Here is a 54,414-nt window from a genome sequence, read left to right as displayed (position 1 = left end):
CCGCAAGTGCCTTCTCGACCTGCAGACCCAGCTCGCGGGCCCGGGCGCCGTACTCGCTGGCATGTGCGACCACTGCTGTCACGCTCACCCGGAGATCTCGCCGCTGCACGCCGCTGAGGGTGGACGGGGTCACGCTTTCGCCGGATGGCGACTCCTCGATCAGCAGCGCCGGCAGTTGCGTCAAGTCCAGCGGGTCGAGGTGATCGAGAAAGACGCTGTCGCCGGCATCGGTCGCCGCGGCGACGAGCACCGCCTTCACGGCCTCGAGGATCTGTTGTTGCACGTGGGCCATCACGCGGTTCTCAGACGCAGCGCCGTGAAGCCGGCGCCGTCGGGCTGCGCCTCCACCACTTCGAACGTTTCCTCCGGAGCCACCACGACGCCGTTCGCATCGATCAGTGCGAGGAGGATCAGGCTGGCGCCCGGCGTCGCGTCAAGCACGAGATCGGTCCGCACGGTCAAAGCCGGCGAACTGTCGCCGGCCATCTGCTCGAGCTGGGTCCCGTAGGCGGCGTCATACATGCCCGTCACAGGACGCGCTGCGCCGCCGCCTCGCGGCGTGAACGAGGCCTGCCGGTCGGACAGGCGATCGATCACGGCCGCATTGACGCGAGCTTCGAGGGCAGCGAATCGCAGCATGGACATGACGGCTTCAGGCGTTCAGGTGCAGCCAGACCGTGGTCGCGCCGTTGCCAGCTGCCTGCGCCGCATAGCCGGCCAGCACGCTGCCCGCTGCAGTCGTGGTCAGCCGGCTGTTGCCTGCGTCCCAGTACAGGAGCGCGCCCTGTGCCGGCGTGTCGGTAGTCAGCTTGGCGAGCTCGACGACACCCTTGACACGCAGGGGACCGGTTTCGCCGACAGCGATGTCTTTCACTGCGATGCCGACGCGAGCGCCGATGACGACGACCGCACCCGACGCCACGGCCGCACCGGCCGTGTAGTCGAGCACGTTGCCCTCTTGAACAAAGTTTTTCATGACGGATCCTTGAGAAATTGCGGGGGTGTTCCGGAGGCACCCGGCCGAGACCGGATGCCCAGCGCGATCAGGCGCCCGGGTTCTTCGCGAGCGTGCGGAAGTCCAGCGGCGAGACGCCGGCATCCATGCGAACCTTGAACTCGGTGCCGTCGACGTTCCAGCCGGCCTTTTGCTCGAGGTAGGGCTGGTCGTTGCCGTCCAGGTACGACACCTCGATCGTGTCGTTGGCGTTCTGGTCGGCGGCGCCGTACCAGGCTGCGGCAGAGGTCGCGTCGAGCCGCGCATCGGCGACGACCTCGAAGGTCTCGCGCGCGATGTTCGGCGTGGTCGTGTTGTTGCCAGCGCCGACGGCATATTCGCTGGTGCGAACCGTGTTCGCGAGACCCTTCAGGGCGCGCGGCACGATCAGGTACTTCAGGTTGATGTTGAGCGGTACCTTGCCCTGCTTCTGCACGGCCATCGCCGCGCCCATCTTGTCCACCGAGTCGGTCGAGATCGCGGCGCCGGCGAGCAGGTTACCGTGCTGGGCGTGAAAGAGCGCAATGCCGTCGCTCATTGGAGCGTTCGCGGTCAGGACCGCATAGACCAGATCGCCCACCGTGCGAATTGCGGCGCGGCCCATGAGGCGCGGCACGCGGGTGAACGCATCGAGATCGTCGTTGATGATCGCTTGACGGGTGATGCTGAACAGCTCGCCGTAGGTCGCGAGCACCACGGTTTCGCCGCGCTCGCCCATCGTGGCGTACTTGTACTCGGCGCCCTCGGCCACCTTGCGCAGGCTGGGGAAGGCGTTCAGGTCGACACGCTTGCCCGGCTTGAAGTCGCCCAGGCTGCCGGCGCGCGTCCAGAGCTGGAAGGTCTCGTCGGCTTCCGAGTAGCCCTTCAGCAGCGCCTTGCTGGCCACGTTCGCGAGCAGGCCCGGGAAGTCGCTGGTGCTGTGCGTGAACGCAGCGCCGACGAACTGCATCTTGTCCATGCCGTCGCTGCGGAAGCCGGCGCGGGTGAGGCTCGCGCGGGCCATCTCGCCCAGCGTGAAGCCGCGGTACGGGTTCGCACCTTCGATTTTTTCGAGGCCGGCCCGGGCCAGCAGGGCCTGCGTTGCAGCCTTGCGTTGCTTGTCGGATTCGTCTTCCACCGTGGTGACGTGCGAACCCGCCGCGGACGTGGCGCCAGAGGCCAGATGCGCGAGGAGCTTGGTGCCGGCCGCCTCGACGGTCATGGCGTGGTCGTCTTCGCAAGCCTGCTGGATTGCTTCGACGCCCGGCTGCGCCTTGAAGCGCGCGAAGCTGGCGCGGATGCCTTCGCGGCGAGCCTTGTCGGCGGCGAGAACTGCAGCGGCGTCCGGTGCAGACGTCTGCACGGCGGGTTGTGCAGGGACGGTGGCGTTTCCGCCGCCGGCCGCAGCGGCGCCGGACGCACCAATGGCGCTCAGCAGCAGGAGGGAACGGAGTTTCATAGGGTCCTCTTCAGCGGAATTTGCGGCAGCTGCCGCGGATGGGCACGACACCAGCAGAGCAGCTGGCACCGAGCGGTAACGGTTGGGGGGAAGATCGCGAGCGGCACTGGCCGCGACCGGCATGGCATCGGTGATGCCGTCGATGAACTTGGCGGCGAGCGCCTCTTCAGCGGTGTAGTAATGGTCCTGGCCGTCGGTCACGAGGGCCAGCATTCCGGGCTGATCGCCCGTGCGCAGGGCGTAGCTGGTCGACATGGCGGAAGCCCAGGTGTCCAGCTGGTCCGCCATCTCGCGCAGCTCGGCGCTGTTGCCGGCCGCGTAGGTCCACGGTGCGTGAATCATCATCACGGCGTTGTTCGCCATGTGGACGTGGTCGCCAGCCATGGCGATCAGGCTGGCGATGGAGAAGGCCATGCCGTCGACTTCCGTGGTGACCGTGGCCTTGTGTCGACGCAGCGCATTGAAGATGGCGAGGCCATCGGGCACGCTGCCGCCGAAGCTGTTGATGCGAACGGTGATCTGGTCCGCGTCGATGGCCTGCAGCTCGCGCACGAACGACGAAGCGCTGACGGTCTCTTCCCACCAGCTTTCGCCGATGTCGCCGTAGATGTAGATCTCGGCGGCCGCAGCGAAGCCCAGCGCGGCTGAAGCCAGTGCTGTGCGACGGCGAATTGCGTACCAGGAGCTTTTTGCTTTCATGAGCTGAGTGCCTCGTGCATGGAGGCACCCAGTGTCAAAAAAGCGGCGTCCGCTTTCTAGGGAAGAAACCGGATTATTTTCCACGTCGGGTTACAGTCGGCGACGCCTAAAAAGGAGCGGCCGTGCTCAGCTTTGATTTCATTACCCATCCGCAATTTCGCGAATCGCTCGAGTCTGATTACCGCGAAATGGAGAACTGCCTTAGCCAAGGCGCATGGAAGGCAGCGCAGGTGATGGCCGGAAGCATCGTTGAGGCAGTCCTTATCGACTACTTGCACTCGTCTTCCATGCCCTCTCGAATCTTGACGAAGGATGTTCTGAAGATCGATCTTGCAGAAGCCATAAAAGTTTGCGCAGCCGAGGGCGTTTTAAGCCCACGAGTCGCGGAACTATGTGGAGTCGTACGCTCCTTCCGGAATCTCATTCACCCGGGAAGAGTCGTCCGCACCAACGAGCCGAACCCGAACAAGAGCGACGCAGTTATCGCGTTCGAGTTGGTCGGCCTCATCACACGCGATGTAGCGCGCACTCTTCAAAAAATGGTAGGCCTCACCGCAGAACAGGTTGTTGCGAAAATCAACAAGGATCAAGGCAGCGTAAAGATGCTGCAGCACCTCCTCGTCGGGTTCAACGAAAATCAACGGCGACGCCTGCTCATTGATCTGCTTCCCAAAGCCTATTTGGCCGAACTGATTAACTTGGACAGCGAGCAGATGACCGCTTCCACAGAGACACTGTCGAGAGCGTATCGGATCGTCTTTCATGACGCGGCTGAAGCAACAAAGCAGGCATGTGTCGCCGAGTTCGCGCGCATTGTGCGTGAGGAAGATGGAGAAACTGTCCGAATGACGACGGCCGGCTTGTTTCAAGCAGGCGATATCCGATATGCGGCACCGGACCAAGTGCCCTTGCTGTATGAGCACGTACTGCAGCTTTCGCCGTTTGCACACACGGAGATCGCCACACTCGCCCCGATGGAAGGAATTCAACTCGTCCTAAAGCCGAAGGATGTGCTTCGGGTAGTAGATCCTCTGGTGAGAACCCTGACAGCCAGCAGCACAAGGCCCTGGCTGCAGGCCGCCGCGGACAACTTGCTATGGTCACTGGTTTTCTTGAGCAGCGAGCCAGCGCTTTGCGATGCTGCGGCGGATCGACTACGGTATTGGATAGCTCTCTTCAAGGAAAAGAATATGGCCGCGAAAGCTGAGCCTTTCGAGGCTCTACTTGAATAGGACCTGCCAAACCGCGACAGGTCAGGACTGACCAGACTGGTCTTCTGGTGCGTCGCCCCGACTGGTGGATCCGGGCGTGTGTGCGGCATTGCTCGAGAAAACTAGCGCCTTTTCTGCAGCTTGCCGCCGGAACTCACTCACCTGCTCAAGCACGTCGCGTGGATTCCCGCCGCGGCGGCGAATGACTTCCACCTCACTGGCGAACCCTGCCTGCACAAGCTTCTCCCAGGACAGCGCCTCTTTCAAGGGGTCGATCCACGGCATGCTTTGCCCAATGAACAGCGCGTCGTCTTCGGTGTCGGACGCAACATCGCGCGGCCGCGGCACCACGCCGCTGAGGTTCGCGACCTGCACGAAGGATTCGTAAGTCGGCTGGACCAGCATCCCGACGAACTCATCGGCCAGCACGGCGTAGTGCACCCATTGCTCGACCAGTTCCTGGCGCTGCGCACTGTACGTGCCGTTGTAATCGCGGCTGACACTGGAGTAGCTCGCACCGATGCCGGCCGCGAACGCGCGCAGTTGACCCGAGCGCCAACTCACGAGATTGGGGTTCGGGCGGTTGCTATCGATCATGCCAATCTCCTCGCCCACTGTCAGCGAGTCGATGATCATGCCGGGCTGCATGCGAAGGTCACGCGGAATCGGTGTGCCATCTTCCGTCTTCGGGAGGTTGTCAGCGCTGTAGCCGACTTCGGGATCGGTCCGCTTCACATAGGCCGTCATCGACGCGGCAACCTTCGCTGCGATCCGCTCGCTTTCCTCGTAGTCCTTCAGGTCCTCGATCCGCGTGATGACGCTTGCGAACTCCGAGACACCTCGCTGCTGGTGCAGGCGGTCCAAGGTTGCGATTTGCAGCATGCGAGAAGCCGGGATCGACTTGAGGCCGCTATTGGAAAGAAACGTCATCCCCTCCCGCGGATCACCCTTGTACGTCCAGTAGTTTGTGGCCTCGCCCCAGGCATTCGACTGGATGCCCTGCCGAATGTTCTTGCCCGGATCGTCGTAGTCCAACGGCACGAAGTCTGGCTCGAGCAGCTCGAGGGAGAACGGCACCTTGGTGTCATGGTTCAGGTAAGCCACCGGCCCCATCAACTGCTGCGCGAACATCTCACCGTCCCGCAACCAGGTGTACGCCGACAGCCGCTGAGCCAATGGCCATCGATACCGCTTGGTCACATCCGGCCTACGCTGCCAGTTCCGCCAAGCCTCGCGCAAGGCGCCGGCATATTCGGTGTGGATCGTTCCGTCCGCACGCCGCGGCTGCGGCTCGATCGCGATGCCCGTCGCACCTACGATGTTGTTCACCATCACTCGGAGTGCTCCGCGCGAGATGTCGTGATTCCGCTCCAGGAACCGCGCGTGGGCGCGGAGTGCCGCGGCGCCTGCGCCCACCAGCGTATTCGGGCTGCTGTTGTCGGTCCGGGATTTCCGCTGCCGACTCGGTTTCGCCCCTTCGTAAAAGGCCAGGGCCCGACGTGCCTGCGCACGACGAAGACCCGCGATAGGGTTCTGCCAGGCGACGATGCGATCGATGATGTTCATGGTGTCGGCGCCTTCAGTCGCAATCGCGGCCGTCGAACCTGGCCACGGAATAAGAGAGGCCGCCGATCGACGGGCGCTTTCCGCCGGCTTCGGCGTTGACGCGACGCTCCCACTCCAGGCGGCCCTTGCGGATCTCCGCGAGGTTCTCGGTCGTGACGGTGCGTCCATTGAACTGGATGGTCTTACCCGAGAGCACGTCGGCCTCGGCGGCCAGGTAACTGGCGAGCATGTCGGTTGCTGTGGTCATAGACCGCCACCGTAGCCGTCTGGCCGTCCGCTTTCTAGGGACGATTCCGGATTTTTCACTTCCCCCTGATCGGCTCGCCGCGGCCGCTGTCCGATGATCTCGTAAAAGCGCGTCCTGCCAATGCCATGAAGCCGCATCAGTTCGTCCATGTTCTGCCCGTTGTAGTCGCGGCGGATCGAAGCGTCGCGCTCGGACTTGTCCGGTGTCGGGATGTACAGGTCTTGGCCTCCGAGCACGCGACGCAAGCCTCGCACCAGTGCGCGCGAGAACACCGTCGCCAGCGGCTCGTGCATGCCGATCTCGTCACGGATGATGCCGACGAAGTCGTGCTCGAGCTGCACAGCTGCATCCTCTGCCTGCCCGAGTGTTTGCGGTGGTCGTTGGTTCATAGGCGACTGCTCCAGTCTTCAGATGCAAAGGGATTCGGCGGAGGTGGCGAGGCCCGCCGAGGGGCCGGGGCCGGTGGTGCCGGTGGCGGCGCTGGCGACGGGTCAGGAGCGGACGCTGGTGGTGCTGGCGACGGGTCGGGCGCGGGCGCTGGCGCCGGTGCAGATGTCTGCACTTCGGTCGGCGGTTCGTCCTCAACAATCAACGGCGCTTGCCGCACCTTGAGCTCCGCGTAGTCCCACTGCTGCGCCTTTCGCAGATGGAGACGAAGCGCCCGGGACAGCCACAACGCGTACACGGTGCAGTCAAGCGCTTCGTTGCGCCGATCTGTGCGCACCTTCCACTCGCGACGTGCCTTGTTCAGGCGGCCAGGAATCTTGATCTCGCTGAGCAGCTGCTCGTAGAAGTCGTCTCGAACGCCTTCGTACCAGTGCATTCGCGCCGGGCCATCGCCTTCCAGGCGAACACGTCCCGCCTGCTCCGACCAGCCCAGGATCAGATCCTTTGCCTTGGCGGTGCCCACCATGTGCGTTCGCACGCCTGCACGCGACGCCTTGGTCGCCTTGGCGTTCGGATCGATGACCCTGGGCGGAGTCCAGATCTCGACCTTGCCTACGGAATCGGAAGCGCCCTTGACCGCATAGACCTGGCGATCGGCGCGATGGTGTTTGCGGACGAAGGCGTACACCGCCTCGCTGGTCTGGCCGTCCGACGAGTCAATGGCCACGGCCGCGATCGGCAAGGCGACTCCCGTCGCGTGCTTCACGCGCTTGGCCATCGTTGCTTCGAGCTCGATCCAGGCGCCCGCGTGGCTGACCACGGTCTGCCCGTAGAACTCACCCCAGAACGAGAGCCACATTTCCTCGCCGCGGCCGACGACCCACACCGTCACAGCGAGCCGGTCGTGCTGCACGTCGACGGTCATGAGGACCACCAGGCCGCCAGCGGGGCAGCTCCATTCAACGTATTTCTCCGCGCGCTCGCGCAGCGTGTCCTCCTCCGGCAATTCGCCGCGGTACTCCCATGTCAGACCGCGCGTGCTGTTCCAGAACGCGATCATGTCGGTCGGGTCGCCCTTGTCCAGCTCGCACTTGGCCTCGAGGTACTTGCGGGCCAGCACCGGCACGCGTGATCCATCGAACGTGCTGAGGAGCTCGTTCAGGTAGTAGCCCAGCGTCGCACCAACCGTCGACGGAACCCATCCGAATCCGTCGCGCTCCGCGCGTCGCAAGTTCGCGATGCGCTGGTCGTCGCTCCAGACCTCCCCGCAGTGGGGGCAGGTGTAGAAGGCGCCGTCCGGCTGATACCGGCCATACACCTCGTGGTTCTCGGCTTGCTCGTCCTCGGGAATGGTGACGTGCTCCCAGTCCGGCACGTGGGCCTCGCCGCAGCCATGGCACGGGACGTAGAAATAGCGCTTGTCTGTCGTGCGCATTTCGGCTTCGACGGCGCTGGCGTTCTTCGCCGTCGGCGTTCCGCCGATCAGGATCAGGTGCCGCGGATCGGTCTTGACCCGCTCGCCGAGCAGCTTCAGCGAATTGCCCTGGCCACGCACGTCGGTGGCGGCGTCGTCAGGCTCCTCGACGATGACCACGCGGGCGCTGGTCGACTTCACGTCGCTGGGGCTATTGGTGCCCACCAGCTTGATCAGTCCGCCCGGGAAGCGCTTGCGCAAGGCGCTGTTCCCTTGGGCCCGGCTGTTGAGCGTGATCCGCTTCGCGAGCACGGGGCTGCGCCGGATCATGGGGTCGAGCTTCTCCGATGCGAAGTCCTTCGCCGCCATCGTGCGCGGAAACGCGGCCACTATCACGCTCGGGCGGTAGTGCACGTGGTAGCCGATGACGTTGCACACGATGCCGGCGGTGTAGCCGACCTGCGCGCTCTTCTGCACGACAAGCTTGCGAGTGCCCGGTGCATTGGCCATCTCCGCGATCTCGCGCAGCGCCGGCGAAACCGCCCACGAGAATTTGCCGGGGATGGCCGACTCTTCGCTGCTGAGGATCCGGTACTTCTCGCTCCACTCCGCGATCGACAGCCGCGGCGGCGGCCGCAGCTTCGCCCACACTCGCGCATGCGCCACGCGCATCGCCTTTCGCGCGCGCTGCGCGTGTGACGGCTGTGGCTTTGATTCGAAGCTCACTCGAGGTCACCTTCCTCAGGGTCGCGCTCTTCGTCGTCGTCATCCCCCGCCGGCGCACGCCAGTTGGAAAGACGCTTCAAAAATTCCTCGAATGTCGCCTCGAGGAGCGCTTCCACGTCCGGCTTCGCCATGCCGATCATCAGCGACGCAATGCGGGTCGATTCACCGACCAGGTACTCGCGCGCATTAAGCACGGCGCTCGCCCACAGCGGTTCGACCTCGTCGGCCGGAATGAGGGCTCGGCTCTCGACCAGCATGTCGCGCTCGATCTTGTCGCCCTGCAGCCGGTTGAGCCGGTCCTTCGGTGATTCGGCCTGAACCTTGCGCACCTCGCGGTCGACCAGCCAGGCAACGCAGGCCGGCGCGTCGTATTCGCTCGCGACACCAGGCCCGCCCTGCACGGCGACCGGGAAGCCGACGACCTGCCACTCGGTGATCGTCTTCGGCGCGACGCCGAGGATGGCCGCGATCTGTTCTTGTCCCTTGATCCGCATGCTTACTTACCCCCTACGACCAGTGGCAACTAGAGCGATGACGGGGTTCGAATTACCCGTACCCGGCCCTCGGCGGGAGGACCCGCGACCGGGGGGGGTGGGGGGCAGCCCCCTCCCCTGACGAATGGCCGCCATCACGCGCCACCCCCAGGCCGTGCGGTCCGAAGGGCAGCCGCGAAGGATTCGTCGAAGTGGCGAGCGAACACGCGGGTGATGGTGGCATGAGCCACGTCCTCGAAGCGGTACCGCGGCGTGTACACCGCGCGCGAGACGAACAGCAGCACCGGCATGACGGTCGTGCCCATCGCACCGAAGGCGATGCGGGCCCAGATGCCCCGCTGCAGGTGCTGCAGCTTGCGGCCCTTGCTCCACGAGTGGCGACCGAACGTCGCCTTGCCCGGGCCCTGGCTCACGAAGAACGCCTCGCGCTGTCGCTTGGCCTTGCTGCGCTTGCTGTTCGTGGCATTGGCATCCGACCCTGCGAGGTTGAACGTCTGCAGCTGGCTGAGGATCCGCACGATCTGCCCGCGGCTCATGTTGCCGTACGAGTCGAGCTCGGCGCCCAGCGCGGGCACCGCACGTTCATCTGCCTTCATCACGCCGCGCTGCACCAGCAGCTGCTCGAACCGCTTTTGCAAGCGGGGCCCGCCGTGGATCTGCGGGAGGATGTAGTGGTTCGGCCGGTTGCTGTCGCGCACTTCGACCACTGCCACCAGCTCCTGCTTCGTCGCAGGCCTGAGCCGCAGCGAGTTCAACGTGAACGGCGTGGGCCGGTCGAACACGCTCGACATCTCCTCACGCTCGGCGCTGATCACGTCGCGGCCGGTCAGGTTCAAGGCCCGGGACAACGCGAACGGCACCTGCCGCTGGGCGATGTTGAGCGCCGACTCGACCTGGTCGAAATTGGTACGGATGTCGAGCCTCACGACCGTGCTCCCTCTGCAGTCGTCTGCACGTGGTACGCAGCGGTGTCCGGGTTGGCAGGGTCATCACCGCCCGGCCGGAGCATGAAGGCGGCGAAGTCGCACGCGTTGAGCACCGCGTACTGCTGCCACTCCGAGGCCGGGTGCGATGGCGGGAACGGCGTGCCCGCGAACCGCCCTGCCTCCATGGCATAGAAGAAGCCGGGCTCTTTCATGCCGCGGCGCAGGCACGCATCGACGTGCTCACGGCCCCAGTCGAGGCGCATGCGCGAGATCCACTGCGCTGTCATCGGCATGCTCTCGCGCATGCCGACCTTCTTGGCTGGCTGATTCATGGTGCTGGTCTCCCGATGGCGGTCTGGGCTGGACGAGGGGTGGACGGCGCAAACCCGCATGGCTGCTGGATCCGTCCAGCCGTCCAACTCGACCAAGGTGTGTGGGTGAGCTGCGCACGTGCACGCGCGCGCACACACGCCCGCCTGTGTGTGCGCCTGCGCCTGTGTGTGAAGCGAAAACCCCGGAAGGGGTGGACGGGTGGACGTACTGGGTATTTCCCCAGCAAAATCAACAACTTGCGCCGTCCACCCCCGGGTGGACGTAGGGTGGACGGGCTGGACGGCGGTGGCGTCAGGACCGGCGAGGCAGACGCGTAGACGCCTGCTCCGCTGGGGCGAGACCAACCCGCGTGGCATCCAGCCAGGCGCGCAATGTTGACGTCAGAACGGCAGGTCATTGTCGTCCTCGTCGTCGAAAGATGGAGCCCCGTCGCTGGGCCTGGGCGGCGGCGCGGCGGCCTCCGGTCGGGACAGGCGTCGATAGCCGCGCCTGCGCTTGCCTGTGGTCTCCCTGTGCTTCTCGAAGCCCAGTGCCTTCATGCAGTTGACGATGCGGGTGTCCATCTGGCCATTGCCGTCGATACGGTCGGCCTTGATGCTCAGCGCCTTGTCGTAGATCTCGGTGCTGGGGAAGAAGTCGCGGTCCGCCCGGGCCATTTCGTTTATGTTGGGCCGGCTGATGTCGTTGACATACTCGTCGAGCACGTTCTCCCATTCGTCCACGCGTTTGAACGGCTCTTGCTCGGGGAACACCAGCTCGCGCTCTTCCTCCCGAGTGGGCCAATAGCGCTCGCCGGCATTGATGCGGTGCAGGGCCTCGGCCAGCAGCTGCGAGCGCATGGCGATCAAGGCGTCGACGTTGACGGTGTGGACCTCCAGCGGCCAGAAGCGACGGTCGCCGGTCGCATCTTTCAGGAACGTGTCGGCGTTGGTCGTGCCGACGTTCACGGAATGCCGCGGCTGCTTGCGCATCTGCCCACCGTATGGCGGCCGGTACCAGTCCTCCTGCGCGGAAAGGAACTGCTTGATCAGCGTGGTCTCGGACTTGTTGAGCGACTCGAGCTCGGCCGACTCGACGATCCAGGCCAGCTGCATCGCCATCAGGCTGTCCTTGTCGCCCACGCGGATCGCGTTGTCGGTGAAGTACGGGAACGCCAGCGCCCGGAAGGCCGTCGACTTCGACAGGCCCTGCTCGCCCTTGAGGATGAGCATGTAGTCGAACTTGCAGCCGGGCTGCATCGCACGCTTGACCAAGCCCATCATGAAGCACTTGCCGATGAGCCTGGTGTAGGGCCGGTCCTCGACGCCGTAGACGTCGACGAGCCAGTGTTCGATCCGGGGAATCTGGTCCCAGGGCTCGGCGTTGATCCAGTCGTGGATCGGGTTGTACTTGCTCAGCCGGGCAGCCATCAGCACGCCGTCGCGCAAGGTGCCCTTGCCCTTGATGCCGAGGCGGTAGGTCCGCAGCAGGTACTCCCCGAGCATGAGGTCGTCCTCTTCGTCCCACTCCCCGGCCGGCCTGCCCCACGGGGCATCCTTGGTGCGCTCGAGCAGCTGGCTGAAGTCGTTTTTCTTGATCAGGCCTTTGAGGGTCGGATCCTCGAGCACGCAGTACAGGACGTTCTCGCGGCAGTCCTCTGGGCGGCCGCCCTTGCCCTTCACGAGCATGTCGAGCACGCGGCCGCGATCGAACTGCTCGCCCGGATCGTCGGGATCGCTGGGAGGCGGCTCGCCGCCCCCTCCGCCGCCACCCTGCCCCCCAGCGGGAGCCGGAGCGTCGCGATTTTTCTTGCTCCGCGCTGGCTTGGTGAGTTCCACACCCACGAGGGGAGCGAGCCATTTCAATGCGTCGGCGGGCTTCGGCGCCGTCCCCCATTCCATCACCAAGTCGATGGGCGTGCGAGCCCCTTGCTTCGCGTCGCCCATGTCGGCCACGCCGAAGTCGACGATGCCTTCGGGAGAGATCGACAGATCCTCCTGCAAGTCGCGACCAAGCGCTTTCGATGTGACCCGGAAGCCGGCCCCGCTTGGGAAGTTGTGCGGCTGCTCGCGCCCGCCGAACAGCTTCGGCACCCAGGCGCCGAGGTTCTGCATGGCAGCCTCTTTCACGCGCTGGAAATCATCGCCCCCCTGCCCGCCTGGCGGCGCGGGAGCAGGAGCTCGCGCCGGCGCGGGTGCTGGACGCTTTGCCGCCTGGGCGGCCTCTTTCGCGTCGTCGATGGTCTTGTGCAGACGTCGCAACACCACCTCGTCGACCAGGCGAACATCAGCGGGCGTGTTCGGGAAGCGATTGCCCGTGAAAATGAAATACTGGCTCTCGCAAAAGACTTCGACACCGATGTCGTTGCTTTTGTTGGTGCTGGTGTGCCCTTCCACGATGGAGTGCACGCCGTTGCCGCTGACCGAGATCTCTGTATAGCTGTCGCAGCCCGCGACGATCTTCAGGCAGCGTTCCGACCAAGAGCCGTCGGGCTCCCGCTGCCCGTCCAGGTCGACGCCGATCAACCCGTCGCCGGGAAGGAAGGCGAACCCCACACCGTGATACTGGCCGCGCTCGTAGACCCGTCGAGCGATCTGAAGGGTCGCCAGCCGCATGCGGTCGCGATCATCGCCCTGCACGCCTGCTCTGCGCCCGCCCTGGACGTAGTACGGCATCTTCACGGGCTTCTTCGCGCCCTCTTTGTGCTCGAATTTCCACAGCACCCACTGCTGGCGCGAAGCAAGCGACGCCGGGATCTCGTCCCAGGTCGGCGGCTCCACAATCGGGAACACGGGTGCCTCGCTCATTCGTGATGGGGGGCGTGCTTAACCATCCAGGTCGCAGCCCGCTGCGCCTGGTCAACGCTGGACCCAAGCGTCATTTGCTGGCCTTCAAGTGGCCAAGGGCAATGGACAGTTCGGAGGACAGCGATTCGACGCGCTCAAGCGCCCGGGTCTGGCGAGCCTCCGGCGACTCCAGGAACTTGGCGGCCAGGTACGACATGACGGACGCGATGTCACCGGTCGACTTGATGTAAGCCTCCAGGTCGTCGCAGTTCAGACGCTGCGTGTCGCCTTCGGGCTGGTTGAGCTTGCGCGAGAGGACCGAAGGGCTGAGGTCCATCTTGCCGGCAAGGGCCGACGCGTTGAGGCGTTGCTCCTGCACACGGAACGCTATGTAGGCCCTCAGGCTCGGCCAGTGCTCAGGTAAAGCGTGGTCGATCGACAGGCTCAGATTGGCATGCGCAATAGATGACATTTCAAATTACCGTCTGTTGCCATCTCAAAAATGGGCAAAAAAAAGAGACTTGCGGCCATGAACCGCAGCACAAAGAAAAGTCCCCGCCGCCCCGACGCACCCAATACCGCGCACCTGCCCGTGCGTGGCGAGGGAGGAGGAGAAATGGAAAGAGTCGGCGCGCCGGATTGGTCGGCGGCAGAGGGAACCGGGTGCCCGCCACACCGCCGGGTAGAGTCCATGTACCCCAACACGGACCCGGCGACGGGCGGACGAAATGAAGCAACTATTCACTGCGGCGCTGAACGAAGACGGCACCGTCATCATGCGCACCTCCGAGCGAACGGAGCACGCTCCGACTCAGCTGCTGGATCAGCTTCTAAGCGGTCTTCTTCTGCAGCGGTCGGCGATGCAGCCACCACCGAGTCAGGAGCCGACGGGGAGGGATCTGCAGGCGATCCAGGCCTCGTCGTACTTCGCTGGCGTCGATCTCGCCGGGGACTTGGCCCTGAGCCTGTATCACCCTGCGTTGGGGCTGCTGTCGTGGCAACTTCCGCGGCATCTTGCGCAAGATTTGGCAAAGAGGCTTCCACCTCTGTTGAACGACGAGGATCAGGGACCGATGCAATAAGGCTGCAACTCACGGACTTCTCCACCCTGAACGGGCGGGTGTGCGGCGAACTCAAATCACCTCTGAGGTTCGACTCCTTCGGTGGCGGGTTGAGCGGGATGGTCTGGTCCCGCTTGATCGACCCCAGGTCGAACCACAATGCATTCATGGATGCGCATACGCGCAAGCGTTGGGTGTGGGCGCTACGCATCTCAGGCCCCCTGCACCGAGATCCGAATAACCGTGTCGCCTGGCAGAGCATCCAGATCTTCGTCACGCGGATGCTCGATGAAGTAAACGTCAGCACTGGGCTGCTGAGACACTGCTTCACGGCGGCTGGTGAAGACGTCGGGGTCCTGGCCAGCACAGCGTATGCCGCGCTGCTCGAGCTGTTTGGCCACGGCGAGAATCAGGCCGGACTTTCCGCTGCCCTGCCCCCCAACTACGTGAAAGAACTTGGTCATGGACGAACTCTCTTATTTGGAAAAGGCGAAATTGGCGCACTCTGTGCTGCTGGACCCGCAAACCGGGCGCGCAGCGGCTTACACAAGCAATCACCGTCTGGTCGTGGCGGAGGCTTCGAAGAAGTTGGTCGAGTACGCGCTGGCCCACACAAACAAAGTCGTGGCGTTCGATCCCGTGGAACACGCGAAGGGGCTGCCAGACTGGTATCCCTTGCCGACGTGGGCGAGCCCGGAAGTCCAAAGCCGCATGCAGTTGGTGTGGATCGAGCGACCGGACGCCGACGACCTGGACGGGTGGCTTGCTTTTCCGAAGCGCTGAAAGGCATCTCAGGCGCCCTGCCCCAACGGGGTTTCAGTTCCAGAGCACGACGGCACAGAGAGATCCGGCCAGATCTCATGCCAGTCATCCGGGCGCAGGTCCTGCAGTCTTGCGGCCGCGTCGATTGCGTGGATGCGACGCGCCAAGCCAGGGCGAGCAATTCGCAACCCCTTCAGAACCTGGTAAAGGTACTGTTCGTCGATTCCAAGCGCTATCGCGACTTCGCGGCGGTGCTCAGGCGAATAAATAGGAAGTGCCATGCGGTTGATTCTAGTGGTTCGCTAGATCAAGTAAAGCACATCGCTAGTTTATGCGTCTAGCTTTTTGCTTGAATACCGTCATGGACTTTCGAGACAACTGGCTCGCCCATTTCAAGGCAATCGTGCACGCTGCAATCGAAAGCGAGCGCGGTGATGAACGTGCGGGCTACCGTGAAGTAGCTCGCCGTCTGGAAATGAATGAAGAGACGGTCTACCAGTTTTACAAGAGCAAATCTGGGAAAAAGTACCCTGGCGCGCCAACGATCATCCAGCTCGAACGGGTGTATGGCAAAGGCTTGCCACCTGGTTGGGCGAGCCAGCCCGTCGGCAACAAACTGACGTCGCCTTCCGCGCCCCCCACTCTGCGGGAGTCGCTGGCGGCTTTTCATGCCGCGGTCCAAAGTGTGAACGCCCCGCGACGTCAGGAGCTGTTCGATCTGTTGAGGCTTTACCTGAGGGAGCCCAACCGATATAGCCACCTTATAGCCGACATAGAAACGGCGCTCTCGGGGGAGCAAGGGTCATCCCATTCCGAGCCCGCGAGTGGGATCCGGTAGAGCCTAGCGGGCCCGCTCGCATCTACCAGTTTCCTAGAATCGCACGGACTTCGAATGCCGCAGCCAAGAGCAAAGGCTGTATCGATGGTGGCGGTTCACCGCCGGAATGAGAGGTGACATGACGAATTTGCTTACGCGGGCAACATTTGCGGCAGCTCTGGTCGCTGCGCTCAGTGCGTGCGCCGTACCCCCCGGGCAGGCGCCGCAGCTTCAGCTTTTCAGCCTTGGCACACCTGTTGTCTTTGAGGGCCTCGAGATCGAGGTCCGGTCTGCTCGCAATGCCGCGCAATTTACAAACTGGCTCGGGCAAGAGACACGAGCGGGGGACAACTTCGTGGTCGTCGACGTTATAGAGACAAATCAAGGGAAATCCCCTCTCTCGCCCACTTTCCAGCCAATCTACCGCCTCGTCGACTCGAGCGGCGCGCTCTACGAGCCGAGCATGGCTCACACGATCTCCGTCAACATGGCAAGAGCGGGACGTCTTCAGCCAGGCCAAGGCCTCAACCCCAAGACGCCAACACGAAAAGAAATCGTTTTCGAGGTGCCTCGGCAGGGCTACGCTTTGACGGTGCTCTCGCCCAACTCAGTCCGCACCCGGCCTGACGGGTCTTCGCGCGCGCTCGGCAATTCGATCGCCTTCGAACTACCGCTGTGAGACCGCTTCTAGGTCAGCCATCAAGCGCCTTGGCCGAATGATCTAGCGTTTCGCTTGCTTTAATCTATCTTTTTGCTAGTATTCGGGCCGTCACAACGACGGAGGCCCGAAATGGTCATACCCTTCCCCGCCGCAGCGGCGGCACCGCAGGCGATCAGCAACTTGCTCGCCAGGTGTGTCGGTTTCCTCGAGGGCTTCGAGGACGATCCTGAACAATGCGTCACGCCGCTGCTCGTTCAACTGCGAGCCGCCCAGCAGAGCGCCCTGATCACGCTGCACGCACCTGCGCCGACGCCGGTGCGCTTCTTCGACACCGCCGACTGGGCGACAGGCGGGCGCAATGCTGACGGTAGCCACGCGTTTGCGCTCTCGCGCCATGGACGGGGCGCCAACGCAGGTCGTTGGTTTTGGTCCACGACACGGATCGACGACGACGGACACAAATGGTGGACATCGGGCTCGGCGGTCATGGACGACTTTGGCAACCTGGTCGAGGTCCCGGCATGAGCAGCATCGCCATGACCGAAGTCATCGATCGCCAGCTGGTTGCTATGCGCGCGGCCCGCAGCGCACCCGCCCGCTCGGTCGCCGAACAAGCCGTCGAACGGCACCTGCATGCCGCGATTGAACTGCTGAAGGCAGCCAATGCCGCCGGCGAAGTGGCCGGCTACGGAGACCAGTTCGCAGGGTCCGTCGACGAGGCCATCCAGCAGGCGAACTATTCGCTGAGGATGCTGTCATGAGCGGCGGGCAAGACCAGGCGCTCACTACTGAGCTCAGCGCTCAGGTGCTGGCAGCGATGGCGGAGGTGGCTGACTCGGACCGCCCGGCCGTTTACGCGCTGGCGTCCACGATCCGCGAGACGATCCTCAAGGGCGAGCTCCTCATGCCCGGGCTCGGCCAGCTCGCGCTCTCCCTGGCCTGTCTCCAGTTCCAGGAGCAGCCAACCGGTGCGGCATCCGCAAGCGAGCCGATGTCGCCGGCGCACATCAAATTCGAGACAGAGGGGCGCCCGTCATGAGCGCGCTTCTTCGCGTTGGGTTCTACGCCCTGATGTTCCTGCTGTTCGTGTTCCTGCCCGCGATCGCGCACACCTTCGGAGGCTCGCCATGAAGCCCGATCTCTCGCAATCAGACTTCGACGGCTTGGTGCAACGCTCCAAGCAACTCAGGCAACGCACCCGTGCCGGGCTAGGCATCGACCAGGAAGGCGACGCAAGCGGCACGCCCTTCGACTGGATGCTGCACGCCCTTGGCCGGGGATTCGCGCTGCTGTGCGCTGCCGTTGTGCTCGTGATCTTGATCGCCCTTGCATTCCAGGGAGGACCAAAGCCATGAGCACCGCGACCGTACAGACGTCTGCACCAGCCACGGAGCCGGACATGTTCGCCGACCAGTGCGACGCGCTGCGCTTGCACAAGGGAAAGCTCTACGAGCTTCACGGGACCATGGCCGCCGCCGCACAGGTTCGGGTCAAGCCGGTAGGCGATGGCACGCATGTGCGACCCGTGTTGTGTCTCGAGGTAACGCCGGTCCACCAGGGCGACGGCCGCACCTACCACGCAGAGCAGGTCTACCCCGAGAACGGCCGCGAGGCCGCACAGGCGAAAGCCGCGACCCTGAAAAAGGGCGTCCCCATCACCTTGCACACGCGCCTCAAGGGCATGCGGACGATCCTGCCGCACGTCGAGGTCGCGGAGCCCACTTCTGTTTGAGGCACTCCCATGAAAAGAATCGTCGTCGCGATGACGGGCTACGCCAGCACTGGCAAAGACACCGTCGCCGACCTGCTCGTCGAGCACCTGGGCTTTCGCAAACTCGCCTTCGCCGACGCGCTGCGCGCCGAGGTCTCCAACGGCTTCAACGTCGAGCTCAGCTACCTCACGCATCCGACCACGAAGGGCCATCCCATGACGGCGCTGGCCATGCGCAAGGCACCGCTCGGTTTCCTGGGTGCCGTCGCCCTGGCGACCGGCAACCTTCCCCGGGACGGCGAGGGGCAGATCGCGGCCGAGTGGCTCGACCAGCCGCGCTCGCCCCGCCAGATCCTGCAATGGTGGGGAACCGAATACCGCCGCCGGCAGCACGAACACTACTGGTCACGCCAGCTCATGCAACGCGTGCTCGACGACATGCGCGACGGCGTTTGTCGCTTCGTCATCACGGACTGCCGCTACCGGAACGAGGCCGAAACAGTGCGGGCCCTTGACGGCCGGATCTGGCAGGTCAAGCGCCCAGGCATCGACGGCGCGACGACGACCGAGGGCTCTCACTCCAGCGCAACGGACGGGAGCGAGTTCTCGCCCGATCTGATCCTCAACAACAGCCACGACATCCGCCACCTGCAGCAGCTGGTGCTTGGCGAGTTTCTCTCGCTCGAAAGCGGCATCCCAGGCGCAACCGTCACGGTGCCAGCATGAGGATCTGGATCGACACCGAGTTCAACGGGTTCGAGGGGGAACTGATCTCGCTCGCGCTCGTCGACGAGCAGGGCCGGTCTTTCTACCGCTACATGCCCTGCCCGTCTCCTGCCGCATGGGTCGCCGAGCACGTGCTGCCAGTCCTCGGGCTCTATCGCCCTGAACCCATCGCCACGCAGCCGGCGCTGAAGCACCCGAGCAACTTCTGGTCGCTGCACCGCATCCAGTTCGCGCTGGCCCAGTGGCTGGCGGACTACGACAAGGTGCACATCGTCGCCGACTGGCCCGAAGACATCGCGCAGTTCAGCCGCGTGCTCATCACCGGGCCAGGCACGCGCATCGACACACCGCCGCTGACGATGGAAGTGCGTCGAGATCTCGACGCCGAGTCGCTGGTGCCCCACAACGCTTTGGAGGACGCACGTGCCATGCGTGCCGTGCACTTGGCCTACGAGAAAGCGGGGTGCCTGTGACGTCACCACTCCAAGCCGCGCACGACCAGGCGGCTGCCGCGGCCGAGCCCATCGTCTGCACGGTGGCCACTCCACGTCGACCGGTCGCACCGAGCGTGTACACGGGCGCCGAGCTGCTGACCCGATGCAACCGCCCGGGGGCCTACGACGCGTTAGCCCTGCCGAGCCTGCAGAACGGCCGCCAACGGCTGCCAGGCGACCAAGTTGAGGCTCGCCCCTACGTGGCCCGCGAGATTGCCCCGCAGCCGCTCCAGGTCAGCCCTCGGAACAACGTCGATGACCCGCGCACGATGACACGAGAGTTCCCGACCGTGCATCACCCCCGCGGCGAATACCGGCCGCATGCGGGCAGCACGCCGGCGAAGGTGCTGGACTATCTGAGGGCCATGGGCGGATTCATCTCGCATGCCGAGATCTGCGAGCGTTTCGATATCAAGCGCAGCGCGATCACCGCGGCCTTCAAACCGATCCTGAAGCATGGCGTGCTGGTGCGCCAGGTCGTCGACGGCTACACGGGTTTCTCGCTTCCCGGCTGGCATCCGCCAGCTGCTGCTGGCAACACGCCTGCGCCCAAGAGGATCCGCGAGCCGGAGGGGATGAACATCATCCAGACGATGGGCGGTGACCCGAACTTTCTTCGTCCGGCGCTCGGGAACCGCCACTTTTGGCCCATCCAGCTCGACGGCGTCACCGCGCTGACCAAAGACGAGACCACGGAAATCTCGGCGTTCCTTCGCGCGCTTCCGGAAGAGCTCGGCTTCCGCCCACCTGGTCAAGACCTGCATCCTGACGCGGCCGCATCGAGCGAGTTCACCCCCGACCAATTGAACGCGCTCTACGCACTCAGCCTGCGCGAGGCCGAACTTGGCCTGCTGCTCGGCTATCTCGCCGTCATGCAGCTGCGCAAGCAGTTCGCGGACTGCGATGGCGCCTACCCCTTCCCCCCACTCACCGAGCCGCCTCGGCTCACCGACGCGGCCTGAGCCGCTGGAGTTCTCATGTCCCTCAAAGAATTCGATGCGGCCGATGGCCACGCGCAAGCCGACGAAGCTGCGCCCACGCTGAAGAAGGCCGACGAGGCGTTCGCGATGCTCGAGCTGGCGTTGATCACGCCCAGTCTGACCAATCCGCGCAAGACCTTCAACGAAGCGAAGATGGTCGACCTGGCCGACAGCATCATTGCCAGCGGTGTGCACCAGCCCATCCTCGTGCGGCCGCTGCCGGCGAACCGGCTCGACGACACGTTCCGCAACCGCGGTGACGGCATGCCGCTGCCTACGCACGAGATTGTGTCCGGCGAACGCCGGTACCGGGCCAGCAAGGCCGCGGGACGGACGACGATCCCCGCGATGATCCGCACCCTGAGCGATCAGGAGGTGCTCGAAATTCAGATCGTCGAGAACCTGCAGCGCGACGATCTGACCGAACTCGAGGAAGCCGAGGGTTATCAGCGACTGTGCGAAGAGACGAGCATCGCGAAGGAGCTCGTGGGCGAGCGGATCGGCAAGAGCCGCAGCTACGTCTACGGCCGCATGAAGCTGCTCGACCTGACCAGCGCCCCGCGCGAGGCTCTTCGTGCTGGCGACATCGACGGCAGCAAGGCCCTGCTCATCGCTCGGATTCCCGACGAGAAGCTGCAGATCAAGGCGCTTGAGGCCGCAACCGAGAAGGACCACCAGGGCTCGCCGCGACTGAGCTACCGCGCGCTGCAGACCTGGGTGCAGCAGAACGTGATGCTCAAGCTGTCAGCCGCTCGCTTCTCTATCGTCGACGCGGGCCTGGTGCCGTCTGCCGGCGACTGCAAGAGCTGCTCGAAACGCACCGGCGCCAATCCGGACTTGTTCGCCGATGTCGACGGTCCAGACGTCTGCACTGATCCGAAGTGCTTCCACGACAAAGAGGAAGCGCATTCGACCGCCCTCGTCGCGATCGCCAAAGCGAAGGGCATGGAGGTGATCGAGGGGCGCGAGGCCAAGGAAGTCATGCCTCACGGAACATCAAACTATCTGCAGGGCTACACGTCGCTCGATAACTGTGCCACGCCGGGCGGCGTACCGCTTCGCGAACTGCTGTCACCAAAGGAAATGAAGAAGGTAGCGCTCCTGGTGGCCCCGGAGTCCGGCGAACTGATCGAAGTGATCCCCGAGATGTTCGCGGGCAACGCGAAGGCGCGAGCCCGGCAGAAGACCCAGTCTCCGAAAGAGCGCAAACAGGACTCGGAGTACGAGGCCAAACAGGAGCGTCAAAACTTAGCGCTCGAATATCAGAAACGTTGGCGAGCCGCTGCTGTGGCGGAGATTCAGCCCCGCATTGAGGCAGGTGAGGTGTCAGCCATGACGGCGAACATGATGCGCCGGCTGCTGCTGGAACTCTCAGGCACCGAGCAGCGTTGCAGCGATGGTGACTGCGTCGACGCGCTGGGCCTGGCCGACTATGACGACGAGCTTCTGGCATCGACCATCCGCGCCTGCGATGACACTGATGTCGGAGTGAGGGTCATCCTTGCAATGCTGTTCAGCGACCGGATCGCACAGCGGACCTGGATCGACGACGAATGGGTGCTCGATGACTCCGCCTTGATGATCGACGAGCTGGCGGGCCTCCTGGGCATCAGCATCGACGCGATCAAGGCCGAGGTGCAAGAGCAGATCCGCGCCGAGCGCGCGCCTAAAGCTCCCGCCGACGCCGAACTGGCTGCGCAGCCGGAGGGAAGTGCGAAGGGAGAAAAATCGAAGTCGAAGCCTGCGGCGCCGGCGCGCAAAGGCAAGACGTCGAAGGAAGAAGCAGCAGCGAGCATCGCTGCCGCGCTGCAGGAGCTCGATGCTGGGCCAGCAGGGGGGCGGGACAGCGCCCAGGAGAAGCCTCTTCCACAGGTGAGCGACCGGGTGTCGGTCTCGGATCCGGACGATGACCGCTTCGAGCAGCAGGGGGTCGTGATGAAGGTCCGGGCGAGCGGGAAGGCGTCGGTTCTTTTCGACGTCGACCAGGTCGAAGTCCCGATGCCCTTCAACTCCGTGCAGGTGATCGCGGCCGCACTGTGGCCGTTCCCACGCGATGGTTCGCACCAAGCCGGGCCGGCGAAGGCAACGCTGAAGAGCGGCGATCGCGTGCGGGTGCGTGCCGCCGCCAGCGGCTATGCGTCCGAACACCACGGCAAGGAGGGCAGGGTCAAAGAACCCGTCGACGGCACCACGCAATGGGTCGTCAACCTAGCCAGGCCGAAGAAAGCGCCCAAGCTGGTCGAGCTCGAGGCCGACGTGCTGGAACTGCTCGAGGAGCAACCATGACGCACGGCCGCCCTTCCCGGCGCAAGCGTCCGATCGCCGTCAACCTGGTCGCCATTGCCCAATCCCGGGCGGCACGGCTCACCACGGCCGAGCTCGACGTGGTCCTGAGTCCGCTGCGTAGCGCCGTTGCGGCTCTGCGCCAAGGCGTGGCCAACGAGCTCGAATGGTCGCTCGCCGTCACGGCCGTGAACATCGGTGACGCCATCGAGACAGAAGGAGTCGTGCGCGGCCTGGCCGGGCACCTTCGCAGCATCGACCTCGCCCTGCAGGAGATCGGCAAGCGAGCCAGGTCGTCCGGCGACTGGCGGCCGCCAGCGCTGTACTACGAAGAGCGTGACCTGCTGGATCTGCTGGTCGACCTGCACGACCACCAGGTGAAGAGCCTGAGCTTCGCCGAGTTCTCGCGGGCACGCGACAAGGCGATCGCGCAGACACGCAGCGCGCCAGCCGGGCGCGTGATCGACGTCGACCAGCATCAAGGAGAACTTGCATGAGTGCTAGCGACGACATTCTCAGCAAGGACGAGGTGGCCAGCATGCTCGATTGCGAGCCGTCGACCGTAGAAGAGAAAGCCCGCAATCACGAATTGCCAGGCGTGAAAATCGGTCGCAGCTGGCTCTTCCCGCGCCAGGCGCTGATGCAACGCCTGAATGAGATGGCGCTGGCCAGGCCGATCCCTACACGGCCGGAGGGCATCATCAAACTTGGTGCAAAGCGCCGGGCGCCGCCCGCGTTGCCGCCCCTGCCGTCGCTTGGCAAATGACATTGCAGAAACCGAGCGGAAAGATATCATTTCCGCCCATGACTTCTGCGAGCAAAAAAGACACCGAACAAGCCGTGGCGCTCATGGCTTGGGAGGCTGCAGCTGAGCGGCTGAGGACCGCGCTACGCCCGCCCGAGAACTACCCTGATGCCAACCCTGCCGCGGTCAAGGCTGCGTTCGCCAATGTTGCGAACAGACTTCGAATTCTGCAGTCGGCTTACGCGGTGAACTGGGACCTCGGCGAGGTGCCGCCGCACTCCGGCTCACCGCAGAGCACGGCAAGCCACTAAAGCAGCCGATCAGCGAGGTCCTCGCCTCGCAACGACGCGTAGCGCAGCATCATCTTGGTCGAAGGCGCGATCGTTGGTCAGTGAATTCTGATCCGCACTGACAACGGATTGCGGCGTCATGTCGCTACAGAGTCCGGATGGCCGCCGACTTCATGATCAACAGTGCGACAGCATCAGGGAGCTTCTTCACTGCACCTTCGGGGTCGAAAGTCAGCATCAGCGCATGCGAGGGGTTCGCGCGCCGCACCGACGATCCTGCGACTGGGTCGGCTCGAAACTCAACCTGCGCCTTTTTAGAATCAGCGCACAGACGCAGCACAGTGTCGACCTCAATGGTTGCAGTACCGCTGACCTTGCGCTCCGACGCGGTATCCGAAGCTGGGCGATTCAAATCTGCCACAAAGGCGTCGACGATCTGGTCATATGAAAGGATCGCCAGTCGGCTCAGCGAAACCTGAAGCTGCTGAAATGCGCTTTTCGTTCCGCGTTGCAGGTCCTCATCCCAGAATGGTGCGTGAAGTGCACGCACCAGTCTCTCCTCTCCGGCGATGCTCATTGAAACTTGTTTTTTATTTTTTCCAAGAAGCGATTGTCGCCAACCTCTCCAACCAGAGTATTGCCATCAGCCTCAAAAAATGCAGAAATTTCGGAATTAGAAAACTCCAACTCAATCAACATTTCTTCAGGGCCCGGCCAATTAATTATCAACTTTCCATCTTGGGACATGAAAATTCCCAAGCTGTTTGGCGACAGTTTTGAAGCAGAGAAAAATCTATCAAGTTGTTGCAACGAATCGAGGTTGAGCGACTCCCCGGCGCCATCGTCCCAACCGGGAGCAAGCCGCGAGAACGATGCCAATCGGGCCTGCCCAGAATTTCCAAGAGCCGCGCGCGTTTCGGGTGCAAGCAGGCTGGACAGGTTTAGCGACCCAATGCGGCCGCCAGCGACGGGAGCACCCGCTACGGTCGTTTCTGATGGCCCAACGGATGCAATATCAAAGCTAAGTGACCCCGTTCCAGGAGACTTTTGACTGGAAAGGTCAATGGACTGGGCCAACAGATCGCGGTTCCCTGCAAGCTTGCCCAAGGTATTGCGTAGGCCGCGAGCAATAAAGCTCTTGAGATCGAAACCGGACGGCTGAGTAGTGGATTTGAGACGCTGCCGAGCTTGGGGTTTGCGCTTTTCCTCAATGCCAGATCCAAGGAAATCGCTCCAAATCCAAGAGGCAATATTGGTATCGTCAAAACCGTCGAACGTCATTGCATTCACGGCTGCACCTCATCTGGATTGCCCTTCAATCCAAACTTTTTTTGCACTTCTCGCCCGAGCAAATGAGCAAGATCGAACGGCAACTGAACACGCACAACTGGAATTACATAAATATGAGCGCCGGCTATTGCTTGCGCAGTTCCAAACCCAGATGCGTAATAGAAGTCCATGACGGATGAATGCCTTGATGCATTCATTCGCATCAGGTTCGCCTCAAGTGCAATTGTCTGAGCCGGCTCAGCATCAAATAAGCGAGAGTATTCATCAATGTCAGAAACAGGCGGCGATTCAAATTTATATCTTTGAAATGTGGCCGCCACTCCATCCATGCTTTGCTTGGGAAATCTGAGATCTAGCAATGCTCTCAAAGACTTCCCATCGACTTGGGTTTGCCCAAACAACAACTGCGCAAATCCAGCGGGATGATCTCGAATCTCAAGACAATCGGCAACAAAGCGCCGATCAGGCGCATCGGTACGCTCGATTCCGACCTGACCAGTCGTATTCGTGATTCCGTTCTGACTAACAGAATGCTGCACCTTAAACGGCACGCGAAGGCCTTCGCCCTTCATGCCCGTATCTTGTGCCTGCTGTCGATTGTCCTTGACCATCGTTCCCCTTTGTTCAGACTGCTAATGTAGCGAGTTCCATCGGCGCGAACCACGTTGTCAAGTTGGGGGCTGAAAGACTCACAACAAGCGGTCCGCGAGATCCTCGCCGCGCAACGACGCGTAGCGCAGCATCATCTTGGTGTCAGTCCAGCCCATGATCTTGCAGATCTCGATCTCGTTGAAGATCCAGCCGCGATCGCCTCTGAGCGTCATCCAGCGGCAGCAGGCCTCGTGACGCAGGTCGTGCTCGGTGAAGTTCGACACCACCGCATATGCGAACAAAGACATGAAGCGCGCGGACAATCTCGACGTGCATTTGGTCAGGTCCGCCGGCGTGCCGTCCCAGAAGGGAAAGATCAGCCCGGTGCGCCCCTCGCACCAGGCGATCAGCTTCACGCGCAGCTCGCGCTTCAGGGGCACCGTCCTAGGCTTGGCTGCGCCATGGTGGCCCTTGCTGCCTTCAATTCTCAGCAGCCCGCGGCCGGCGTCCAGCTGGTCGACGCGCAGCCGGTAGGCCTCGCGAAGTCGCAGCCCCGTGTCGATGATCAGCGAGAACAGCAGCTCAAAGGCGGGATCGTCGCCCCAGGGGCGCTCTTTGTCAGGCCGCTTTACGCCGGCGAGAGCCGCGCGCACCGCAGCTTCGTCGTCGGCCGACATGCGCACGTCGCGCGCAATGTCCCGAACTGAGCCATCAGCGTACTGGCTGTAGCCGCGGGGCAGCAGCGTCACGACGTTCACGGGCGGCTGCTGCCCTTCTTTCGTCGTGGTGCGGTGGTACCACGCCACCACCTTCGAAAGCGCGCCCACGCGCTTCCTGATCGTTCCTGGCGTCATCTTCTTCTCTCGGGTCTTGTACCCCTCGATCAGCTGGTTGACCCGCTGGAACGTGATGCCCGACATGCGCACGCCAGGCAGCTCGCTGGCCAGCAGCGCAAGCGTCGGCCGCTCACTCGACGCGACCCGTGTGTTCGGGTCGTTCTCGTAGTTGCGCATCACCTCGAGCAGCAGTGGCGACTTCGGCGCCGGCCCCTGCGTCGCCTCGAGCAGCTCCAGCGGTACGACGCCGCGCTCGAGCCAGCCGTCGAGGATCGTGGCGTAGTTGTTCGCCTCCACCTCGTCGTCGAAGGTATGAAAGAACGGCTTCTCGAGGAGGTGGTGCTTGACGCGCAACTGGTACTTGTTGCCGCGCTTCTGGACAGAGGACAAATCGGGCTCCGGTGGGAGCGCGCATCGTACTGGCTTCGACGGACAAAACAGTCCGTTCGTGGGTAGCAGACGAGCTTAATTCGGGTAGCAATGAACCCAAAACGAACTGAAACGAGGCCGGAAACAAAAATGCCCAGGAAGGTCCGAGGCATCTAACCTGTTGATTTAACAGGGGAATTGGTGGAGGCGCGACCCGGAGTCGAACCGGGCTAGACGGATTTGCAATCCGTTGCATAACCGCTTTGCTATCGCGCCACGCAGAAATACGAAATCGAACCTGCGAAAAAAAGGGAAGCTGACGCTTCCCTTTTTCAAAACTGGAGCGGGAAAAGAGTCTCGAACTCTCGACCTCAACCTTGGCAAGGTTGCGCTCTACCAACTGAGCTATTCCCGCGTTTCGAGCCTCGAATTATATACCAATATTTCGAGGCTCCCAAACTTTCGCCACCGATCAGTGCTTGACCGAGCCCTCTGAAGCCGGCGCACCCGCGCGCTGCTTGGCCAACTCGGCCACCGCCGCGGCCGATGCGGCCACCTCTTCGTCGGACAACGGCACAGGCATCTTCTCGAGCGCAATCTCGAGCACCTTGTCGATCCACTTCACAGGCACGATCTCGAGGCCGTTCTTCACGTTCTCGGGAATGTCCTGCAGGTCCTTGGCGTTCTCTTCGGGAATCAGCACGGTCTTGATGCCGCCGCGCAATGCGGCCAGCAGCTTTTCCTTCAGGCCGCCGATGGCCGTCACCTCGCCGCGCAGCGTGATTTCGCCGGTCATTGCGACGTCGCTGCGCACGGGAATGCCCGTGAGCGCCGACACGAAGGCCGTCGTCATCGCCGCGCCCGCGCTGGGGCCGTCCTTGGGCGTCGCGCCGTCGGGCACGTGGATGTGGATGTCGCGCTTCTCGAACACCTCGTCCTTGATGCCCAGGCGGCGCGAGCGGCTGCGCACCACGGTGCGCGCGGCCTCGACCGATTCCTTCATCACGTCGCCGAGCGAACCGGTGCGGCTGATCACGCCCTTGCCGGGCATGGTGACCGCCTCGATCGTCAGCAGGTCGCCGCCGACTTCCGTCCATGCGAGGCCGACCACCTGGCCGACCTGGTTCTGCTTCTCGGCGAGGCCAAAGCTGTACTTGCGCACGCCGAGGAACTCGTTGAGGTTGGCACCGTCGACCGTGACCTTGGGCGTCAGTTGCTTGAGCAGCAGGCCCTTCACCACCTTGCGGCAGATCTTGGAGAGCTCGCGCTCGAGCGAACGCACGCCCGCTTCACGGGTGTAGTAGCGCACGATGTCACGCACGGCCTCCTCGGTGACGAACAGCTCTTCTTCCTTGACGCCGTTGTTCTTCAGCTGCTTGGGCAGCAGGTACTTTATCGCGATGTTGGTCTTCTCGTCCTCGGTGTACCCCGAAAGGCGAATGACTTCCATGCGGTCCAGCAACGCCGGCGGAATGTTCATCGAGTTCGACGTGGCGACGAACATCACGTCGCTCAAGTCGAAGTCGACTTCCACGTAGTGGTCGCCGAAGGTGTGGTTCTGCTCCGGATCGAGCACTTCGAGCAGCGCGCTCGAGGGGTCGCCACGGAAGTCCGTGCCCAGCTTGTCGATTTCGTCGAGCAGGAACAGCGGATTGCGCGTGCCGATCTTGCTCAGGCCCTGCAGCACCTTGCCCGGCAGTGCGCCGATGTAGGTGCGGCGATGGCCGCGGATCTCGGCCTCGTCACGCATGCCGCCCAGCGCCATGCGCGTGTACTTGCGGCCGGTCGCCTTGGCGATCGACTGTCCCAGCGAGGTCTTGCCGACGCCCGGCGGGCCCACGAGGCACAGGATGGGCGCCTTGACCTTGTCCACGCGTTGCTGCACCGCGAGATATTCCAGGATGCGGTCCTTGACCTTCTCCAGGCCGTAGTGGTCCGCGTTGAGCACGGCTTCGGCATTGGCCAGGTCGTGCTTGATCTTGGTCTTCTTGCTCCACGGCAGGGCGATCAGCACGTCGATGTAGTTGCGCACCACGGTGGCTTCGGCCGACATGGGCGACATGAGCTTGAGCTTCTTGAGCTCGCCCTCGGCCTTCTTCAGGCCTTCCTTGGACATCTTGGCGAGCTTGATCTTCTTCTCGATCTCCTCGATGTCCGCGCCTTCTTCGCCTTCGCCGAGCTCCTTCTGGATGGCCTTGACCTGCTCGTTCAGATAGAAGTCGCGCTGGTTCTTTTCCATCTGGCGCTTCACGCGCCCGCGGATCTTCTTGTCGACGTTCAGGATGTCGACTTCGCGCTCGAGCTGCCCGAACAGGTTTTCCAGCCGTGCCTTGACGTCGTCGAGGTCCAGCACGGCCTGCTTGTTGTCCAGCTTGAGCGGCAGGTGCGCGGCGATGGTGTCCGCCAGGCGGCCCGGATCGTCGATGCTCGAGATCGAGGTGAGGATCTCGGGCGGGATCTTCTTGTTCAGCTTGACGTACTGGTCGAACTGCTGCATCACGGCTCGGCGCAGCGCCTCGACCTCGGTGCCTTTTTCGCCGCCTTCGGCAAGCGCCAGGGGCGTCACGTTGGCCGAGAAATGCGTCTCGCCGTCGTCGATGCGATTGACGCGCGCGCGTTGCTGGCCTTCGACCAGCACCTTCACCGTGCCGTCGGGCAGCTTGAGCATCTGCAGGATGGTCGAGACGCAGCCGACCTCGAACATGTCCTCGACCGAGGGCTCGTCCTTGGCGGCGGCCTTCTGGGCCACCAGCATGATGCGGCGCTCCGCCTCCATGGCCAGTTCGAGCGCCTTGATGCTCTTGGGGCGTCCCACGAAGAGCGGGATCACCATGTGGGGAAACACCACGACGTCGCGCAGCGGGAGCAGCGGCAGGTCGAGTGCTTCGGGGGGCAAGGGGGTGTGGCCAGACATGCAGATCCTTCGCGTCTTTGGCTTTAGGCCTTTTTCGCCGCTTCGCGGTACACGAGCAGCGGGGGCTTGTTTTCGTCGATGGTCGATTCCTCGACCACCACCTTGTCGACATTGGTCGCGTTGGGCAATTCGAACATGGTGTCGATCAGCGACTGTTCAAGGATCGAGCGCAGTCCGCGCGCACCGGTCTTGCGGGCCAGTGCCTTGCGCGCGATCGCCTTGAGCGCCGCCGGGCGGATCTCGAGGTCCACGCCTTCCATCTGCAGCAGCTTGGTGAACTGCTTGACCACCGCGTTCTTGGGCTCGGTCAGGATCTGCACCAGCGCGTCCTCGCTGAGCTCCGCGAGCGACGCGACCACCGGCATGCGGCCGACCAGTTCGGGGATCAGGCCGAACTTGATCAGGTCTTCGGGCTCGACCTCGCGGAACACTTCGGTGATGCTGCGCTGGGCCTTGCTCTTGACCTTGGCGCCGAAGCCGATACCCGACGCCTCGGTGCGGTTTTCGATGACCTTCTCGAGGCCCGCGAACGCACCGCCGCAGATGAACAGGATGTTGGTCGTGTCGATCTGCAGGAAATCCTGGTTCGGGTGCTTGCGCCCGCCCTGCGGCGGCACGCTGGCCATCGTGCCTTCGATGAGCTTCAGCAGGGCCTGCTGCACGCCCTCGCCCGACACGTCGCGCGTGATCGAGGGGTTGTCGGACTTGCGCGAGATCTTGTCGATTTCGTCGATGTAGACGATGCCGCGCTGGGCGCGCTCGACCTCGTAGTTGCAGCTCTGCAGCAGCTTCTGGATGATGTTCTCGACGTCCTCGCCCACGTAGCCGGCTTCCGTCAGGGTGGTGGCGTCGGCCATCACGAACGGCACGTCGAGCATGCGCGCCAGCGTTTGCGCCAGCAGCGTCTTGCCCGAGCCCGTGGGGCCGATCAGCAGAATGTTGCTCTTGCTGAGTTCGACGTCCTCGCCCTTGGCCTTTTCCTTGTGGCGCAGGCGCTTGTAGTGGTTGTAGACCGCCACCGACAGCATGCGCTTGGCCGGCTCCTGGCCGATCACGTAGTTGTCGAGGTTGGTCTTGATCTCCAGCGGCGTGGGCAGGTCGCTGCGCGCCTCGCGCGCCTCTTCGCCCGCGGGGAGTTCGTCGCGGATGATCTCGTTGCAGAGGTCGATGCACTCGTCGCAGATGAAGACCGAAGGGCCCGCGATCAGCTTCTTGACCTCATGCTGGCTCTTGCCGCAGAACGAGCAATAAAGCGTTTTTTCGCTGGAAGAGCCTTTTTTTTCGGCCATGGACAGGTGCCTCGTTACAGGGAATGGACAATGATAACTAAACAAAAACGGCGTTTCCCGTGTGGAAAACGCCGTTTTTTGCCATTTGGCGCCATTGGCGCCGCGCAGCCTTAACCGCGCTTGGCGACGACCTGGTCCACCAGACCGTATTCCTTGGCCTCGTCGGCCGTCAGAAAGTAGTCGCGTTCGGTGTCCGACTTGACCTTTTCCAGCGGCTGGCCCGTGCGTTCGGCCAGGATGCGGTTCATCTGGTCCTTGGTGCGCAGGATGTCGCGCGCATGGATTTCGATGTCCGTCGCTTGGCCGCGTGCGCCGCCGAGCACCTGGTGGATCATGATCTTCGAGTTGGGCAAGGAGAAGCGCTTGCCCTTCTCGCCGGCCGCCAACAGGAAGGCGCCCATGCTGGCCGCGAAGCCGAGGCACATGGTCGACACATCAGGCTTGATGAACTGCATGGTGTCGTAGATCGCCATGCCGGCGCTCACGCTGCCGCCCGGGGAGTTGATGTAGAACGAGATGTCCTTTTCCGGGTTCTCGCTCTCGAGGAACAGCAACTGCGCCACCACGAGGTTGGCCGTCTGGTCGTTGACCTCGCCCACCAGGAAAATGATGCGCTCCTTGAGGAGGCGCGAGTAGATGTCGTAAGACCGCTCGCCGCGGCCCGATTGCTCGATGACCATCGGAACCATGCCGAGGCCTTGAATTTCGTTTGCGATCATGAATTTTCTTTCCGGAAGATGAAGTCGTTCGCTGCTGTGTGAACTGTACGCCTGAGTGAAATGGGGCTCGTGCCGCAAAGCACAAGCCCCATTGGCGATGCGGGCAGCGACGGAAATCAGCCTTGCTGTTGCGCCATCAGTTCGTCGAACGACACCGACTTGTCGGTGACCTTGGCCTTGGCCAGGACGAAATCGGTCACGTTGTTCTCGATGACCACGGCTTCGACTTCGGCCAGGCGGTTGTTGTCGCTGAAGTACCAGCGCACCACGTCGGCCGGCTTTTCGTAGCTGGCGGCCAGCTCGTCGATGTGGGCCTTGATCTGCTCGGGCTTGGCCTGCAGGTTGTTGGCACGCACCAGTTCGGCCACCACCAGGCCGAGGCGCACGCGGCGCTCGGCTTGGGGACGGAACACTTCGTCGGGGATCGGGGCCTTGTCGGCGTCCTTGATGCCGCGCTGCTTGAGCTCGGCGCGGGCGCCTTCGATCATGCGGGCAACTTCTGACTGCACGCTGGCGTTCGGCAGGTCGAGCTCGGCGCTGGCGACCAGGGCGTCCATCACGGCGTTCTTGTTGCGGGCCAGCAGGCGGAACTTCACTTCGCGCTCGAGGTTGCGCTTGATGTCTGCGCGCAGGCCTTCGACCGTGGCTTCGGCGATGCCGAGCGACTTGGCGAGCTGTTCGTTGACTTCGGGCAGGTGCGAAGCTTCGATCTTCTTCAGCGTGACCATGAAGTCGGCTTGCTTGCCGGCCACGTCCTTGCCGTGGTAGTCGGCCGGGAACGACAGCGGGAAGGTGCGGCTGTCGCCGGACTTCATGCCACGCACGGCGTCTTCGAACTCCTTGAGCATCTGGCCTTCGCCTACCACGAACTGGAAGTCTTCGGCCTTGCCGCCCTGGAAGGGCTCGCCGTCGATTTTGCCTTCGAAGTCGACCGTCACGCGGTCGTCGTCCTGTGCAACAGCGTCTTGCGCGCGCTGGGCGAAGGTGCGGCGTTGCTTGCGCAGGATGTCCAGCGTCTTGTCGATGGCGTCGTCGCCCACGTCGGCCGAGAGCTTCTCGACTTCAGCGGTGGACAGGTCGTTGATCTTGACTTCGGGGAACACTTCGAACACCGCGTCGAAAGCCAGTTCGCCTTCGGGCGACTCTTCCTTTTCGGTGATGCGGGGCTGGCCGGCCACGCGCAGCTTGGCTTCGTTGGCGGCTTGCGAGAAGGCTTCGCCGACCTTGTCGTTCATGACCTCGTAGTGCACCGAGTAGCCGTAGCGCTGGGCCACGACGTTCATTGGCACCTTGCCGGGACGAAAGCCGTCCATCTTGACGGTGCGCGCGAGCTTCTTGAGGCGCGAATCGACTTCGTTCTGGATGGTGCCGACCGGCAGGGTCAGCGTGATCTTGCGTTCGAGCTTCTCGAGAGTTTCAACGGTCACGGTCATGATGTCTTCCTGGTAAGGGGGCCGGTGCGCGGGGCCTGCATCTTATTTATCGATACAGATCAAGGACTTACACGCGCTGGCGGGATTTATGCGGAGGCACACACGTGCCGCCTGCAAAACTGGGCAACCTGCGATTCTAATCTGGCGGAAAAGCGGCCTTTCACGAGGGTTTGTCGCGGCGCGAACGACGGTCAGGTTTGTCCAATATTCGCGCTTTAAAGTGAGTTCCGATTCGTTCCTCCCCACAGGAACGCACAGGAGATTTCATGTTTCAGCGAATGCTCGCCGCCATCGGCCTCACCCTTGTCCTGGCCTTCGGCATGCCCTTGTTGGCGCAGGCCAAGGCCGATGCGCCCGCACCGAACGAGCCCACCATCCAGCAGATCTATGACGCGGCAAACGGCGGCAGGATGTCCGACGCCGACGCCATGATCGCGAAGGTGCTGAAGGACCACCCCAGCAGCGCCAAGGCGCATTTCGTCCAGGCAGAGCTCCTCGCGGCGCAAGGCAAGCTCGACGGCGCGAGAACCGCGCTGGGCCAGGCCAAGGCGCTGTCGCCCGACCTGTCCTTCGCCAAGCCCGAGGCCGTCGAAAGACTCACGGCCAAGCTCGACAAGCCCGCGGCAACACCGCCGCGAACCGAGCCCGCACGCACGAGCACGCCCACCCCGGCGCCGCAGCAAACCGAAACCAGGACCGGCTCGCCGCCGTGGCTGCCGATCGCCCTGGTGGCGTTGCTGGCCGTCGGCTACCTCGCGTTCCGCCGCCGGGTGGCACCGCCCGTCGCCCAAGCCCCCTCCTACGGCCCGGCGCCTGGCGCGGCCAATGCGCCCACTGGCTACGCGAGCTACGGCCCCGGCGGCACCTGGCCGCCTGCAGCGCCGCCCGCAGCCGCGCCGGGCATGGGCCTGGGCGGCGCACTCGCCACGGGCGCCGCCGTCGGCATCGGCGCAGTCGTCGCACAGGAAGCCGTGCGCCACTGGATGCACGACAGGTCGGACACCACGGACCGGAACGACACGTCCCGCCTCGCCAACAGCGGCAATGACAGCGGCAACACCGAGATGGGCCGCAGCCTGTGGCCGTCTTCTTCGCCGCAGGAGCCCGAGCGCATCGCCGACAACGACTTCGGCATCACCGACACCAGCTCGTGGGACGACGCGAGCAGCGGCGGTTCGGACAGCAGCAGCGACTGGTGAAAAAGAAAAAGCCCCCGTCTCTTTCGAAACGGGGGCTTCGTCACTGCGCCATAGAACGGGCTATTCGGCAGGGCTGGTGCGCGGGGCCGGACTCGAACCGGCACGTTCTTGCGAACGTCAGGACCTAAACCTGGTGCGTCTACCAATTTCGCCACCCGCGCGATGCCAATCTTTCAGGTGAATGCAAAAGCGGACAGCCCTTTTTGCGCCATGCGCTTGCACGGGCCAAAGACCATCCGCTTGAAATCGGTCAGCCTTCGATTTTAAACACTAATCGCAGCCCCATTCGGTGCCGGCGATGCCACCGGCTCGCCCGGCTCGCGCTTCACGCGGAATGCGGCGGCATACATCGCCGGCAAGGCCAGCAGCGTCAGCACCGTGGCCACGATCAGCCCTCCCATGATGGCCACCGCCATCGGTCCCCAGAACACGCTGCGCGACAGCGGAATCATGGCCAGCACCGCCGCCGCGGCCGTCAGCACGATCGGGCGCAGCCGCCGCACCGCCGACTCCACGATCGCGTCCCACGCCGGCACGCCCGCCGCGCGGTCGAGCTCGATCTGGTCGATCAGGATCACCGCGTTGCGCTGGATCATGCCCATCAGCGCGATCACGCCCAGGAGCGCGACGAAGCCGAAGGGGCGGTTCAACAGCAGCAGTGCACCTGCCACCCCGGCAATGCCCATCGGCCCGGTGATGAACACCAGCAGCGAACGGCTGAAGCTGTGCAGTTGCAGCATCAGCAGCGTGAACACCAGGAACAGCATGATCGGCACGCCCGCCACGATGGAGGCCGAGCCCTTGCTGCTTTCCTCCACCGCGCCCGCCACGTCGATGCGGTAGCCGCCCTGCCCGGCCGCCGCCCAGCCCGCTTCGAGTTCGCGCAGCTTCGGCAGCAGCTGGGCCGTGACGGTGGCGCCTTGCAGGCCCTCGATCACGTCGCCCTGCACGGTGATGGCGTAGTCGCGGTTCTCGCGCCACATCACGCCCGGCTCCCACGTGAACACGGGCTTGGCGATCTGCGTCAGCGGAATCGACCGGCCCGAGCTCGTCGGGATGTAGGCATTGCCGATGTCCGAGATGGCCTGGCGCTCGTCCGGCGCCTGGCGCAGCACGATGTCGATCAGCTGGTCGTTCTCCCGGTACTGGCCCACGGTGGTGCCGCTGAACATGGTCTTCGACGCCTGCGCGATGGCCTGGCTCGTCACGCCCAGCGCGCGCGCCTTGGCCTGGTCGATCTCCAGGCGGATGACCTTGACCGACTCGTTCCAGTTGTCGTTCACGCCGCGCATGTTGGCGTTGTCGCGCAGCACGGCCTTCACCTCGTCGGCATGGGTGCGCAGCTGCGCCGGATCGAGGCCGATCACGCGGAACTGCACCGGGTACGCCACCGGCGGCCCGTTGGGCAGCAGCTTGACGCGCCCGCGCACCTCGGGGAACTCCTGCGCCAGCATCTGCGGCAGCTTCAGGCGCAGGGTCTCGCGCACCTTCAGATCCTTGGCCAGCACGATGAGCTGCGACACATTGCTCTGCGGGAACACCTGGTCCAGCGGCAGGTAGAAGCGCGGCACGCCCGAGCCGATCCAGGTGCTGACCGTCTTCACGCCCTCTTCCTGCATGAAGCGCTGCTCCACGCGCCTGGCGACCTCTTCGTTGGCCGCGAACGAGGTGCCTTCCGGGAACCAGATGTCGACCAGGATTTCAGGCCGGCTCGAGTCCGGAAAGAACTGCTGCTGCACCTTGCCCATGCCGACGATGCCGAGCGCGAAGATCAGCACCGTGACGCCGATGGTCGTCCAGCGGTACTGCACGCACCAGTTCACCGCACGGCGAAACGCGTTGTAGAACGGCGAGTCGAACAGCTCGTGCGGCGGCGCGTTGGGGTCGTGCGCCTTCACTTTCAGCAGCAGCGTGCCGAGGTAGGGCACGAAGTACACCGACACGATCCACGACAGCACCAGCGCAATCACCGTCACCGCGAAGATCGCGAAGGTGTACTCGCCCGTCACCGACTTCGCCAGGCCGATCGGCAGGAAGCCGGCGGCCGTGATGAGCGTGCCCGTGAGCATCGGCTTGGCCGTCACGTCGTAGGCGTAGGTGGCCGCGCGCACCTTGTCGTAGCCCTCTTCCATCTTGCGCACCATCATCTCGACCGCAATGATCGCGTCGTCCACCAGCAGGCCGAGCGCGATGATGAGCGAGCCCAGCGATATCTTGTGCAGCCCGATGCCGAAGTAGTTCATGGCCAGGAAGGTCACGGCCAGCACCAGCGGGATGGTGATGGCCACCACCAGCCCCGGGCGCACGTCGATGTACCAGCCGAAGCGCCCGCCCTTGTGCAGGCCCAGCGCGATGATGCTCACCGCCAGCACGATGGCCACGGCCTCGATCAGCACGCCGACGAATTCATTGACCGAGCTGGCCACCGACACCGGCTGGTCCTGCACCTGCGCCAGCTTCACGCCGGCCGGCAGTCGCTGGTCGATGGTGGCGGTGGTGGCCCGCAGCGCCTTGCCCAGCGCGATGATGTCGCCGCCCTTGGCCATCGACACGCCCAGCGCAATCACTTCCTTTCCCTGGTGGTGCACCTTCACGGCCGGCGGATCGACGTAGCCGCGGCGAATGTCCGCGATGTCGCCCAGCTTCAGCTGGTTGCCCGAGCTGCCGCGAATGGGCATGTCGCGCAGCTGGTCGACGCTGGTGAACTGGCCCGCCACGCGCACCTGCACCACGTCCTGCGGCGACTGGATGGTGCCCGCGCTTTCGATCGCGTTCTGCGAACCCAGCTGCGACAGCACCGCGTTGAAGTCGAGCCCCAGCTGCGCCAGGCGCTTCTGCGAGATCTCGATGTAGACCTTCTCGTCCTGCACGCCGAACTGGTCGACCTTGGCCACGTCCTTCACGCGCAGCAGCTGCTGGCGCACGTCGTCGGCCAGCGTCTTGAGCTCGGCGTAGCTGAAGCCTTCGCTCTCCAGCGCGTAGATCACGCCGTAGACATCGCCGAAGTCGTCGTTGAAGAAGGGCCCCTGCACGCCGGCGGGCAAGGTGGCGCGCATGTCGCCGATCTTCTTGCGCACCGTGTACCAGACGTTGGCCACCTCGGCGGACTTCGACGAGTCCTTGATGTTGAAGATGATCTGCGACTCGCCGGGCTTCGAGTAGCTGCGGATCTTGTCGGCGTACGGCGCCTCCTGCAGCGTGCGCTCGATCTTGTCGGTGACCTGCTCGGCCACCTGCTGCGCGGTGGCGCCGGGCCAGTAGGTGCGCACCACCATCGCACGGAAGGTGAAGGGCGGGTCCTCGTCCTGGCCGAGCTGGAAGTACGCGAACGCACCCAGCACCATCAGCACCACCATCAGGTAGCGCGTGAGCGGCGCGTGGTCCAGCGCCCATTTGGAGAGGTTGAAGCCGGCGGGCTTGTCGTGGGAGTCTGCTGCGCCGCCGCTCATTTGGCGGCACCCGTTGTGCCAGGAGCGATCTCCTTGTTCGTCGCGGCGACGGCAGCCACGGGCTGCGCCGACGCCTTCGCGCCGGCGATTGCGGCGGCATTGGCGGCGGCCGCGGCCGCCTCCTTCGACTGGTAGATGGTGACCTTCTGACCCGGCGACAGCACGTGCACGCCGGCGGCCACGACCATCATGCCGGGCGCGATGCCCGAGGCGATGACGGCCTCATTGCCGTCGGCGGTGGCCACCTGCACCGGCTGCGAACGCACCGTCATGGTCGACTTGTCGAGCACCCACACCGCAGAGCCCTTGCCTTCCTGGCGCAGTGCGCTGGTCGGCAGCTTCATCACCGCGGTGCTGGCGTGGGCCAGCGCCTGTGGACGCGCGTAGACCGTGGCGCCCAGCGGCGGCGAGGTGGCCGCGTCGATGGCGACCTTGACCGAGTACGTGCGCGTGACCGCGTCGGCGCTCGCCGCCACCTCGCGCACCTGGCCCTGCAGCTCGCTGCCGCCCGACCAGCCGCGCACCGTGACCGGCGTGCCGGTCTTGATGAGCGTGGCGCGGTCTTCCGGCACCGCGAACACCACGTCGCGCGCGCCGTCCTGGGCGATGCGCACCACCGGCGTGCCGGCCTGCACGACCTGCCCGGGCTCGGCCTCGATGGCGGTGATGACGCCGGCCACATCGGCCACCAGCGTCGTGTAGGCGGCCTGGTTGCCCTGCGAGGCGAGCTGCGCCTGTGCCTGTTCGAGCTGGGCCTGCGCGGCCTTCCAGGTGGTTTCGCGGCGCTCCAGCTCGGCACCGCTGATGAAGTTCTGCTGGCGCAGTTCGGCGTAGCGCTTCAGGTCGGCCGCGGCCAGGTCGCGATTGGTCAGCGCGGCGGCCTGCTGGGCGCGGGCGGCGTCGGCGGCCAGCTTGTAGTCCTGCGGATCGAGCTGGGCCAGCACCTGGCCGGCCTGCACGCGCTGGCCGAGTTCGGCCTGGCGCCGGGTGATCTTGCCCGCCACCCGAAAGCCCAGGCGCGACTCGACGCGCGCGCGCACCTCGGCCGAAAACTCGGGCTGGGCGTCGAAGTCGCTCGTGCCCACGGTCACGAACTTGACCGCGCGAACAGGCTCCTCGGCGACGGGTTTCGGCGAACAGCCGGCCAGGAAGATGGCGGGAAGCAGCAGCCAGGCGGCACTGCGGGCACGAGAAGAAAGGACGGCGGAGGCGGTCATGAGACACCCTAGGAAGAACGAACCGGGTCATTACTGACCCACTGGTTAGTAATCTAGGGTAAACGTTAAATACTGTCAATGACTCGCCAGTCACTACCGACCGATGGCGCACCGACAGCCCGCCTGCCGCCCGCTCCCGCTAGGTGCGCTGACCCATCTCCACCAGCCGGTTGTCGGGCAGCTCGAAGTAGTCCGACGCCCGGCCCGCATTGCGCTGCAGCCAGCCGAACAAGGCGCGCCGAATGGGGTTCAGGCCCGGCAGGTTCTCCTCGCCCACCGAGGCGCGCGAGACGAAGTACGAGGTCTTCATCGAGTCGATGGCCAGCGTCTTCTGGTACGCCAGGATGCGGATGAACTCCGGCACGTCGGGCCGCTCCATGAACCCATGGCGCGCGGTGACCACCCAGATGCCGTCCATCAGCTGTTCGGCCTCGATGCGGTTGCGCGCGTCCACGCGCGGCGTGTCGCAGGGCAGCACGCGCAGCACGATCACCTGCTCGTGCAGCACCTGGTTGTGCTTGAGGTTGTGCAGCAGCGCATGCGGCACCGCGGTGGCGTCGGGGTTCAGGAACACTGCCGTGCCGCTCACCCGGTGCGGCATGTGCAGCGCCAGCGATTCGATGAACGGGCGCAGCGGCAGGCTTTCGGCCGCAGCCGCCTCCAGCCCCAGCCGGCGGCCCTTGGCCCAGGTGGTGAAGAGCACCATCACCCCGGTGGCCACGGCCAGCGTGAGCCAGCCGCCTTCGGCGATCTTCAGGCTGTTGGCCACCACGAAGGTCAGGTCGACCACCGCGAAGGCCGCCACGCCGACCACCACGGCCACCCTGTTCCAGCGCCACAGGCCCCAGGCGACGATGCCTGCCAGCAGCGTGGTCGTCACCATCGTGATCGACACCGCGATGCCGTACGCCGCCGACAGCGCGCCCGAGCTGCGAAAGCCCAGCACCAGCAGCAGCACCCCCACCATCAGCAGCCAGTTGACCGCCGGCACATAGATCTGTCCGATGGCCGTGCCCGAGGTCTGGATCACCCGCATGCGCGGCAGGTAGCCCATGCGCATGGCGTGCGCAGTGAGCGAGAAGGCACCCGAAATCACCGCCTGCGAGGCGATCACCGTCGCCATGGCGGCCAGCACCACCATCGGCAGCACACCCCACGACGGAAAGAGCCGGAAGAACGGGTTGTCGATGGCGGCGGGGTTGCCCAGCACCAGCGCGCCCTGGCCGAAGTAATTCAGCACCAGGCCTGGCAGCGCGATGAAGATCCACGCCTGGCGGATCGGCCGCGCACCGAAGTGCCCCATGTCGGCATACAGCGCCTCGCCGCCCGTGAAAGCCAGGAACACCGCGCCCAGCACCGCGAGCGACTGCGCCCGGTGCTCGAACAGAAAGCGCACGGCATGGCGCGGGTCGAGCGCCGCCAGCACCTGCGGCTGCTGCAGTATTTGCCACAGCCCGGCCGCCGCGAGCACCAGGAACCACAACAGCATGATCGGCCCGAACACCTTGCCGACCACGCCCGTGCCCTTCTTCTGCACCGCGAACAGCGCAATCAAGATGACCACGGTGATCGGCAGCACCGCGCGCTGCAGCACGGGCGCCTGCACTTCCAGGCCTTCCACCGCCGACAGCACCGAGATGGCCGGCGTGATCAGGCTGTCGCCGTAGAACATGGCCGCGCCCACGAGGCCCAGCATGCCGATCACGTTCCATACCCAGGGCTTGGTCTTCGGGCCGGCCACGGCGCTGCGGGCCAGGGCCTGCAGCGCCAGGATGCCGCCTTCGCCGTCGTGGTCGGCGCGCAGCACGAACACCACGTACTTCAGCGTCACCACGAACATCAGCCCCCAGAAGATCAGCGACAGCAGCCCCAGCACCGAGTCGGGCGAGAACGGGATGCCGTGCTCCGGGTTCATCGTCTCCTTGAAGGCGTAGAGCGGCGAGGTGCCGATGTCGCCGAACACGACGCCGAGCGCCGCGATCATGAGCGTGGGACCCGCCGGATGCGCCTCGCCGTGCGCAGAAACCTGGGGCCCGGAAGCCGGAGCGGATGCTTTCATGAAGCGGAAGTTCAAAGTGGCGACGCTGCGAGCATAGTGCCGGGTCATGGCGCCGTGGCGGACAATCGTCGCGTGTCCGCCACTCCCCACCTTGCCGCCCCACCGGCGCACTACGAGAACTTTCCGGTCGCGTCGTGGCTGTGCCCCCCGCACCTGCGAGCGCCCGTTGCCGCCATCTACCACTTCGCACGCACCGCCGACGACATCGCCGACGAAGGCAACGCCTCGCCCGGCGAGCGCCTGGCGGAACTGCGCGCCTACCGCGAAGAGCTCGCCGCCGCCGCGCAAGGCGAGGTGCTTGCCTCGTCGCGCTGGCCGCAGGTGTTCGGCCCGCTCGTGCACAGCATCGCCCGGCACGGCCTGCCCGAGGCGCTGCTCGCCGACCTGCTGAGCGCGTTCATGCAGGACATCGAGAAAACCCGCGACCGCGGCAGCTACGCCGACCGGGCCGAGCTGCTCGACTACTGCCGCCGCTCCGCCAACCCCGTCGGCCGGCTGCTGCTGCATCTGTACGGCGTGCACGATGCGCACGCGCTTGCGCAGAGCGACGCCATCTGCAGCGCACTGCAGCTCGTCAACTTCTGGCAGGACCCGAGCGTCGACCTGCCGCGCGGGCGCTTCTACTTTCCCCTGACCGACTGCACCCGGCGCGGCCTGACACCCGAAAATTTCAAGGTATTTGCGCCGCTGACCCGCGCCGAACCTCCGCAGGAAGCTATTAATTTGATAGCAGTGGTGTCGCACTGGGCGCGCGAGCTCATGACCGAAGGCGCCCCCCTCGTGCACCGCCTGCCGGGCCGCATGGGCTGGGAGCTGCGCTTTGTCGTGCAGGGCGGCCTGCGCATCCTCGACAAGATCGAGGACCTGGGCTTCGACACCTTCTCGCAGCGCCCCACCATCGGCAAGCTCGATGCGCCCGTGCTGCTCTGGAACGCACTGCGGATGCGGAGACAATGGCGGCCCATGAAAGCAGCGCCTCCCCGATGAATCCCGAGCAATACGTGCAAGACAAGGCCGCCGCTTCGGGCAGCAGTTTCTATTACGCCTTCCTGTTTCTTCCCAAGCCCCGGCGCGCCGCGATCACGGCGTTCTATGCCTTCTGCCGCGAGGTCGACGACGTGGTCGACGAGGTCACCGATCCCGGCGTGGCCGCCACCAAGCTCGCCTGGTGGCGCACCGAGGTCGCCCAGGCCTTCGCCGGCACGCCGCACCATCCGGTGATGCAGGCCCTGATGCCGCACGTCGCGGCCTACGGCATCGAGGCGCGGCAGCTGCACGAGGTGATCGACGGCTGCCAGATGGACCTGGACCAGACCCGCTACCTCGACTTTCCCGGCCTTGCGCGCTACTGCCACCTGGTGGCCGGCGTGGTGGGCGAAGTCGCGGCGCGCATCTTCGGCCAGACCGATCCGCAGACCACCGCCTACGCCCACAAGCTGGGCTTGGCGCTGCAGCTCACGAACATCCTGCGCGACGTGGGCGAGGACGCCCTTCGCGGCCGCATCTACCTGCCGGTGAACGAACTGCAGAAGTTCGACGTGAAGGCGCATGAGATCCTGAACCGCGTGCACTCCGAACGCTTCGTCGCGCTGATGAAGTTCCAGGCCGAGCGCGCCCACGCGGCCTACGACGAAGCCCTGTCGATGCTCCCGCTGGCCGACCGCAGCGCGCAGAAGCCGGGCCTGATGATGGCCAGCATCTACCGCACGCTGCTGCGCGAGATCGAGCACGACGACTTCCAGGTGCTGAACCAGCGCGTGAGCCTGACGCCGGTGCGCAAGTTGTGGCTGGCGTGGAAGGTTCAGGCGCTGGGGCGCATCTGAGCTTGAAAAAGACGACGGCCGTCATCGGCGCCGGCTGGGCCGGCCTCGCCTGCGCCGTCGAGGCCACGCGCCTGGGCCATGCCGTGACGCTGTTCGAAGCCGCGCCGATGCCAGGCGGGCGCGCGCGCCGCGTCGACCACATGCACGGCATGGCGCTCGACAACGGCCAGCACATCCTCATCGGCGCGTACACCGCCACGCTCAAGCTGATGCGCGACGTCGGCGTCGATGTCGACCAGGCGCTGCTGCGCCTGCCGCTCTCGCTGCGCTTTGCCGACGGCGGCGGGCTCAAGCTGCCTCGATTGCCCGCGCCGCTCGACCTGCTGGTGGGCATATTCACAGCGCGCGGCTGGGCCTGGCGCGACAAGTCTTCGCTGCTGCGCACGGCAGTCCGCTGGCGGCTTGCCGGCTTCCGCTGCGCCGCGCACACCACGGTCGCCGACCTGTGCGCCGGTCTCACGCCGCGCGTGATGCAGGAGCTGATCGAGCCGCTGTGCGTGTCGGCGCTCAATACGCCCGTGGGGCAGTCGAGCGGCGAAGTGTTCCTGCGCGTGCTGAAAGACGCGCTCTTCAGCGGCAGCGGTGGCGCCGACCTGCTGTTGCCGCGTGCCGACCTGGGCGCCCTGTTGCCCGATGCGGCGATTCGATGGTTGACGGCGCAAGGCGCGGCCGTGCGCATCGGTCACCGCGTGCGCGAGATCACGCCCGAAGCGGGCCTTTGGCGCGTTGACGAGGAAGTCTTCGACCAGGTCGTGCTGGCCTGCGCGCCGTGGGACGCCGGGCGGCTGGTCCGCGCTTCAGGCCTGCCGGCCGACGCATGGTGCGCCACCACCGAGGCCCTGCGCTTCGAAGCCATCGCCACGGTCTACGTGCGCGGGGCTTCGCCGCTCGCCGAACCCATGCTCGCGCTGCGCAGCAATCCGGCCACGGCGCCCGCGCAATTTGCCTTCGACAAGGGCCAGCTCGGCGGCCTGCACGGCGTGCTCGCCATGGTCGTCAGCGCCAACGAAACATCGCGCGAATTGCTGGAAGAACAGGTGATCGCACAAGCCGCCGCGCAACTGGGCCAGGCCAACCTGCAGCTCGTGCAGACCGTCGTCGAGAAGCGCGCCACCTTCGCCTGCACGCCCGCGCTCGCCCGCCCCCCTTCGACCATTGCGCCGGGCCTTCGCGCCTGCGGCGACTACATCGACGGCCCCTACCCCGCCACGCTCGAAGGCGCGGTGCTCAGCGGGCTGGCCGCCGCCAAGGCATTGATTTCATGACGACCGAACTGCGCTACCTCGATTTCGACTACAGCGAAGACACCGAAGGCCACGGCACCTTCGACGCGATGGCGTCGACCCCGCCACACAAGACGCCCGAGGTGCGGGCCGAGATCGCGCGGGTGCTGGCCTGGGCCGAGGCCACCTTCCCCGGTGCGCGCGGACCCCTCGAAGAAGGCGCGATGTGGGACTGCGACCTGCAGGAAACGCACGAAGACGAGCCGCGCTTCGACACCCTCACCTTCTCGCTGGGCGGCACCGAAGATTTCTGCGCGGCATTGCGCGAACAGTTCGCGCTCGACTGAAGAAAGCGCTCAGGCCGTCTTGTTGCGCAGGCGCAGCAGGCTCAGCCCCAACAGCACGAACGCACCGCCCGACACCTTGTTGAACAGCCGCGTGCGTCGCGGGTCCGACAGCTCCTTGCGCAGCAGGCGCGCCAGCAGCACGTAGAACGCATGCGACAGCACCGAAGCCGCGGCGAAGGTGGCCGTCAGCACGGCGAACTGCATGGCGAGCGGCGCGTCCTGCGTCAGGAACTGCGGGAACAGCGCCGAGAAGAAAAGAATGCCCTTGGGGTTGGTCAGCGCCACCGTCAGGCCATGGCCGAACAGCCGCCAGCTCGAACGCGGCGAGCCTGCGGTGGGCGAGCCCTGCAGGTCGGCGAAAACGCTACCCCTGCTGCGCCACTGCTTGATGCCCAGGTAGATCAGGTAGGCCGCGCCGGCCAGCTTCAGCACCATGAAGGCATGGGCAGAGGTAGCGAGCACCACACCCAGCCCGGCCATGGCGGCGGCGGACACCATGAACAACCCCATCGCGTTGCCTAGCGAACTGATCATGGCGCGGCGCGGGCCCACGGACATCGAGTTCGAAACGGCAAGCAGCACCGCGGGGCCGGGCGTGAAGGCGACGAGCAAGGTCACGCCGCAGAAGAGGAGCCAGTTGGAGAAGTGCACTTGGGGGTTTCCTGCGCGCCGCGGGGCCGCGACAGCTTGAAATGGGTGGGGCTGAAACTATAGTCAGGCCCGCGGATCGCCGCAGCCACCCCTCTCGATAACCCCCACGCCGAAACACCCCATGGTCACCTGCTACCTGCGCTACATCGTCGACGCCTACAAGCTCAAGGAATTCGAGCACTACGGCAAGCTGTGGATTCCACTGGTCGAGAAGTTCGGCGGCCAGCACCACGGCTACTTCCTGCCGTCGGAAGGCGTCAACAACGTCGCGCTGGCGATGTTCACCTTCCCGAGCCTGGCGGCCTACGAAAAGTACCGCGCCGACTCGATGCAGGACGCCGACTGCCAGGCCGCGTTCAAGTACGCGGAAGAAACCCGCTGCATCGTCAGCTACGAGCGCAGCTTCTTCCGCCCGGTCTTCAACTGAGGCTCAGGCGCCCAGCGCCACGCACAGCGCGTGCAGATTGGGCACGATCAGCTGTGGCCGCGCGTCGTGCGTCCACGGCCGCTCGTCGCGCACCAGCCATGCGGTCTGCATGCCGGCGTTGAGCGCGCCGACCACGTCGAGCTCCGCGTCGTCGCCCACGTGCAGCACGTCCTTGGGCAGCAGGCCGACCGAGGCCGCCGCCGCACGGAAGATCGGCGCATGCGGCTTGCCGCTGCCGAACGCCCGCGCATTGAAGGCGGTGCGAAACCACCGGCCCACACCGGTCTTGTGGATGTCGGCATTGCCGTTGGACACCGCCACCAGCGGATAGCGCTCGCTGAGCCACTTCAGCGCCGGCAGCGCGTCGTCGTACAGCGTGACGCGCTGGCGCTCCGCGAAGAAGGCGTCGAAGGCCGGGTCGGCCAGCGCCGGGTCTTCGCCCGCGCGACGCAGCGCGGTGCGTATCGATTCGCGGCGCAGCGCGCTCAGGTCGTGCGCCAGGTCGGAGCGCTCCTTGGCGGTGGCCTCGCGCAGTTCGCGCAGGATGCCGGGGGTCAGCAGCAGCGAAGCGGTCTTGGGTGCTTCGCGCAGCAGCCACGCTTGCAGCACGGCTTCGGCGCGTTCGATGGTCGGCCAGATCGGCCAGAGGGTGTCGTCGAGGTCCAGCGAGATCGCGCTGATGCGTTTCACATCGAGGGGCACAAAGCCCGACGGTGCCGAGGGAGCGGAGGTCATGCCCGAGAATAGCGCATGCCTCCAACCACCGAGACCGCTCCGTCGAGCAACCCGCGCACCGCCGTGCTCTGGTGCAACCTGGGTTCGCCCGACGCTCCCACCGCCGCCGCCGTGCGCCCCTACCTGGCGGACTTTCTGGGCGACCCGCGCGTGGTCGAGATCCCCAGGGCCATCTGGGCGCTGATATTGCACGGCATCATCCTGCGCGTGCGGCCGGCCAAGTCGGCCGCCAAGTACGCCAGCATCTGGATGCCCGAGGGCTCGCCGCTCAAGGTGTTCACGCAGAAGCAGGCCACGCTGCTGGCGGGCTGGCTCGGCGAACGCGGCCACCGCGTGGCGGTGCGCGACGCCATGCGCTACGCCAACCCGTCGATCGCCTCGCGGCTGGACGCGCTGCAGGCCGAAGGCGTCACCCGCGTGCTGGTGCTGCAGGCCTACCCGCAGTATTCGGCCACCACCACGGCCAGCGTGATCGACGCGGTGAACGACTGGACCCGCAAGCAGCGCCGCCTGCCCGAGTTCCGCTTCGTCAACGAATTCCACGACGACCCCGGCTACATCGACGCGCTGGCCCAGGGCATCGAGCGGCACTGGAAGACCGAAGGCCGCGGCGAGGTGCTGCTGATGAGCTTCCACGGCATTCCTGCGCGCAACATCGCGCTGGGCGACCCGTACCAGTCGCAGTGCCTGGAAACCGCGCGCCTGCTGGTGGCACGGCTGGGTCTTTCACCGGCGCAGTACCGCGTGACCTTCCAGTCGCGCTTCGGCCGCGCCAAGTGGCTGGAGCCCTACACCGAGCCCACGCTGCGCGAACTCGGCGCTTCGGGCGTGAAGCGCGTCGACGTGGTGTGCCCCGGCTTTCCGGCCGACTGCCTCGAGACGCTGGAAGAAATTGCCATGGAAGGCCGCGAGGCCTTCATGCACGCCGGCGGCCAGGCCTTCAGCTACATCCCCTGCCTCAACGACAGCCCGGCATGGATCACCGCGCTGGCCAACATCGCCGAACGCAACCTGGCGGGCTGGCCCACACAGGCAGTGCAGCGATAGATAGCCTGCGCGTTCAGCCTGCCGCCTTGCGCGCCAGCAGCGCCTCGATCGCGGCCTCCATCTCGGCGTACTCGCCTTCGCCGAAATGCTGCCGCATCACCTGCCCCTTGCTGTCGACCAGGTAGAAGGCCGGCCAGTACTGGTTGTCGTAGGCCTTCCAGGTGACGAAGCCGTTGTCCTGCGCCACCGGGTAGCGGATGTGGAAGCGCTCGATGGCGTCCTGCACATTGCGCGTGAGTTTCTCGTAGGCGAACTCGGGCGAATGCACGCCCACCACGGTGAAGCCCCGGTCCTTGTACGTCTCGTACCAGCGCACCACGTGCGGCAGCGTGCGAATGCAGTTGATGCACGAGTAGGTCCAGAAATCGACCAGCACCACCTGCCCGGCCAGGCCCTTCAGCGTGAGCGGCTCCGAGTTGAGCCACTTGTCGATGCCCGCGAATTCGGGGGCTTTGCCGTAGTCCCGCAGGCCCGGCGACGCGGCGAATGCACTGCGGACCGGCCAGCCGCCGCCCGCCGCCGCCACGAGTGCGGACGACCCGGCGGCGAGCCCCGAGAACGCCCTTCTGGACAACATCTTCATGATCGCAACCCCCGTTCGTGTCAGACCGACAGCGGTCAGGCGCGATTGTTGGCGGCGCACGCCGGGCGTGCGCATGTGTCACGGCAATTTGAAACCTGTCACGGCGCCGTGAAGGCGCGCGCGCTTCAGAACTTGCCCAGGTAGTCCAGCTTGCCGATCGGCATGCCCTTGTGGCGCAGCACGTCGTAGGCCGTCGTCACATGGAAGAAGAAGTTCGGCAGCGCGAACTGCAGCAGGTAGCGTTGCGCGGTGAAATGCGCCTCGCCACCGCCGGCCTTGATGACCACGTCGTGTTCTTCCTGGCCGTCGACCTGCGCGCGCTCCACGGACGCCAGGAAGGCTTGCGTCTTCGCGATGCGCGCCAGCAGGTCGTCCCAGGTCTTTTCCTCGTCGGGGAAGCTCGGCGCGGTGATGCCGGCGATGCGGGCCACGCCGAGCTTGGAGGCGTCGCTCGCACGCTGGACCTGGCCGGCCAGCGTGAGCATGTCGGGTGCCAGGCGGGCCTCGACCAGCGTCGCCGGGTCGATGCCATGGGCCTTGGCGTGCGCCAGGCTCTTGTCGAGCAGGTGGGTGAGTTGTCCGAGTCCGCGGGTGAAGACGGGCACGGACAGGTCGTACATCGAGAGTGCCATGGTGGTCGAGGCCTTGTGGTGGTGATCGGCGGCGATTGTGCTGCCGCCGCGCCTCAGGCGCCCGCCGCGCGGATAAACCCTTCGACCGGCAAGAGTTGCTCCGGCACGTTCAGCGCGGGCGCGTGGCCGCAGGCAGGCACTTCGATCACCTCCAGCCTGCCCGCGGCGCCGGGGCCGCGTAGGCGCATCCGTTCGAGCACCTCGGGCAGCACCAGGTCGGACTCGGCCCCGCGCAGGCACAGCACCGGCACCTCGATGGCGTCGTAGTGCGGCCAGATCAGGTAGTCGTTGTCGTGCGCGCTGAACTGGCGGACCATGGCCGGGTCGTAGTGCGGCGTGACACGGCCGTCGGCCAGGCGCCGCGTGGAGCTTTCGGTCAGGCGGCGCCATTGCGCATCGCTCAGCCAGCCGTAGGGCTTGTAGACCATGCGAAAGAACGCCTCCAGCTCGGCCACCGTGTCGAACGCGGGCGGCTGGCCTGCATAGGCGCGGATGCGCTCGATGGCGGCCTGCGCGAGTTCGGGCGCGTTGTCGTTGAGCACCAGGCTCGCGATGCGCGCCTTCATGCGCGGCTCCAACAGCCCCGAGGCGCAGACGGTGCCGATGGCGCCGCCCATCGAGGTGCCGACCCAGTGCACGCGCTCCAGCTGCAGTTCGTCGCACAGCGCGTTGGCGATGCGCGCGTAGAACGCGAGCGTGTATTCCTCGTCCGGCAGCGGGCTCCACTGGCTGAGCCCCCGCCCGAGGGTGTCGGGGCAGATCACGCGAAAGCCGCGCGCGGCGAAGTGCTGTGCCAGCTCGTCCATGTCGCGCCCGGTGCGCGCCAGGCCGTGCCAGGCGATGACCACCGGGGCGTCGGCGGCGCCCCATTCGAGCCAATGGATCTCGCGGCCCACCAGTTGCGCATAGCGCGACGTGGGAATGAGGTGGTCGCTCATCGCGCAGCCCTTGCTCGGAGTTTGCCGACGATGCCCGTCGGAAAGTAATAGACGGACAGCACGAACAGCACGCCCAGCCACAGCAGCCAGCGGTCGGGCGACAGCAGCGCGGCCAGCCATGGCAGGCCGCTCGCGGCCTCGCTGCCCACGCGCAGCAGATCCTGCAGGTAGCTCTGCGCAATGACGAACAGCACCGCGCCGATGGCCGCGCCGTAGATGGTGCCCATGCCGCCGATCACCACGATGAGCAGCACGTCGATCATGATCTCGAAGCTCAGCGAGGTGTCGGGGCCGTTGTAGCGCAGCCAGATGGCCAGCATGGCGCCGGCCAGCGTGGCGAACAGCGCGGACAGCACGGCCGCCGTGGTGCGGTACACCACCACGCGGTAGCCGATGGCCTCGGCGCGGAACTCGTTCTCGCGGATGGCCTGCAGCACCCGCCCGAACGGCGAGTTCACGATGCGCAGCAGCGCGAGCACCAGCACCACCGCCGCCACGAACAGCAGGTAGTAGCACAGCAGCCGGCCGTCGAGCGACACGCCCAGGAACGGGTCTTCCGAGAACTCGAAGCTCGGCGAGATCAGCTCGGGCATCTTGAAGGTCAGGCCGTCTTCGCCGCCGGTGAAGTCCGACAGCTGCGAGGCCAGCGTCTGGAACGCCGAGGCCACGGCCAGCGTGATCATCGCGAAGAAGATCGCGCGCACCCGCAGCGAGAACAGCCCGATGGCGAACGACAGCACCAGCGAGACCGCCAGCGACGCGCCCAGCCCCACCAGCACCGCGCCCCAGTTGGGCCCCAGCCGCGACGCCGCGATGGCGATGCCGTACGCGCCAATGCCGAAGAACATCGTGTGCGCGAAGCTCACGATGCCGGTGTAGCCCAGCAGCAGGTCGAAGCTGGCCACCAGCACCACGAACACCAGGATCTTGGCCGCGACGCTCAGCGCCTTCACGCCCGGGAAGATGAACGGCGCGAACGCCAGCGCGATGAACAGCACCACCAGCAGCAGCGCCAGCAGGCGGCTGCGCGGCATGTCGTTGGAGAGAAGTCGTTTCAGGAACATGACGGCTTTCTCCTCAACGGTTGGCCACGGGGTACACGCCCTGCGGGCGCCACAGCAGCACGGCCACCATGAGGAAGATGCTCGCGAACTGCGTGACCGTCGGCAGCAGGAAGCCGATGTAGTTGGTCATCAGCCCCACCAGCAGCGCGCCGATGAGCGCCCCGCCCGTCGAGCCCAGCCCGCCGATGATGATCACGATGAAGATCAGCACGTTGACCTGCGCGCCCATCTGCGGCACCAGGTTCTGCTGGAACAGCCCCCACATCACGCCGCCCAGGCCGGCCAGCGCGCTGCCCACCACGAACACGCCGACGAAGAGGCGCCCGATGCGGTAGCCCAGCGACTCGACCATCTCGCGGTCCTGCACGCCGGCGCGAATGAGCAGGCCGATCTTGGTGCGGCCCAGCGTCCAGGCGAGCACGCCGAACACCACCACACCCACGGCCACCGCGAGCAGGCGGTACTTGCTGATGGCCGCGTCGCCGATGAGCAACGAGCCGCGCAGCGCTTCGGGCAGCGGCAGCGGAACCTGCGCCGGGCCCCAGATCACCTTGATGAGCTCCTCGCCGATGATCATGCCGCCCATGGTGATGAGGATCTGCTTCAGATGCTGGCCGTACACGGGCCGCACGATGAAGCGCTCGAACGCGAGGCCCACCGCACCGGCCACGAGCATCGCGACCAGCATGGCCGGGAACACCGCCACCAGGTTGCGCCACAGCTCGCCAGAACCCGTCCAGTCGCCCATCAGGCCGAGCACGCTGCTCGCCACGAAGGCGCCGAGCGCAATGAACACGCCGTGGCCGAAGTTCAGCACGTCCATCAGCCCGAACACCAACGTGAGACCCGAGGCGATGATGAAGATGATCATGCCCATCGCCAGGCCCGCGACCGTGAGCGTGAGCCAGGTGGAGAAGGAGCCGGTGAGCGGCAGCGCGACCAGTGCGAGCACCGGGGCGAGCAGCAGGGGCTTCCAGTCGAAGTCGATCTTGGTCATGCGCGCGCTCCCTCTTGCTCTTGCTCTTGCTCCTTCCCCCTCTGGGGGAAGGCTGGGATGGGGGCTGGCGGCGCTGGCAAGGCCGCGCTGCATCGAAGGCCGCGAGCCCCCACCCCGACCCTCCCCCAGAGGAGGAGGGAGACATACGTCGAATACTTCATAGAGCCAGTCCAAGCAGCGATTGCTGCAATTGCGCATCCGCGGAAAACGCCGCCATCGAGCCGGCATGCACCACCCGCCCGTTGTCCATCACCGCGACGGTGTCGCCCAGGCGCTGGGCGAAATTGATGTTCTGCTCGACCAGCAGGATGGTCACGCCGCTGCGCTTGAGCTCGGCGAAGGCATCGATCATGTTGTTGATCATCACGGGCGCCAGCCCCTTGCTGGGCTCGTCGATGATGAGCAGCTCGCGCGGCTCCACGATGGCGCGCGACACGGCCAGCATCTGCTTCTGCCCGCCCGAGAGCTTGCCCGCCGGGTGGTTCCAGAACTTCTCGACCGCGGGGAAGAGCTTGAAGATCCACTTCAGGCGCGTGTCGTCGATCTGCTGCGCGTTCTTCGCGCCGCGCGCGGCCAGCAGCATGTTCTCCTTCACCGTGAGGTCGGAAAAGATGCCCATGTTCTCGGGCACGTAGGCGATGCCCAGGCCGGCGATCTGCGGCGTGTGCTGCGTCGTGATTTCTTTGTCGCCGAAGCGCACCCTGCCCTGCGACGCATGCCACAGGCCCATGATGGTTCGCAGCGTGGTCGTCTTGCCCGCGCCGTTGCGCCCCAGCAGCATGGTGAGCTGGCCGCGCGGCACGGCGAGGTCGACGCCGTGGAGGATGTGATACGCCCCGATGTGCGTGTGCACGCCTTCGAGGGTCAGCAGGTTGTCGGTGCTCATAGGTCTTGCTCCTTCCCCTTCCGGGGGAAGGCTGGGATGGGGGCGAGCGGCGCTTGAAAGGCTGCTGTGAGGTGAAGGCCGCGGGCCCCCACCCCTGCCCTCCCCCGGAGGAGGAGGGAGAAATTCGAATTCATCGGGACCGTGTTCATGCCACGGCCTCCTTCGCAATGCCCAGGTACGCCTCCTGCACCACCGGCGAGGCGATCACCTCGGCCGGTTCGCCGTCGGCCACCAGCGTGCCGTTGTGCAGCACGATGATGCGGTCGGCCAGCTCGCGCACCACGTCCATCTTGTGCTCCACCAGCAGGATGGTCTTGGTCTTGTCCTGCTTGAGCTTGCGGATCAGGTCGAGGATGACCGGCGCCTCGGCCGCGTTCATGCCGGCCGTGGGTTCGTCGAACATGAAGACCTTGGGCTCCAGCGCCATGAGCAGCGCCACCTCCAGCTTGCGCTGGTCGCCATGCGGCAGGCTGGCCACGGTGGCGTGCTCGCGCGACTTCAGCGCCACGTCGGCCAGGATCTGGTCGGCGCGCTCGGTCAGCGCCCTGTGGTCGCTCCAGATGCTCCACAGGTTCAGGCCGCGACGGTGCGCACCCTCGCGCGTGGCCTGCACCGCGAGGCGCACGTTCTCCAGCACCGTGAGGTTGGGGAACAGGTTGGTCAGCTGGAAGGCCCGCCCCAGGCCCGCGTGCGTGCGCGCCGACGGCGACAGGCCCGACAGCAGTTGCCCGTCGAGCGTCACCGTCCCGGCGCTCGCCTTGAGCTGGCCCGAGATCAGGTTGAAGTAGGTGGTCTTGCCCGCCCCGTTGGGGCCGACGATGGCCGTCAGCGTGCCCGGCGCGAAGGCGCAGCTCACGTTGTTGACGGCCACGTGCCCACCGAAGCGGATGGTCAGTTCTAGCGTCTCAAGCATCGTTGGTCATTGCAAATCGAAAGTCGGAAAAGTGCGCATGAAGGGCCTCAACAGCTGCCGATCACGTAGTAGCCGGGGCCGGTCTGCTTCAGCGTGGTGGTGGCGTAGATGTTCCACAGCCCCATCGACTGGTTCGAGCCGTAGGCATAGGTCAGCCCGTACAGCGCGTAGGCGCGCCCGGCGATGGTGTGCGTGTAGTTGCTCGCGGTGTAGCAGGTGCCGCCGCCACCACCGCTGCCCGCGGTGGTCGCGCCCGTGGCCGCGCTCGACATCGCGCCTTCCACGTTGCTCGCGTTCAGGGCCGCCACGGTCCAGCTGTAGCTGGTCGACGCGGCCAGGCCGGTGTCGGTGTAGCTGGTGGCGGCGACCGGCGCGGCGTTGACCTTGCTGCCCCCGCGGTACACGTTGTAGCCGCTGGCACCAGACACGCCGGCCCAGGCGATCACCATGCTGCTGGCGGTCGCGCCCGAGGTGCCCACGCCCACCGGCGCCGGCAGGCCGCCGCCGCCGGCCGAGCCGGTGACGCGGTCGATCATGGCCTTCATGGCCGCCATCTGCGGGCCCGACTTCTTCGCGTAGTTGGCGCTGTCGTAGCCCCACCAGTCCCAGCAGCTGTTGGTGGCCGCGGTGCTGGTCTGCGGGTACAGCAGCACGATGTTGTTGGTGTCGGCCCAGCGGTTGTAGCCGGTCTTCTTCACGTACTGGTCGCTCACGTCGCTGTAGTTCTGCTTGCAGCCGTGCAGCACCAGGTGCACGCGGCACGACGTGGTGGTGCAAGCCTGTGGCACGTAGAGCCAGCCGGTGGCGGCCATGCCGTGGCCGGTGATGAATTCCGACTGGTTGAACTCGGTGAAGGTGCCGCCCGGCGTGCCGTTGTTGCGCGGATTCAGCGGCCCGTACAGCTGCGTGAGGATCTCGCCCGCGAGGTCGAAGCCGCAGTTGTTGATGTAGGGCGCGGCGGTGGTGCTGCAGGTGCCGCCGTAGTCGTCGGTGACCATCGCGTGGCCGGCGCCGACGTTGTTCCTGTAGACCACGTTGGCCGCGGGCACGAAG

The 54,414-nt window shown here is 65.2% G+C and carries 60 protein-coding genes and 3 tRNA genes (2 of these 63 running past the window's edge); 24 read left to right on the top strand and 39 right to left on the bottom strand.

The window, feature by feature from the left end; translation table 11 throughout:
- From AC0IYU_RS17745 to AC0IYU_RS17730, 4 genes are all read right to left on the bottom strand, one after another.
- Positions 1-292, bottom strand: partial view of a hypothetical protein gene (locus AC0IYU_RS17745; protein ID WP_472119487.1) — the 5' portion only. 161 nt of this gene lie to the left of the window's left edge; 292 of the gene's 453 nt are visible here — the first part of the coding sequence; its start codon is at positions 290-292; the stop codon falls past the left edge of the window.
- On the bottom strand, positions 292-645 hold the full coding sequence (locus AC0IYU_RS17740) for a head-tail joining protein (RefSeq protein WP_472119485.1): 354 nt from the start codon (positions 643-645) through the stop codon (positions 292-294). The genes AC0IYU_RS17745 and AC0IYU_RS17740 overlap by 1 nt, the downstream gene beginning before the upstream one ends.
- Before the next feature lie 7 nt (positions 646-652).
- Complete coding sequence (locus tag AC0IYU_RS17735) at positions 653-976, bottom strand: DUF2190 family protein (RefSeq protein ID WP_472119483.1); 324 nt, start codon at positions 974-976, stop codon at positions 653-655.
- A 67-nt stretch (positions 977-1,043) separates the two neighbouring features.
- A complete protein-coding gene (locus AC0IYU_RS17730) occupies positions 1,044-3,131 on the bottom strand; it encodes a ClpP-like prohead protease/major capsid protein fusion protein (protein WP_472119480.1) in 2,088 nt (695 codons plus the stop codon).
- A gap of 122 nt (positions 3,132-3,253) precedes the next feature.
- On the opposite strand from AC0IYU_RS17730, the gene AC0IYU_RS17725 reads away from it, so the two are divergent.
- Positions 3,254-4,363 (top strand): hypothetical protein, encoded by a 1,110-nt coding sequence (locus AC0IYU_RS17725; protein ID WP_472119477.1) that lies wholly within the window; start codon positions 3,254-3,256, stop codon positions 4,361-4,363.
- Positions 4,364-4,384: 21 nt separating this feature from the next.
- Here the strand turns inward: AC0IYU_RS17725 and AC0IYU_RS17720 are convergent, their stop codons facing one another.
- The 9 genes from AC0IYU_RS17720 to AC0IYU_RS17680 form a co-directional block, all read right to left on the bottom strand.
- Positions 4,385-5,908 (bottom strand): phage portal protein, encoded by a 1,524-nt coding sequence (locus AC0IYU_RS17720; RefSeq protein ID WP_472119474.1) that lies wholly within the window; start codon positions 5,906-5,908, stop codon positions 4,385-4,387.
- A gap of 13 nt (positions 5,909-5,921) precedes the next feature.
- On the bottom strand, positions 5,922-6,155 hold the full coding sequence (locus AC0IYU_RS17715; RefSeq protein ID WP_472119472.1) for a hypothetical protein: 234 nt from the start codon (positions 6,153-6,155) through the stop codon (positions 5,922-5,924).
- Complete coding sequence (locus tag AC0IYU_RS17710) at positions 6,152-6,544, bottom strand: Mor transcription activator family protein (protein WP_472119469.1); 393 nt, start codon at positions 6,542-6,544, stop codon at positions 6,152-6,154. Before AC0IYU_RS17710 ends, AC0IYU_RS17715 begins: the two co-directional genes overlap by 4 nt.
- Positions 6,541-8,682, bottom strand: a complete 2,142-nt coding sequence (locus AC0IYU_RS17705) for a phage terminase large subunit family protein (protein ID WP_472119467.1) — start codon at positions 8,680-8,682, stop codon at positions 6,541-6,543. Before AC0IYU_RS17705 ends, AC0IYU_RS17710 begins: the two co-directional genes overlap by 4 nt.
- Entirely contained in the window at positions 8,679-9,176 is a 498-nt protein-coding gene (locus tag AC0IYU_RS17700; protein ID WP_472119465.1) for a terminase small subunit, read from the bottom strand. Before AC0IYU_RS17700 ends, AC0IYU_RS17705 begins: the two co-directional genes overlap by 4 nt.
- 134 nt (positions 9,177-9,310) lie before the next feature.
- Complete coding sequence (locus AC0IYU_RS17695; protein ID WP_472119462.1) at positions 9,311-10,102, bottom strand: hypothetical protein; 792 nt, start codon at positions 10,100-10,102, stop codon at positions 9,311-9,313.
- Complete coding sequence (locus AC0IYU_RS17690; RefSeq protein WP_472119459.1) at positions 10,099-10,434, bottom strand: hypothetical protein; 336 nt, start codon at positions 10,432-10,434, stop codon at positions 10,099-10,101. The genes AC0IYU_RS17695 and AC0IYU_RS17690 overlap by 4 nt, the downstream gene beginning before the upstream one ends.
- A 381-nt stretch (positions 10,435-10,815) precedes the next feature.
- Positions 10,816-13,221 (bottom strand): virulence-associated E family protein, encoded by a 2,406-nt coding sequence (locus AC0IYU_RS17685; protein WP_472119456.1) that lies wholly within the window; start codon positions 13,219-13,221, stop codon positions 10,816-10,818.
- Positions 13,222-13,291: 70 nt separating this feature from the next.
- A complete protein-coding gene (locus tag AC0IYU_RS17680; RefSeq protein ID WP_472119453.1) occupies positions 13,292-13,672 on the bottom strand; it encodes a phage regulatory CII family protein in 381 nt (126 codons plus the stop codon).
- Between the two features lie 256 nt (positions 13,673-13,928).
- On the opposite strand from AC0IYU_RS17680, the gene AC0IYU_RS17675 reads away from it, so the two are divergent.
- On the top strand, positions 13,929-14,282 hold the full coding sequence (locus tag AC0IYU_RS17675) for a hypothetical protein (protein WP_472119451.1): 354 nt from the start codon (positions 13,929-13,931) through the stop codon (positions 14,280-14,282).
- Between the two features lie 191 nt (positions 14,283-14,473).
- Here AC0IYU_RS17675 and AC0IYU_RS17670 read toward each other — a convergent pair whose 3' ends face one another.
- Positions 14,474-14,725, bottom strand: coding sequence for a hypothetical protein (locus AC0IYU_RS17670; protein WP_472119448.1), 252 nt, complete (start codon positions 14,723-14,725; stop codon positions 14,474-14,476).
- Between AC0IYU_RS17670 and AC0IYU_RS17665 the strand changes: the two genes are divergently transcribed.
- Complete coding sequence (locus AC0IYU_RS17665) at positions 14,724-15,044, top strand: hypothetical protein (protein ID WP_472119446.1); 321 nt, start codon at positions 14,724-14,726, stop codon at positions 15,042-15,044. The genes AC0IYU_RS17670 and AC0IYU_RS17665 overlap by 2 nt on opposite strands.
- 8 nt (positions 15,045-15,052) lie before the next feature.
- Here the strand turns inward: AC0IYU_RS17665 and AC0IYU_RS17660 are convergent, their stop codons facing one another.
- Positions 15,053-15,304 carry a hypothetical protein gene (locus AC0IYU_RS17660; RefSeq protein WP_472119443.1) on the bottom strand — a complete coding sequence of 84 codons (252 nt, stop codon included), beginning with the start codon at positions 15,302-15,304 and terminating at the stop codon, positions 15,053-15,055.
- 80 nt (positions 15,305-15,384) lie between these two features.
- Between AC0IYU_RS17660 and AC0IYU_RS17655 the strand changes: the two genes are divergently transcribed.
- From AC0IYU_RS17655 to AC0IYU_RS17590, 14 genes are all read left to right on the top strand, one after another.
- A complete protein-coding gene (locus AC0IYU_RS17655) occupies positions 15,385-15,861 on the top strand; it encodes a hypothetical protein (protein ID WP_472119441.1) in 477 nt (158 codons plus the stop codon).
- Between the two features lie 118 nt (positions 15,862-15,979).
- Positions 15,980-16,519 (top strand): DUF4352 domain-containing protein, encoded by a 540-nt coding sequence (locus AC0IYU_RS17650; protein ID WP_472119439.1) that lies wholly within the window; start codon positions 15,980-15,982, stop codon positions 16,517-16,519.
- Between the two features lie 111 nt (positions 16,520-16,630).
- Positions 16,631-17,026 (top strand): hypothetical protein, encoded by a 396-nt coding sequence (locus AC0IYU_RS17645; RefSeq protein ID WP_472119436.1) that lies wholly within the window; start codon positions 16,631-16,633, stop codon positions 17,024-17,026.
- Positions 17,023-17,262 (top strand): hypothetical protein, encoded by a 240-nt coding sequence (locus tag AC0IYU_RS17640; RefSeq protein ID WP_472119433.1) that lies wholly within the window; start codon positions 17,023-17,025, stop codon positions 17,260-17,262. The genes AC0IYU_RS17645 and AC0IYU_RS17640 overlap by 4 nt, the downstream gene beginning before the upstream one ends.
- A complete protein-coding gene (locus AC0IYU_RS17635; protein ID WP_472119431.1) occupies positions 17,259-17,540 on the top strand; it encodes a hypothetical protein in 282 nt (93 codons plus the stop codon). Before AC0IYU_RS17640 ends, AC0IYU_RS17635 begins: the two co-directional genes overlap by 4 nt.
- Positions 17,541-17,628: 88 nt before the next feature.
- Complete coding sequence (locus AC0IYU_RS17630) at positions 17,629-17,856, top strand: hypothetical protein (protein ID WP_472119428.1); 228 nt, start codon at positions 17,629-17,631, stop codon at positions 17,854-17,856.
- On the top strand, positions 17,853-18,233 hold the full coding sequence (locus AC0IYU_RS17625; RefSeq protein WP_472119426.1) for a hypothetical protein: 381 nt from the start codon (positions 17,853-17,855) through the stop codon (positions 18,231-18,233). The genes AC0IYU_RS17630 and AC0IYU_RS17625 overlap by 4 nt, the downstream gene beginning before the upstream one ends.
- 9 nt (positions 18,234-18,242) lie before the next feature.
- Positions 18,243-18,938 (top strand): deoxynucleotide monophosphate kinase family protein, encoded by a 696-nt coding sequence (locus AC0IYU_RS17620; protein ID WP_472119423.1) that lies wholly within the window; start codon positions 18,243-18,245, stop codon positions 18,936-18,938.
- Positions 18,935-19,411 carry a 3'-5' exonuclease family protein gene (locus AC0IYU_RS17615; RefSeq protein ID WP_472119421.1) on the top strand — a complete coding sequence of 159 codons (477 nt, stop codon included), beginning with the start codon at positions 18,935-18,937 and terminating at the stop codon, positions 19,409-19,411. Before AC0IYU_RS17620 ends, AC0IYU_RS17615 begins: the two co-directional genes overlap by 4 nt.
- Entirely contained in the window at positions 19,408-20,394 is a 987-nt protein-coding gene (locus AC0IYU_RS17610; protein WP_472119418.1) for a hypothetical protein, read from the top strand. The genes AC0IYU_RS17615 and AC0IYU_RS17610 overlap by 4 nt, the downstream gene beginning before the upstream one ends.
- 15 nt (positions 20,395-20,409) lie before the next feature.
- Positions 20,410-22,698 (top strand): ParB/RepB/Spo0J family partition protein, encoded by a 2,289-nt coding sequence (locus AC0IYU_RS17605; protein ID WP_472119415.1) that lies wholly within the window; start codon positions 20,410-20,412, stop codon positions 22,696-22,698.
- Positions 22,695-23,192 (top strand): hypothetical protein, encoded by a 498-nt coding sequence (locus AC0IYU_RS17600; RefSeq protein ID WP_472119412.1) that lies wholly within the window; start codon positions 22,695-22,697, stop codon positions 23,190-23,192. Before AC0IYU_RS17605 ends, AC0IYU_RS17600 begins: the two co-directional genes overlap by 4 nt.
- Positions 23,189-23,461: a helix-turn-helix domain-containing protein gene (locus tag AC0IYU_RS17595; RefSeq protein WP_472119409.1), complete on the top strand. Its 273-nt coding sequence runs from the start codon at positions 23,189-23,191 to the stop codon at positions 23,459-23,461. The genes AC0IYU_RS17600 and AC0IYU_RS17595 overlap by 4 nt, the downstream gene beginning before the upstream one ends.
- A gap of 38 nt (positions 23,462-23,499) precedes the next feature.
- Positions 23,500-23,751, top strand: a complete 252-nt coding sequence (locus AC0IYU_RS17590) for a hypothetical protein (RefSeq protein WP_472119406.1) — start codon at positions 23,500-23,502, stop codon at positions 23,749-23,751.
- A gap of 124 nt (positions 23,752-23,875) precedes the next feature.
- Here AC0IYU_RS17590 and AC0IYU_RS17585 read toward each other — a convergent pair whose 3' ends face one another.
- From AC0IYU_RS17585 to tig, 10 genes are all read right to left on the bottom strand, one after another.
- Positions 23,876-24,307 carry a hypothetical protein gene (locus AC0IYU_RS17585; protein ID WP_472119403.1) on the bottom strand — a complete coding sequence of 144 codons (432 nt, stop codon included), beginning with the start codon at positions 24,305-24,307 and terminating at the stop codon, positions 23,876-23,878.
- On the bottom strand, positions 24,304-25,020 hold the full coding sequence (locus AC0IYU_RS17580; protein ID WP_472119401.1) for a hypothetical protein: 717 nt from the start codon (positions 25,018-25,020) through the stop codon (positions 24,304-24,306). Before AC0IYU_RS17580 ends, AC0IYU_RS17585 begins: the two co-directional genes overlap by 4 nt.
- On the bottom strand, positions 25,017-25,631 hold the full coding sequence (locus tag AC0IYU_RS17575) for a hypothetical protein (RefSeq protein ID WP_472119399.1): 615 nt from the start codon (positions 25,629-25,631) through the stop codon (positions 25,017-25,019). Before AC0IYU_RS17575 ends, AC0IYU_RS17580 begins: the two co-directional genes overlap by 4 nt.
- Positions 25,632-25,709: 78 nt before the next feature.
- A complete protein-coding gene (locus tag AC0IYU_RS17570) occupies positions 25,710-26,837 on the bottom strand; it encodes a site-specific integrase (protein WP_472119397.1) in 1,128 nt (375 codons plus the stop codon).
- A 181-nt stretch (positions 26,838-27,018) separates the two neighbouring features.
- Positions 27,019-27,092: transfer RNA gene (locus tag AC0IYU_RS17565), tRNA-Cys, on the bottom strand.
- Between the two features lie 63 nt (positions 27,093-27,155).
- A tRNA-Gly gene (locus AC0IYU_RS17560) sits at positions 27,156-27,231 on the bottom strand.
- A gap of 57 nt (positions 27,232-27,288) precedes the next feature.
- Complete coding sequence (lon, locus tag AC0IYU_RS17555; RefSeq protein ID WP_472119394.1) at positions 27,289-29,730, bottom strand: endopeptidase La; 2,442 nt, start codon at positions 29,728-29,730, stop codon at positions 27,289-27,291.
- A gap of 23 nt (positions 29,731-29,753) precedes the next feature.
- Positions 29,754-31,019, bottom strand: coding sequence for an ATP-dependent Clp protease ATP-binding subunit ClpX (clpX, locus tag AC0IYU_RS17550; RefSeq protein ID WP_435435883.1), 1,266 nt, complete (start codon positions 31,017-31,019; stop codon positions 29,754-29,756).
- Between the two features lie 110 nt (positions 31,020-31,129).
- Entirely contained in the window at positions 31,130-31,738 is a 609-nt protein-coding gene (clpP, locus tag AC0IYU_RS17545) for an ATP-dependent Clp endopeptidase proteolytic subunit ClpP (protein ID WP_435435882.1), read from the bottom strand.
- A gap of 116 nt (positions 31,739-31,854) precedes the next feature.
- Positions 31,855-33,171, bottom strand: a complete 1,317-nt coding sequence (tig, locus tag AC0IYU_RS17540) for a trigger factor (protein ID WP_472119391.1) — start codon at positions 33,169-33,171, stop codon at positions 31,855-31,857.
- A gap of 266 nt (positions 33,172-33,437) precedes the next feature.
- Between tig and AC0IYU_RS17535 the strand changes: the two genes are divergently transcribed.
- Positions 33,438-34,370, top strand: a complete 933-nt coding sequence (locus tag AC0IYU_RS17535; RefSeq protein WP_472119388.1) for a hypothetical protein — start codon at positions 33,438-33,440, stop codon at positions 34,368-34,370.
- Between the two features lie 74 nt (positions 34,371-34,444).
- Here the strand turns inward: AC0IYU_RS17535 and AC0IYU_RS17530 are convergent.
- The 4 genes from AC0IYU_RS17530 to AC0IYU_RS17515 all read right to left on the bottom strand — a co-directional run bounded on the left by AC0IYU_RS17530 (position 34,445) and on the right by AC0IYU_RS17515 (position 41,095).
- Positions 34,445-34,531, bottom strand: a tRNA-Leu gene (locus AC0IYU_RS17530).
- A 102-nt stretch (positions 34,532-34,633) separates the two neighbouring features.
- The gene (locus AC0IYU_RS17525) at positions 34,634-37,819 is read right to left on the bottom strand and encodes an efflux RND transporter permease subunit (protein ID WP_472119385.1); all 3,186 of its coding nucleotides are present in this window, start codon (positions 37,817-37,819) and stop codon (positions 34,634-34,636) included.
- On the bottom strand, positions 37,816-39,036 hold the full coding sequence (locus AC0IYU_RS17520; RefSeq protein WP_435435878.1) for an efflux RND transporter periplasmic adaptor subunit: 1,221 nt from the start codon (positions 39,034-39,036) through the stop codon (positions 37,816-37,818). The genes AC0IYU_RS17525 and AC0IYU_RS17520 overlap by 4 nt, the downstream gene beginning before the upstream one ends.
- A 139-nt stretch (positions 39,037-39,175) precedes the next feature.
- Positions 39,176-41,095 carry a potassium transporter Kup gene (locus AC0IYU_RS17515; RefSeq protein ID WP_472119382.1) on the bottom strand — a complete coding sequence of 640 codons (1,920 nt, stop codon included), beginning with the start codon at positions 41,093-41,095 and terminating at the stop codon, positions 39,176-39,178.
- Positions 41,096-41,167: 72 nt separating this feature from the next.
- On the opposite strand from AC0IYU_RS17515, the gene hpnC reads away from it, so the two are divergent.
- From hpnC to AC0IYU_RS17495, 4 genes are read left to right on the top strand one after another with little or no spacing between them, the layout of a single operon-like run.
- Positions 41,168-42,082: a squalene synthase HpnC gene (gene hpnC / locus AC0IYU_RS17510; protein WP_472119379.1), complete on the top strand. Its 915-nt coding sequence runs from the start codon at positions 41,168-41,170 to the stop codon at positions 42,080-42,082.
- Complete coding sequence (gene hpnD, locus AC0IYU_RS17505; protein ID WP_472119376.1) at positions 42,079-42,918, top strand: presqualene diphosphate synthase HpnD; 840 nt, start codon at positions 42,079-42,081, stop codon at positions 42,916-42,918. Before hpnC ends, hpnD begins: the two co-directional genes overlap by 4 nt.
- Before the next feature lie 2 nt (positions 42,919-42,920).
- Complete coding sequence (hpnE, locus tag AC0IYU_RS17500; protein WP_472119373.1) at positions 42,921-44,183, top strand: hydroxysqualene dehydroxylase HpnE; 1,263 nt, start codon at positions 42,921-42,923, stop codon at positions 44,181-44,183.
- Positions 44,180-44,488 carry a hypothetical protein gene (locus tag AC0IYU_RS17495; RefSeq protein ID WP_472119370.1) on the top strand — a complete coding sequence of 103 codons (309 nt, stop codon included), beginning with the start codon at positions 44,180-44,182 and terminating at the stop codon, positions 44,486-44,488. Before hpnE ends, AC0IYU_RS17495 begins: the two co-directional genes overlap by 4 nt.
- A gap of 9 nt (positions 44,489-44,497) precedes the next feature.
- On the opposite strand, the gene AC0IYU_RS17490 is transcribed toward AC0IYU_RS17495, so the two are convergent.
- Entirely contained in the window at positions 44,498-45,139 is a 642-nt protein-coding gene (locus tag AC0IYU_RS17490; RefSeq protein WP_472119367.1) for a LysE family translocator, read from the bottom strand.
- Between the two features lie 121 nt (positions 45,140-45,260).
- On the opposite strand from AC0IYU_RS17490, the gene AC0IYU_RS17485 reads away from it, so the two are divergent.
- On the top strand, positions 45,261-45,566 hold the full coding sequence (locus AC0IYU_RS17485; RefSeq protein ID WP_435483591.1) for an NIPSNAP family protein: 306 nt from the start codon (positions 45,261-45,263) through the stop codon (positions 45,564-45,566).
- A 3-nt stretch (positions 45,567-45,569) separates the two neighbouring features.
- On the opposite strand, the gene AC0IYU_RS17480 is transcribed toward AC0IYU_RS17485, so the two are convergent.
- Positions 45,570-46,301, bottom strand: coding sequence for an HAD family hydrolase (locus AC0IYU_RS17480; RefSeq protein WP_472119364.1), 732 nt, complete (start codon positions 46,299-46,301; stop codon positions 45,570-45,572).
- A 15-nt stretch (positions 46,302-46,316) separates the two neighbouring features.
- Here AC0IYU_RS17480 and hemH point away from each other — a divergent pair, with 15 nt between their 5' ends.
- The gene (hemH, locus tag AC0IYU_RS17475) at positions 46,317-47,348 is read left to right on the top strand and encodes a ferrochelatase (RefSeq protein ID WP_472119362.1); all 1,032 of its coding nucleotides are present in this window, start codon (positions 46,317-46,319) and stop codon (positions 47,346-47,348) included.
- Between the two features lie 13 nt (positions 47,349-47,361).
- On the opposite strand, the gene AC0IYU_RS17470 is transcribed toward hemH, so the two are convergent.
- From AC0IYU_RS17470 to AC0IYU_RS17435, 8 genes are all read right to left on the bottom strand, one after another.
- Positions 47,362-47,925, bottom strand: a complete 564-nt coding sequence (locus AC0IYU_RS17470) for a thioredoxin family protein (protein ID WP_472119684.1) — start codon at positions 47,923-47,925, stop codon at positions 47,362-47,364.
- A gap of 131 nt (positions 47,926-48,056) precedes the next feature.
- A complete protein-coding gene (locus AC0IYU_RS17465) occupies positions 48,057-48,563 on the bottom strand; it encodes a DUF1993 domain-containing protein (protein WP_435483588.1) in 507 nt (168 codons plus the stop codon).
- Positions 48,564-48,616: 53 nt separating this feature from the next.
- A complete protein-coding gene (locus AC0IYU_RS17460; protein WP_472119360.1) occupies positions 48,617-49,501 on the bottom strand; it encodes an alpha/beta fold hydrolase in 885 nt (294 codons plus the stop codon).
- Positions 49,498-50,565, bottom strand: coding sequence for a branched-chain amino acid ABC transporter permease (locus AC0IYU_RS17455; protein ID WP_472119357.1), 1,068 nt, complete (start codon positions 50,563-50,565; stop codon positions 49,498-49,500). The genes AC0IYU_RS17460 and AC0IYU_RS17455 overlap by 4 nt, the downstream gene beginning before the upstream one ends.
- 13 nt (positions 50,566-50,578) lie before the next feature.
- Positions 50,579-51,562 (bottom strand): branched-chain amino acid ABC transporter permease, encoded by a 984-nt coding sequence (locus AC0IYU_RS17450; protein WP_435483585.1) that lies wholly within the window; start codon positions 51,560-51,562, stop codon positions 50,579-50,581.
- A gap of 157 nt (positions 51,563-51,719) precedes the next feature.
- A complete protein-coding gene (locus tag AC0IYU_RS17445; RefSeq protein ID WP_435483584.1) occupies positions 51,720-52,448 on the bottom strand; it encodes an ABC transporter ATP-binding protein in 729 nt (242 codons plus the stop codon).
- A gap of 145 nt (positions 52,449-52,593) precedes the next feature.
- Positions 52,594-53,361, bottom strand: coding sequence for an ABC transporter ATP-binding protein (locus AC0IYU_RS17440; protein WP_472119354.1), 768 nt, complete (start codon positions 53,359-53,361; stop codon positions 52,594-52,596).
- Between the two features lie 47 nt (positions 53,362-53,408).
- On the bottom strand, positions 53,409-54,414 hold the 3' portion of the coding sequence (locus tag AC0IYU_RS17435; protein ID WP_472119351.1) for an extracellular catalytic domain type 2 short-chain-length polyhydroxyalkanoate depolymerase. Its footprint extends 449 nt past the window's final position; only the last 1,006 of its 1,455 coding nucleotides appear in the window; its start codon lies off the right edge, out of view; its stop codon occupies positions 53,409-53,411.

The organism is Variovorax sp. AC103 (assembly GCF_979254005.1).
The sequence above is the reverse complement of the archived record's forward strand: the minus strand, read 5'-3'. Positions and strand labels throughout refer to the sequence as shown.

Coding starts and splice junctions, on each gene's coding strand:
- AC0IYU_RS17655 (WP_472119441.1), top strand. CDS start 15,385: ATGGACTTTCGAGACAACTGGCTCGCCCATTTCAAGGCAATCGTGCAC.
- AC0IYU_RS17670 (WP_472119448.1), bottom strand. CDS start 14,725: ATGACCAAGTTCTTTCACGTAGTTGGGGGGCAGGGCAGCGGAAAGTCC.
- AC0IYU_RS17685 (WP_472119456.1), bottom strand. CDS start 13,221: ATGAGCGAGGCACCCGTGTTCCCGATTGTGGAGCCGCCGACCTGGGAC.
- AC0IYU_RS17675 (WP_472119451.1), top strand. CDS start 13,929: ATGAAGCAACTATTCACTGCGGCGCTGAACGAAGACGGCACCGTCATC.
- AC0IYU_RS17525 (WP_472119385.1), bottom strand. CDS start 37,819: ATGAGCGGCGGCGCAGCAGACTCCCACGACAAGCCCGCCGGCTTCAAC.
- AC0IYU_RS17440 (WP_472119354.1), bottom strand. CDS start 53,361: ATGCTTGAGACGCTAGAACTGACCATCCGCTTCGGTGGGCACGTGGCC.
- AC0IYU_RS17605 (WP_472119415.1), top strand. CDS start 20,410: ATGTCCCTCAAAGAATTCGATGCGGCCGATGGCCACGCGCAAGCCGAC.
- AC0IYU_RS17590 (WP_472119406.1), top strand. CDS start 23,500: ATGACTTCTGCGAGCAAAAAAGACACCGAACAAGCCGTGGCGCTCATG.
- tig (WP_472119391.1), bottom strand. CDS start 33,171: ATGACCGTGACCGTTGAAACTCTCGAGAAGCTCGAACGCAAGATCACG.
- AC0IYU_RS17445 (WP_435483584.1), bottom strand. CDS start 52,448: ATGAGCACCGACAACCTGCTGACCCTCGAAGGCGTGCACACGCACATC.
- AC0IYU_RS17740 (WP_472119485.1), bottom strand. CDS start 645: ATGTCCATGCTGCGATTCGCTGCCCTCGAAGCTCGCGTCAATGCGGCC.
- AC0IYU_RS17480 (WP_472119364.1), bottom strand. CDS start 46,301: ATGACCTCCGCTCCCTCGGCACCGTCGGGCTTTGTGCCCCTCGATGTG.
- AC0IYU_RS17615 (WP_472119421.1), top strand. CDS start 18,935: ATGAGGATCTGGATCGACACCGAGTTCAACGGGTTCGAGGGGGAACTG.
- AC0IYU_RS17635 (WP_472119431.1), top strand. CDS start 17,259: ATGAGCGGCGGGCAAGACCAGGCGCTCACTACTGAGCTCAGCGCTCAG.
- AC0IYU_RS17690 (WP_472119459.1), bottom strand. CDS start 10,434: ATGAATCAGCCAGCCAAGAAGGTCGGCATGCGCGAGAGCATGCCGATG.
- AC0IYU_RS17495 (WP_472119370.1), top strand. CDS start 44,180: ATGACGACCGAACTGCGCTACCTCGATTTCGACTACAGCGAAGACACC.
- AC0IYU_RS17600 (WP_472119412.1), top strand. CDS start 22,695: ATGACGCACGGCCGCCCTTCCCGGCGCAAGCGTCCGATCGCCGTCAAC.
- AC0IYU_RS17645 (WP_472119436.1), top strand. CDS start 16,631: ATGGTCATACCCTTCCCCGCCGCAGCGGCGGCACCGCAGGCGATCAGC.
- AC0IYU_RS17515 (WP_472119382.1), bottom strand. CDS start 41,095: ATGAAAGCATCCGCTCCGGCTTCCGGGCCCCAGGTTTCTGCGCACGGC.
- lon (WP_472119394.1), bottom strand. CDS start 29,730: ATGTCTGGCCACACCCCCTTGCCCCCCGAAGCACTCGACCTGCCGCTG.
- AC0IYU_RS17650 (WP_472119439.1), top strand. CDS start 15,980: ATGACGAATTTGCTTACGCGGGCAACATTTGCGGCAGCTCTGGTCGCT.
- AC0IYU_RS17710 (WP_472119469.1), bottom strand. CDS start 6,544: ATGAACCAACGACCACCGCAAACACTCGGGCAGGCAGAGGATGCAGCT.
- AC0IYU_RS17665 (WP_472119446.1), top strand. CDS start 14,724: ATGGACGAACTCTCTTATTTGGAAAAGGCGAAATTGGCGCACTCTGTG.
- hemH (WP_472119362.1), top strand. CDS start 46,317: ATGCCTCCAACCACCGAGACCGCTCCGTCGAGCAACCCGCGCACCGCC.
- AC0IYU_RS17620 (WP_472119423.1), top strand. CDS start 18,243: ATGAAAAGAATCGTCGTCGCGATGACGGGCTACGCCAGCACTGGCAAA.
- AC0IYU_RS17485 (WP_435483591.1), top strand. CDS start 45,261: ATGGTCACCTGCTACCTGCGCTACATCGTCGACGCCTACAAGCTCAAG.
- AC0IYU_RS17715 (WP_472119472.1), bottom strand. CDS start 6,155: ATGACCACAGCAACCGACATGCTCGCCAGTTACCTGGCCGCCGAGGCC.
- AC0IYU_RS17680 (WP_472119453.1), bottom strand. CDS start 13,672: ATGTCATCTATTGCGCATGCCAATCTGAGCCTGTCGATCGACCACGCT.
- AC0IYU_RS17735 (WP_472119483.1), bottom strand. CDS start 976: ATGAAAAACTTTGTTCAAGAGGGCAACGTGCTCGACTACACGGCCGGT.
- AC0IYU_RS17700 (WP_472119465.1), bottom strand. CDS start 9,176: ATGCGGATCAAGGGACAAGAACAGATCGCGGCCATCCTCGGCGTCGCG.
- clpP (WP_435435882.1), bottom strand. CDS start 31,738: ATGATCGCAAACGAAATTCAAGGCCTCGGCATGGTTCCGATGGTCATC.
- AC0IYU_RS17625 (WP_472119426.1), top strand. CDS start 17,853: ATGAGCACCGCGACCGTACAGACGTCTGCACCAGCCACGGAGCCGGAC.
- AC0IYU_RS17720 (WP_472119474.1), bottom strand. CDS start 5,908: ATGAACATCATCGATCGCATCGTCGCCTGGCAGAACCCTATCGCGGGT.
- AC0IYU_RS17520 (WP_435435878.1), bottom strand. CDS start 39,036: ATGACCGCCTCCGCCGTCCTTTCTTCTCGTGCCCGCAGTGCCGCCTGG.
- AC0IYU_RS17660 (WP_472119443.1), bottom strand. CDS start 15,304: ATGGCACTTCCTATTTATTCGCCTGAGCACCGCCGCGAAGTCGCGATA.
- AC0IYU_RS17450 (WP_435483585.1), bottom strand. CDS start 51,562: ATGACCAAGATCGACTTCGACTGGAAGCCCCTGCTGCTCGCCCCGGTG.
- hpnD (WP_472119376.1), top strand. CDS start 42,079: ATGAATCCCGAGCAATACGTGCAAGACAAGGCCGCCGCTTCGGGCAGC.
- AC0IYU_RS17575 (WP_472119399.1), bottom strand. CDS start 25,631: ATGGTCAAGGACAATCGACAGCAGGCACAAGATACGGGCATGAAGGGC.
- AC0IYU_RS17630 (WP_472119428.1), top strand. CDS start 17,629: ATGAAGCCCGATCTCTCGCAATCAGACTTCGACGGCTTGGTGCAACGC.
- AC0IYU_RS17595 (WP_472119409.1), top strand. CDS start 23,189: ATGAGTGCTAGCGACGACATTCTCAGCAAGGACGAGGTGGCCAGCATG.
- AC0IYU_RS17535 (WP_472119388.1), top strand. CDS start 33,438: ATGTTTCAGCGAATGCTCGCCGCCATCGGCCTCACCCTTGTCCTGGCC.
- AC0IYU_RS17465 (WP_435483588.1), bottom strand. CDS start 48,563: ATGGCACTCTCGATGTACGACCTGTCCGTGCCCGTCTTCACCCGCGGA.
- clpX (WP_435435883.1), bottom strand. CDS start 31,019: ATGGCCGAAAAAAAAGGCTCTTCCAGCGAAAAAACGCTTTATTGCTCG.
- AC0IYU_RS17455 (WP_472119357.1), bottom strand. CDS start 50,565: ATGTTCCTGAAACGACTTCTCTCCAACGACATGCCGCGCAGCCGCCTG.
- AC0IYU_RS17460 (WP_472119360.1), bottom strand. CDS start 49,501: ATGAGCGACCACCTCATTCCCACGTCGCGCTATGCGCAACTGGTGGGC.
- AC0IYU_RS17585 (WP_472119403.1), bottom strand. CDS start 24,307: ATGAGCATCGCCGGAGAGGAGAGACTGGTGCGTGCACTTCACGCACCA.
- AC0IYU_RS17730 (WP_472119480.1), bottom strand. CDS start 3,131: ATGAAAGCAAAAAGCTCCTGGTACGCAATTCGCCGTCGCACAGCACTG.
- AC0IYU_RS17640 (WP_472119433.1), top strand. CDS start 17,023: ATGAGCAGCATCGCCATGACCGAAGTCATCGATCGCCAGCTGGTTGCT.
- AC0IYU_RS17470 (WP_472119684.1), bottom strand. CDS start 47,925: ATGTTGTCCAGAAGGGCGTTCTCGGGGCTCGCCGCCGGGTCGTCCGCA.